This window comes from Escherichia sp. WS33 (genome assembly GCF_046486385.1).
Taxonomy (GTDB): Bacteria; Pseudomonadota; Gammaproteobacteria; order Enterobacterales; family Enterobacteriaceae; genus ECMA0423.
In genome coordinates this window covers 197,480-255,150 of sequence record NZ_JBJQLJ010000001.1, presented here as the reverse complement: position 1 = coordinate 255,150, position 57,671 = coordinate 197,480, and the positions used below count along the sequence as shown (strand labels likewise).

General features: G+C 50.4%; 52 protein-coding genes (2 of these 52 running past the window's edge). 26 read left to right on the top strand and 26 right to left on the bottom strand.

What is annotated here, in order from left to right; genetic code table 11:
- From narH to narK, 3 genes are all read right to left on the bottom strand, one after another.
- Positions 1-946, bottom strand: the 5' portion of a protein-coding gene (gene narH / locus ACJHXA_RS01300) for a nitrate reductase subunit beta (protein WP_000702660.1). Its footprint begins 593 nt before the window's first position; only the first 946 of its 1,539 coding nucleotides appear in the window; its start codon is at positions 944-946; the stop codon falls past the left edge of the window.
- Positions 943-4,686 carry a nitrate reductase subunit alpha gene (locus ACJHXA_RS01295; protein ID WP_000032943.1) on the bottom strand — a complete coding sequence of 1,248 codons (3,744 nt, stop codon included), beginning with the start codon at positions 4,684-4,686 and terminating at the stop codon, positions 943-945. Before ACJHXA_RS01295 ends, narH begins: the two co-directional genes overlap by 4 nt.
- Before the next feature lie 392 nt (positions 4,687-5,078).
- Positions 5,079-6,470 carry a nitrate transporter NarK gene (gene narK, locus ACJHXA_RS01290; protein WP_000019827.1) on the bottom strand — a complete coding sequence of 464 codons (1,392 nt, stop codon included), beginning with the start codon at positions 6,468-6,470 and terminating at the stop codon, positions 5,079-5,081.
- A 338-nt stretch (positions 6,471-6,808) separates the two neighbouring features.
- On the opposite strand from narK, the gene narX reads away from it, so the two are divergent.
- On the top strand, positions 6,809-8,605 hold the full coding sequence (gene narX / locus ACJHXA_RS01285) for a nitrate/nitrite two-component system sensor histidine kinase NarX (RefSeq protein WP_000918060.1): 1,797 nt from the start codon (positions 6,809-6,811) through the stop codon (positions 8,603-8,605).
- Positions 8,598-9,248 carry a two-component system response regulator NarL gene (gene narL, locus ACJHXA_RS01280; RefSeq protein WP_000070486.1) on the top strand — a complete coding sequence of 217 codons (651 nt, stop codon included), beginning with the start codon at positions 8,598-8,600 and terminating at the stop codon, positions 9,246-9,248. Before narX ends, narL begins: the two co-directional genes overlap by 8 nt.
- Here the strand turns inward: narL and ychO are convergent, their stop codons facing one another.
- On the bottom strand, positions 9,249-10,643 hold the full coding sequence (gene ychO, locus ACJHXA_RS01275; RefSeq protein ID WP_039023412.1) for an inverse autotransporter invasin YchO: 1,395 nt from the start codon (positions 10,641-10,643) through the stop codon (positions 9,249-9,251).
- A 184-nt stretch (positions 10,644-10,827) separates the two neighbouring features.
- Between ychO and ychN the strand changes: the two genes are divergently transcribed.
- A complete protein-coding gene (gene ychN / locus ACJHXA_RS01270; RefSeq protein ID WP_001169669.1) occupies positions 10,828-11,181 on the top strand; it encodes a DsrE/F sulfur relay family protein YchN in 354 nt (117 codons plus the stop codon).
- Positions 11,182-11,224: 43 nt separating this feature from the next.
- Here the strand turns inward: ychN and chaC are convergent, their stop codons facing one another.
- Together chaC and chaB are read right to left on the bottom strand one after the other, a co-directional pair.
- Positions 11,225-11,920 carry a glutathione-specific gamma-glutamylcyclotransferase gene (gene chaC, locus ACJHXA_RS01265; protein WP_001297117.1) on the bottom strand — a complete coding sequence of 232 codons (696 nt, stop codon included), beginning with the start codon at positions 11,918-11,920 and terminating at the stop codon, positions 11,225-11,227.
- A gap of 157 nt (positions 11,921-12,077) precedes the next feature.
- Positions 12,078-12,308, bottom strand: coding sequence for a putative cation transport regulator ChaB (chaB, locus tag ACJHXA_RS01260; protein ID WP_001146442.1), 231 nt, complete (start codon positions 12,306-12,308; stop codon positions 12,078-12,080).
- A 269-nt stretch (positions 12,309-12,577) separates the two neighbouring features.
- Between chaB and chaA the strand changes: the two genes are divergently transcribed.
- The 4 genes from chaA to ACJHXA_RS01240 all read left to right on the top strand — a co-directional run bounded on the left by chaA (position 12,578) and on the right by ACJHXA_RS01240 (position 15,260).
- Positions 12,578-13,678 (top strand): sodium-potassium/proton antiporter ChaA, encoded by a 1,101-nt coding sequence (gene chaA / locus ACJHXA_RS01255; protein ID WP_001295620.1) that lies wholly within the window; start codon positions 12,578-12,580, stop codon positions 13,676-13,678.
- Between the two features lie 404 nt (positions 13,679-14,082).
- On the top strand, positions 14,083-14,190 hold the full coding sequence (locus ACJHXA_RS01250; RefSeq protein ID WP_074147554.1) for a type I toxin-antitoxin system toxin Ldr family protein: 108 nt from the start codon (positions 14,083-14,085) through the stop codon (positions 14,188-14,190).
- A 427-nt stretch (positions 14,191-14,617) separates the two neighbouring features.
- On the top strand, positions 14,618-14,725 hold the full coding sequence (locus tag ACJHXA_RS01245) for a type I toxin-antitoxin system toxin Ldr family protein (protein WP_074147554.1): 108 nt from the start codon (positions 14,618-14,620) through the stop codon (positions 14,723-14,725).
- Between the two features lie 427 nt (positions 14,726-15,152).
- Positions 15,153-15,260: a type I toxin-antitoxin system toxin Ldr family protein gene (locus ACJHXA_RS01240; RefSeq protein ID WP_000170954.1), complete on the top strand. Its 108-nt coding sequence runs from the start codon at positions 15,153-15,155 to the stop codon at positions 15,258-15,260.
- 148 nt (positions 15,261-15,408) lie between these two features.
- Here the strand turns inward: ACJHXA_RS01240 and kdsA are convergent, their stop codons facing one another.
- The 6 genes from kdsA to hemA are packed head-to-tail and all read right to left on the bottom strand — an operon-like array spanning position 15,409 to position 20,714.
- Positions 15,409-16,263, bottom strand: coding sequence for a 3-deoxy-8-phosphooctulonate synthase (gene kdsA / locus ACJHXA_RS01235; protein WP_000811065.1), 855 nt, complete (start codon positions 16,261-16,263; stop codon positions 15,409-15,411).
- Positions 16,264-16,298: 35 nt separating this feature from the next.
- On the bottom strand, positions 16,299-17,108 hold the full coding sequence (gene sirB1 / locus ACJHXA_RS01230) for an invasion regulator SirB1 (RefSeq protein ID WP_001257044.1): 810 nt from the start codon (positions 17,106-17,108) through the stop codon (positions 16,299-16,301).
- A gap of 3 nt (positions 17,109-17,111) precedes the next feature.
- A complete protein-coding gene (gene sirB2 / locus ACJHXA_RS01225) occupies positions 17,112-17,504 on the bottom strand; it encodes an invasion regulator SirB2 (RefSeq protein WP_000200378.1) in 393 nt (130 codons plus the stop codon).
- Positions 17,501-18,334, bottom strand: a complete 834-nt coding sequence (prmC, locus tag ACJHXA_RS01220; protein WP_000456571.1) for a peptide chain release factor N(5)-glutamine methyltransferase — start codon at positions 18,332-18,334, stop codon at positions 17,501-17,503. Before prmC ends, sirB2 begins: the two co-directional genes overlap by 4 nt.
- Complete coding sequence (gene prfA / locus ACJHXA_RS01215) at positions 18,334-19,416, bottom strand: peptide chain release factor 1 (RefSeq protein ID WP_000804726.1); 1,083 nt, start codon at positions 19,414-19,416, stop codon at positions 18,334-18,336. Before prfA ends, prmC begins: the two co-directional genes overlap by 1 nt.
- A 41-nt stretch (positions 19,417-19,457) precedes the next feature.
- Positions 19,458-20,714: a glutamyl-tRNA reductase gene (gene hemA, locus ACJHXA_RS01210; RefSeq protein ID WP_000173200.1), complete on the bottom strand. Its 1,257-nt coding sequence runs from the start codon at positions 20,712-20,714 to the stop codon at positions 19,458-19,460.
- A 213-nt stretch (positions 20,715-20,927) separates the two neighbouring features.
- On the opposite strand from hemA, the gene lolB reads away from it, so the two are divergent.
- The 4 genes from lolB (at position 20,928) to dauA (ending at position 25,304) form a co-directional block, all read left to right on the top strand.
- A complete protein-coding gene (gene lolB / locus ACJHXA_RS01205; protein ID WP_001130692.1) occupies positions 20,928-21,551 on the top strand; it encodes a lipoprotein insertase outer membrane protein LolB in 624 nt (207 codons plus the stop codon).
- The gene (ispE, locus tag ACJHXA_RS01200) at positions 21,551-22,402 is read left to right on the top strand and encodes a 4-(cytidine 5'-diphospho)-2-C-methyl-D-erythritol kinase (RefSeq protein WP_001260333.1); all 852 of its coding nucleotides are present in this window, start codon (positions 21,551-21,553) and stop codon (positions 22,400-22,402) included. Before lolB ends, ispE begins: the two co-directional genes overlap by 1 nt.
- Before the next feature lie 150 nt (positions 22,403-22,552).
- Positions 22,553-23,500 (top strand): ribose-phosphate diphosphokinase, encoded by a 948-nt coding sequence (prs, locus tag ACJHXA_RS01195; protein WP_001298109.1) that lies wholly within the window; start codon positions 22,553-22,555, stop codon positions 23,498-23,500.
- A gap of 124 nt (positions 23,501-23,624) precedes the next feature.
- Positions 23,625-25,304, top strand: coding sequence for a C4-dicarboxylic acid transporter DauA (gene dauA / locus ACJHXA_RS01190; protein ID WP_001033352.1), 1,680 nt, complete (start codon positions 23,625-23,627; stop codon positions 25,302-25,304).
- Between the two features lie 54 nt (positions 25,305-25,358).
- Here dauA and ychH read toward each other — a convergent pair whose 3' ends face one another.
- Positions 25,359-25,637: a stress-induced protein YchH gene (gene ychH / locus ACJHXA_RS01185; RefSeq protein ID WP_000823885.1), complete on the bottom strand. Its 279-nt coding sequence runs from the start codon at positions 25,635-25,637 to the stop codon at positions 25,359-25,361.
- Positions 25,638-25,914: 277 nt separating this feature from the next.
- On the opposite strand from ychH, the gene pth reads away from it, so the two are divergent.
- From pth to ACJHXA_RS01170, 3 genes are all read left to right on the top strand, one after another.
- Positions 25,915-26,499: an aminoacyl-tRNA hydrolase gene (gene pth, locus ACJHXA_RS01180; protein WP_000152933.1), complete on the top strand. Its 585-nt coding sequence runs from the start codon at positions 25,915-25,917 to the stop codon at positions 26,497-26,499.
- Between the two features lie 116 nt (positions 26,500-26,615).
- Positions 26,616-27,707: a redox-regulated ATPase YchF gene (ychF, locus tag ACJHXA_RS01175; RefSeq protein ID WP_000505866.1), complete on the top strand. Its 1,092-nt coding sequence runs from the start codon at positions 26,616-26,618 to the stop codon at positions 27,705-27,707.
- A gap of 840 nt (positions 27,708-28,547) precedes the next feature.
- Positions 28,548-31,433: an autotransporter outer membrane beta-barrel domain-containing protein gene (locus ACJHXA_RS01170; RefSeq protein ID WP_001315428.1), complete on the top strand. Its 2,886-nt coding sequence runs from the start codon at positions 28,548-28,550 to the stop codon at positions 31,431-31,433.
- Positions 31,434-31,532: 99 nt separating this feature from the next.
- On the opposite strand, the gene dhaR is transcribed toward ACJHXA_RS01170, so the two are convergent.
- Entirely contained in the window at positions 31,533-33,452 is a 1,920-nt protein-coding gene (gene dhaR / locus ACJHXA_RS01165) for a dihydroxyacetone kinase operon transcriptional regulator DhaR (RefSeq protein WP_001295618.1), read from the bottom strand.
- A gap of 227 nt (positions 33,453-33,679) precedes the next feature.
- Here dhaR and dhaK point away from each other — a divergent pair, with 227 nt between their 5' ends.
- The 4 genes from dhaK to treA all read left to right on the top strand — a co-directional run bounded on the left by dhaK (position 33,680) and on the right by treA (position 38,839).
- A complete protein-coding gene (dhaK, locus tag ACJHXA_RS01160; RefSeq protein WP_000733725.1) occupies positions 33,680-34,750 on the top strand; it encodes a dihydroxyacetone kinase subunit DhaK in 1,071 nt (356 codons plus the stop codon).
- Between the two features lie 10 nt (positions 34,751-34,760).
- Complete coding sequence (gene dhaL, locus ACJHXA_RS01155) at positions 34,761-35,393, top strand: dihydroxyacetone kinase subunit DhaL (RefSeq protein WP_000059412.1); 633 nt, start codon at positions 34,761-34,763, stop codon at positions 35,391-35,393.
- Positions 35,394-35,403: 10 nt separating this feature from the next.
- Positions 35,404-36,822 carry a dihydroxyacetone kinase phosphoryl donor subunit DhaM gene (gene dhaM / locus ACJHXA_RS01150; protein ID WP_001297541.1) on the top strand — a complete coding sequence of 473 codons (1,419 nt, stop codon included), beginning with the start codon at positions 35,404-35,406 and terminating at the stop codon, positions 36,820-36,822.
- Between the two features lie 319 nt (positions 36,823-37,141).
- On the top strand, positions 37,142-38,839 hold the full coding sequence (gene treA, locus ACJHXA_RS01145) for an alpha,alpha-trehalase (RefSeq protein ID WP_000841709.1): 1,698 nt from the start codon (positions 37,142-37,144) through the stop codon (positions 38,837-38,839).
- Positions 38,840-38,917: 78 nt separating this feature from the next.
- On the opposite strand, the gene ycgY is transcribed toward treA, so the two are convergent.
- Together ycgY and ACJHXA_RS01135 are read right to left on the bottom strand one after the other, a co-directional pair.
- Entirely contained in the window at positions 38,918-39,358 is a 441-nt protein-coding gene (gene ycgY, locus ACJHXA_RS01140) for a protein YcgY (protein ID WP_000615067.1), read from the bottom strand.
- 177 nt (positions 39,359-39,535) lie between these two features.
- Entirely contained in the window at positions 39,536-39,790 is a 255-nt protein-coding gene (locus tag ACJHXA_RS01135) for a GlsB/YeaQ/YmgE family stress response membrane protein (RefSeq protein WP_000511313.1), read from the bottom strand.
- Between the two features lie 200 nt (positions 39,791-39,990).
- Here ACJHXA_RS01135 and ACJHXA_RS01130 point away from each other — a divergent pair, with 200 nt between their 5' ends.
- On the top strand, positions 39,991-40,725 hold the full coding sequence (locus tag ACJHXA_RS01130; RefSeq protein WP_000020161.1) for a flagellar brake protein: 735 nt from the start codon (positions 39,991-39,993) through the stop codon (positions 40,723-40,725).
- A 1-nt stretch (position 40,726) separates the two neighbouring features.
- Here the strand turns inward: ACJHXA_RS01130 and emtA are convergent, their stop codons facing one another.
- Entirely contained in the window at positions 40,727-41,338 is a 612-nt protein-coding gene (emtA, locus tag ACJHXA_RS01125) for a membrane-bound lytic murein transglycosylase EmtA (protein WP_001295616.1), read from the bottom strand.
- Between the two features lie 99 nt (positions 41,339-41,437).
- Between emtA and ldcA the strand changes: the two genes are divergently transcribed.
- Positions 41,438-42,352, top strand: a complete 915-nt coding sequence (gene ldcA, locus ACJHXA_RS01120) for a muramoyltetrapeptide carboxypeptidase (RefSeq protein ID WP_000051548.1) — start codon at positions 41,438-41,440, stop codon at positions 42,350-42,352.
- 94 nt (positions 42,353-42,446) lie between these two features.
- A complete protein-coding gene (locus tag ACJHXA_RS01115) occupies positions 42,447-44,183 on the top strand; it encodes a potassium/proton antiporter (RefSeq protein WP_000340206.1) in 1,737 nt (578 codons plus the stop codon).
- 385 nt (positions 44,184-44,568) lie between these two features.
- On the opposite strand, the gene dadX is transcribed toward ACJHXA_RS01115, so the two are convergent.
- Positions 44,569-45,639 carry a catabolic alanine racemase DadX gene (dadX, locus tag ACJHXA_RS01110; protein WP_000197840.1) on the bottom strand — a complete coding sequence of 357 codons (1,071 nt, stop codon included), beginning with the start codon at positions 45,637-45,639 and terminating at the stop codon, positions 44,569-44,571.
- A 9-nt stretch (positions 45,640-45,648) separates the two neighbouring features.
- Positions 45,649-46,947, bottom strand: a complete 1,299-nt coding sequence (dadA, locus tag ACJHXA_RS01105; protein WP_001266908.1) for a D-amino acid dehydrogenase — start codon at positions 46,945-46,947, stop codon at positions 45,649-45,651.
- A 329-nt stretch (positions 46,948-47,276) separates the two neighbouring features.
- On the opposite strand from dadA, the gene ACJHXA_RS01100 reads away from it, so the two are divergent.
- Positions 47,277-48,809, top strand: a complete 1,533-nt coding sequence (locus ACJHXA_RS01100) for a SpoVR family protein (protein WP_000190854.1) — start codon at positions 47,277-47,279, stop codon at positions 48,807-48,809.
- Between the two features lie 51 nt (positions 48,810-48,860).
- On the opposite strand, the gene fadR is transcribed toward ACJHXA_RS01100, so the two are convergent.
- Positions 48,861-49,580: a fatty acid metabolism transcriptional regulator FadR gene (gene fadR / locus ACJHXA_RS01095; protein ID WP_000234823.1), complete on the bottom strand. Its 720-nt coding sequence runs from the start codon at positions 49,578-49,580 to the stop codon at positions 48,861-48,863.
- Between the two features lie 221 nt (positions 49,581-49,801).
- Here fadR and nhaB point away from each other — a divergent pair, with 221 nt between their 5' ends.
- The gene (nhaB, locus tag ACJHXA_RS01090) at positions 49,802-51,343 is read left to right on the top strand and encodes a Na(+)/H(+) antiporter NhaB (protein WP_000406391.1); all 1,542 of its coding nucleotides are present in this window, start codon (positions 49,802-49,804) and stop codon (positions 51,341-51,343) included.
- A gap of 145 nt (positions 51,344-51,488) precedes the next feature.
- Positions 51,489-52,019 carry a disulfide bond formation protein DsbB gene (gene dsbB / locus ACJHXA_RS01085; RefSeq protein WP_000943459.1) on the top strand — a complete coding sequence of 177 codons (531 nt, stop codon included), beginning with the start codon at positions 51,489-51,491 and terminating at the stop codon, positions 52,017-52,019.
- 45 nt (positions 52,020-52,064) lie between these two features.
- Here the strand turns inward: dsbB and umuC are convergent, their stop codons facing one another.
- Positions 52,065-53,333, bottom strand: coding sequence for a DNA polymerase V catalytic protein (gene umuC / locus ACJHXA_RS01080; RefSeq protein WP_000457616.1), 1,269 nt, complete (start codon positions 53,331-53,333; stop codon positions 52,065-52,067).
- A complete protein-coding gene (locus tag ACJHXA_RS01075; protein ID WP_000897378.1) occupies positions 53,333-53,752 on the bottom strand; it encodes a translesion error-prone DNA polymerase V autoproteolytic subunit in 420 nt (139 codons plus the stop codon). The genes umuC and ACJHXA_RS01075 overlap by 1 nt, the downstream gene beginning before the upstream one ends.
- Positions 53,753-54,124: 372 nt before the next feature.
- Between ACJHXA_RS01075 and hlyE the strand changes: the two genes are divergently transcribed.
- Positions 54,125-55,036, top strand: a complete 912-nt coding sequence (gene hlyE / locus ACJHXA_RS01070; protein WP_001315422.1) for a hemolysin HlyE — start codon at positions 54,125-54,127, stop codon at positions 55,034-55,036.
- Positions 55,037-55,242: 206 nt separating this feature from the next.
- Here hlyE and ACJHXA_RS01065 read toward each other — a convergent pair whose 3' ends face one another.
- From ACJHXA_RS01065 to ACJHXA_RS01055, 3 genes are all read right to left on the bottom strand, one after another.
- Positions 55,243-55,689: a YcgN family cysteine cluster protein gene (locus tag ACJHXA_RS01065; RefSeq protein WP_001306825.1), complete on the bottom strand. Its 447-nt coding sequence runs from the start codon at positions 55,687-55,689 to the stop codon at positions 55,243-55,245.
- 91 nt (positions 55,690-55,780) lie between these two features.
- Positions 55,781-56,440, bottom strand: a complete 660-nt coding sequence (locus ACJHXA_RS01060) for a fumarylacetoacetate hydrolase family protein (RefSeq protein WP_000284277.1) — start codon at positions 56,438-56,440, stop codon at positions 55,781-55,783.
- Between the two features lie 71 nt (positions 56,441-56,511).
- Entirely contained in the window at positions 56,512-56,805 is a 294-nt protein-coding gene (locus tag ACJHXA_RS01055) for a YcgL domain-containing protein (RefSeq protein ID WP_001297679.1), read from the bottom strand.
- 241 nt (positions 56,806-57,046) lie between these two features.
- Between ACJHXA_RS01055 and pliG the strand changes: the two genes are divergently transcribed.
- Positions 57,047-57,448: a g-type lysoyme inhibitor PliG gene (gene pliG / locus ACJHXA_RS01050; RefSeq protein WP_000695223.1), complete on the top strand. Its 402-nt coding sequence runs from the start codon at positions 57,047-57,049 to the stop codon at positions 57,446-57,448.
- Between the two features lie 119 nt (positions 57,449-57,567).
- Here pliG and ACJHXA_RS01045 read toward each other — a convergent pair whose 3' ends face one another.
- Positions 57,568-57,671 carry the 3' end of a YcgJ family protein gene (locus tag ACJHXA_RS01045; RefSeq protein ID WP_001056831.1) on the bottom strand. It continues 265 nt past the right edge of the window, so the window shows 104 of its 369 coding nt (coding positions 266-369); the start codon falls outside the window, past its right edge — the gene reads right to left on this strand; it ends in the stop codon at positions 57,568-57,570.

The window sequence follows — 57,671 nt, the reverse complement described above, 5'->3', positions numbered from 1 at the left end:
CGTCTTTAATCGCCTGCTCGATGACTTTCGGATCGTTCGGATCGAGGAACACCTCCAGCTGACGCTGGTAAAGATCTTTCTCGTTCTCGGTGCTGGCTGCACGTTCAATCGCGTCGGCATCGTACAGCAGCACGCCAAGATAACGGATACGACCGACACAGGTTTCTGAGCACACGGTCGGCTGACCCGCTTCAATACGCGGATAGCAGAAGATGCACTTCTCAGACTTACCGCTCTTCCAGTTGAAGTAGATTTTTTTGTACGGGCATCCGGTGATGCACATACGCCAGCCACGGCATTTATCCTGGTCGATCAGGACGATGCCATCTTCTTCACGCTTGTAAATCGCACCGCTCGGGCAGGTCGCCACACATGCCGGGTTCAGGCAGTGTTCGCACAGGCGCGGCAAATACATCATAAAGGTGTTTTCGAACTGGCTATACATCGCCTTCTGGATGTTGTCGAAGTTCTTGTCTTTCGCCAGCTTGTCAAACTCACCGCCCAGGTCATCTTCCCAGTTCGGCCCTTTTTCGATTTTCGCCATCCGTTCGCCGGTAATCAGCGAACGCGGACGGGCAATCGGCTGCGATTTGCTGCCTTCCGGCGCGGTATGCAGGTTCTGATAGTCAAAATCGAACGGCTCGTAATAATCGTCGATCCCCGGCAGATGCGGGTTAGCGAAGATTTTACCCAGCAGCATGGCACGGTTACCCATGCGCGGCTGCAGTTTGCCGTTGATTTTACGGATCCAGCCGCCTTTGTATTTTTCCTGGTTTTCCCAGTCAGTCGGGAAGCCCTGGCCCGGCTTGGTTTCCACGTTGTTGAACCACGCGTATTCCACGCCTTCACGGCTGGTCCAGACGTTTTTACAGGTAACTGAACAGGTGTGGCAGCCGATGCACTTATCGAGATTCAGCACCATGCCGACTTGTGAACGAATTTTCATTTTACGCTCTCCTGTACCTGGTCATTGCCTTCGCCATCTAACCAGTCAATGTTCTTCATCTTACGCACTACAACAAACTCATCGCGGTTAGAACCTACGGTGCCGTAGTAGTTAAAGCCGTATGCCAGATGGGCATAGCCGCCGATCATATGCGTCGGTTTCGGCGTGATACGGGTGACCGAGTTATGGATACCACCACGCTGTTGGGTAATTTCCGAACCAGGCAGGTTAACGATACGTTCCTGCGCGTGGTACATCATGGTCATCCCTGCCGGAACACGCTGGCTGACAACCGCACGGGCAGTCAGAGCACCGTTGCTGTTGAATACTTCAATCCAGTCGTTATCGGCGATACCCAGATCTTTGGCATCGGCTTCACTCAACCAGACCACCGGACCACCGCGACCTAAAGTCAGCATCAGCAGGTTGTCGCTGTAGGTGGAGTGGATACCCCACTTCTGGTGCGGCGTCAGGAAGTTGAGCGCTTTTTCCGGGTTGCCGTTGGATTTCTGGCCTATCACTTCTTTCACCGAACGGGTGTCGATCGGCGGACGATAAACCAGCAGGCTTTCACCGAAATCACGCATCCACTGGTGATCCTGATACAGTTGCTGACGACCAGTGAGCGTACGCCATGGGATCAGCTCGTGAACGTTGGTGTAACCGGCGTTGTAAGAAACGTGTTCATCTTCCAGACCAGACCAGGTCGGGCTGGAGATAATTTTGCGCGGCTGTGCCTGAATATCGCGGAAGCGGATCTTCTCGTCTTCTTTATTCAGCGCCAGATGCGTATGGTCACGACCGGTAAATTCGCTCAGGGCAGCCCAGGCTTTCACGGCTACCTGACCGTTGGTTTCCGGTGCCAGTGTCAGGATCATCTCTGCCGCATCAATTGCGGTGTTCAGCATCGGCTGGCCTTTCGCCGGACCTTCCGCTTTGGTGTAGTTGAGCTTACGCAGCAGATCCATCTCGCTCTGGGTGTTCCAGGCAATCCCTTTACCGCCATTACCGATTTTCTCCATCAGCGGGCCGATAGAGGTAAAGCGTTCGTAAGTCGCCGGATAATCACGCTCTACGACCATAATGTGTGGCGCGGTTTTACCTGGGATCAGGTCGCACTCGCCTTTTTTCCAGTCTTTCACATCCAGCGGCTGCGCCAGTTCAGCGGCAGAGTCATGCTGGATAGGCAGCGTGACGATGTCGGTTTCTTTACCCAGATGGCCGACGCACACTTCGGAGAATTTCTTCGCGATGGCTTTGTAGATTTCCCAGTCGCTTTTCGCTTCCCAGGCCGGATCGACCGCCGCAGACAGCGGGTGAATAAACGGATGCATATCCGAAGTATTCATGTCGTCTTTTTCGTACCAGGTCGCCGTCGGCAAAATGATGTCGGAATAGAGACAGGTGCTCGACAGACGGAAGTCCAGCGTAACCACCAGATCCAGCTTGCCTTCCAGACCATTGTCCTGCCAGTCCACTTCTTCCGGCTTCACGCCGCCCTGTTGCCCCAGATCTTTACCCTGGATACCGTGCTCCGTCCCCAGCAGGTACTTGAGCATAAACTCATGACCTTTACCGGAAGAACCGAGCAGGTTAGAACGCCAGATGAACAGGTTGCGCGGGTGGTTTTTACCGTTTTCTGGTTGTTCTGCCGCAAAACGGATGGAACCCTCTTTCAGGGATTTCACCGTATAGTCCACCGGATTCATCCCGGCTTTTTCCGCTTCGCCAGCGATAGTCAGCGGGTTAGTGCCTAACTGCGGTGCAGACGGCAGCCAGCCCATGCGTTCCGCACGGACGTTAAAGTCGATCAAGTGTCCGGTATAGCGGGATTTGTCCGCCATCGGTGACAGCAACTCTTCCGCCGTGACGGTTTCATAACGCCACTGGCTGGAGTGGTTATAGAAATAAGAAGTGCTGTTCATGTGACGCGCCGGACGCTGCCAGTCAAGGGCAAACGCCAGCGGCTGCCAGCCGGTTTGCGGACGCAGTTTTTCCTGACCTACATAGTGCGCCCAGCCGCCCCCGCTCTGACCGACACAGCCGCAGAAAATCAGCATGTTGATCAGACCACGATAGTTCATATCGAGGTGATACCAGTGGTTCAGCCCCGCACCGACGATAATCATCGAACGACCGTGCGTTTTATCAGCGTTATCGGCAAATTCACGGGCGATGCGAATAATCTGGCTGCGAGAAACGCCGGTAATCTGCTCGGCCCAGGCCGGGGTATAAGCTTTCACATCGTCATAGCTGGTTGCACAGTTAACGTCGTTCAGGCCACGTTCCAGACCGTAGTTTGCCAGCGTCAGATCATAAACGGTGGTCACCAGGGCGGTGCTGCCATCAGCCAGTTGCAGGCGTTTCACCGGCAGTTTGTGCAGCAGCACGTTTTCCAGTTCCACTTTGTTGAAGTGTTCCGTGCCGTCGCCACCAAAGTACGGGAAGCCTACCTCAGCGATCTCATCCTGGCTACCCAGCAGGCTCAGTTGCAGCTCGGTTTCTTCGCCAGTTTTGCCGTCGCGCTGCTCAAGATTCCATTTGCCCTTCTCGCCCCAGCGGAAGCCAATAGAACCGTTCGGCGCAACCATTTCGCCATTGGTATTAAAGGCGACAGTTTTCCATTCCGGATTGTTTTCCTGGCCCAGCGCATCAACCAGATCAGCAGCGCGCAGCATACGACCTGCAGCGTAGTAACCGTCGCGTTCTTCCAGCATCACCAGCATCGGCATGTCGGTGTAGCGACGCACATAGTCGGTGAAATACTGGCTTGGGTTGTCGAGGTGGAATTCACGCAGCATTACGTGGCCCATCGCCAGCGCCATTGCCGCATCGGTGCCCTGTTTCGGTGCCAGCCACAGATCGCACAGTTTGGCGATTTCAGCGTAGTCTGGTGTGACGGCAACAGTTTTGGTCCCTTTGTAACGCACTTCAGTAAAGAAGTGAGCATCCGGGGTACGCGTCTGCGGCACGTTTGACCCCCAGGCGATGATGTAGCTGGAGTTGTACCAGTCAGCAGATTCCGGTACGTCAGTTTGCTCGCCCCAGGTTTGCGGAGACGCAGGAGGCAAGTCGCAGTACCAGTCGTAGAAGCTTAAGCAAGTACCGCCAATCAGCGAGAGATAGCGTGCACCCGATGCGTAAGAAACCATCGACATTGCCGGAATTGGCGAGAAACCAGCAACACGGTCCGGGCCGTAGTTTTTGATGGTGTAAACGTTAGATGCGGCGATCAGTTCGTTCACCTCCTGCCAGGAAGAACGAACAAATCCACCGCGTCCACGCGCCTGCTTAAAGCTTTTCGCTTTATCGGCGTCTTCAATGATAGAAGCCCATGCCTCAACCGGATCGCTATGCAGCGCCTTCGCTTCACGCCACATTTTCATCAGGCGTTTGCGCATCATCGGGTATTTCAGGCGGTTGGCACTGTAAAGATACCAGGAGTAGCTGGCACCGCGCGGGCAGCCGCGAGGTTCATGGTTTGGCAGATCCGGACGGGTACGCGGATAGTCAGTCTGCTGGGTTTCCCAGGTGACCAGACCGTTTTTGACGTAGATTTTCCAGCTGCAGGAGCCGGTGCAGTTTACCCCGTGGGTAGAGCGGACGATTTTGTCATGCTGCCAACGCTGGCGATATCCATCCTCCCAGTCACGGTTGGTATTGAGAAGCTGGCCATGCCCATCGGCAAAGGTTTCACCCTTCTGTTTGAAGTAGCGAAACCGGTCCAGGAATTTACTCATCGGTTTTCTCCTGTGGGAGCCTGTCGGCCCTCTGATAAATCGACATTGCTAATGTTTAAGGGCAAGGTAACGCTCTGAAACAGCGTGGGAATTGATAACGATCAAGAGTGATGGGGATGAAAAATAAAGTAAATTCCTAAGATACCCCTTTAGGATAATTAACAGACACCACATAACAGACTGTAAATTAAGACGTTTTATACCTGTAGTTATTTAAACTATTAAGATTTTTATGCAGATGGGTATTAAGGAGTATTCCCCATGGGTAACATATTAATGGCTCTTAATGAAATCCGGCGAAATAAGCCATATAATATGAGTATGTTGTAACTAAATGACGCATAAAAAAAGCGCGACATCATGCCGCGCAAAGGATAATCAAATATTAAGATTTATTTTTTAGAATGCCGACCATATACCGCCCAGGTAATCACTACGCAGGCGATATAGAAAATCAAAAATACTTTCATTGCGCCAACTGGCGAACCCGTTAATGCCAGCGAGCTACCGAACGCTTTCGGGATAAAGAAGCCACCTATCGCGCCAATCGCAGAGATGAAACCCAACGCCGCCGCCGTGTCGGTTGCCGCTTCACGCATCGCACGTTCGTCAGAACCCCCTTCTGCTTTCACGCGATCCATTGTCAGTTTACGAAAGATCACTGAAATCATCTGGAAAGTGGAACCACTACCCAGCCCAGCTGTCAGGAACAGCGCCAGGAAGACCGCGAAGAACGCCATGAAGCTTCCGCCCTGCCCGTCAGTAGGTAAGGTCAGGAACAGCAGGCCGCTGAAAATCGCCATCAGAATAAAGTTCACCAGCGTGACACGAGTTCCGCCCAGACGGTCAGATAATGCACCACCTGCAGAACGCGCCAGCGCACCAATAAACGGCCCGAAGAAAGCGTATTGCAGAATCTGAACATCCGGGAACTGCGTTTTTGACAGCATTGCAAAGCCCGCGGAGAAGCCGATAAAGGAGCCGAAGGTTGCCAGATACAGCAGGCTCATAATCCACAGATGACCCCGTTTGAGTACCGGCAACTGCTCCTTGATGGAGGCTTTCGAGGTAGCAAGATCGTTCATGCCAAACCACGCTGCAATGGTGAAGATGGCAAGGAACGGCACCCATATCCAGGACGCATTCGCCAGATACAGCTCAGTCCCATCCGGCTGTTTGACGCCCTGGCTACCAAATACTGCGAAAATCGACAGTGATACCACCAGCGGAGCAACCAACTGCATGACGCTGACGCCCATGTTTCCCAGACCACCATTCAGACCCAGCGCGCCACCCTGCTTCTGTTTCGGAAAGAAGAAGCTGATGTTTGCCATACTGGATGCGAAGTTCGCGCCAGCAAAGCCGCATAGCAGAGAGATGATGATGAAGACGCTATAAGGCGTGGAGGTATCCTGCACGGCAAAACCCAGCCAGACGCAAGGAATAATCAGAATACCGGTGCTGAACGCCGTCCAGCGACGACCACCGAAGATAGGAACCATAAAGGAGTATGGAACACGTAATAACGCGCCAGAAACCGAAGGCAGCGCAGTCAACATAAATAGCTGATCGGTCGTAAAATTAAAACCGACTTTCGGTAAGTTCACCGCAACAGCGCTGAACAACATCCATACGCAAAACGCCAGCAGCAGACAGGGAACGGAAATCCACAGGTTACGGCTGGCAATACGTTGACCGCGTTGTTGCCAGAACGCAGGATCTTCCGGTCGCCAATCTGTAATGACAGCTCCAGTAGCCCTTTCGGGGGCGGATGAGTGACTCATAGACACCTCTGATACTCGTTTCGATGTCTGCCACCTTAGTGTCTGTAGCTAAAGGCAATTTGATGTAAATCAAACGATAAGATAACTTTATCTATCATTGATATTTATCATTACCCATAGTGAGTACAGTGATTTCATAAAAATTATGAGATTTTTCACGGTGCTGTAGAATCCCTACCCTTACCGATGTAAAGCGACTAACCACACGGCAAATAAGGAGTAACTCTTTCCGGGTATGGGTATACTTCAGCCAATAGCCGAGAATACTGCCATTCCAGAATGTATCGTCACATTCATTAAGGTTATTGCTCATTTAAAGCCTGAAGGAAGAGGTTTACATGCTTAAACGTTGTCTCTCTCCGCTCACCCTGGTTAATCAGGTTGCGCTTATTGTGTTGCTTTCTACTGCTATTGGACTGGCAGGGATGGCGGTTTCTGGCTGGCTGGTGCAAGGCGTTCAGGGCAGCGCCCATGCGATCAACAAAGCGGGATCGCTGCGCATGCAAAGTTACCGTCTGTTGGCAGCAGTGCCATTAAGCGAGAAAGACAAGCCCTTAATTAAAGAGATGGAACAAACGGCATTTAGCGCCGAGTTGACTCGAGCAGCAGAACGAGACGGACAACTGGCGCAATTACAGGGTTTACAAGATTACTGGCGTAATGAACTGATCCCTGCGTTGATGCGTGCACAAAACCGAGAAACGGTGTCAGCGGATGTCAGCCAGTTTGTTGCCGGGCTTGATCAACTGGTATCTGGTTTTGACCGCACCACGGAAATGCGCATCGAGACAGTGGTACTGGTCCATCGGGTAATGGCGGTATTTATGGCACTTTTACTGGTGTTCACTATTATCTGGTTGCGGGCGCGACTGCTACAACCGTGGCGGCAACTGCTGGCAATGGCGAGTGCCGTCAGTCATCGCGATTTTACCCAACGCGCAAACATCAGCGGGCGCAACGAAATGGCGATGCTTGGAACTGCGTTGAACAATATGTCTGCAGAACTGGCCGAAAGTTATGCCGTACTTGAGCAGCGGGTTCAGGAGAAAACCGCCGGGCTGGAGCATAAAAATCAGATCCTCTCTTTTTTATGGCAGGCTAACCGCCGTTTGCATTCCCAAGCCCCGCTGTGTGAACGCCTGTCACCTGTACTCAACGGCTTACAGAATTTAACCCTGCTACGTGATATCGAACTGCGGGTTTATGATACTGATGATGAAGAGAATCATCAGGAGTTTACCTGCCAACCAGATATGACTTGTGATGATAAAGGCTGCCAGCTCTGCCCGCGCGGCGTATTACCCGTTGGCGATCGCGGCACAACCCTGAAGTGGCGGCTGGCTGACTCTCATACGCAGTACGGTATTTTGCTGGCGACCCTGCCGCAGGGGCGTCATCTTAGCCATGATCAACAACAACTGGTGGATACCCTGGTTGAACAACTCACCGCCACGCTGGCGTTGGATCGCCATCAGGAACGTCAGCAACAGTTGATCGTGATGGAAGAGCGTGCCACCATTGCGCGCGAACTGCATGATTCTATTGCCCAATCTCTCTCTTGTATGAAGATGCAGGTGAGTTGTTTACAGATGCAGGGCGATGCGCTGCCAGAAAGCAGCCGCGAACTGTTAAGTCAGATCCGTAACGAACTGAATGCATCCTGGGCGCAGTTGCGTGAATTGCTCACCACATTCCGCTTGCAGCTCACCGAGCCTGGATTACGTCCGGCGCTGGAGGCGAGTTGCGAAGAGTACAGCGCCAAATTTGGCTTCCCGGTGAAGCTGGATTATCAATTGCCGCCTCGTCTGGTGCCTTCGCATCAGGCAATCCACTTGTTGCAAATTGCCCGTGAGGCATTAAGTAACGCCCTCAAACATTCGCAAGCGAGTGAGGTCGTGGTGACGGTGGCGCAAAACGATAATCAGGTCAAACTGACCGTACAGGATAACGGCTGCGGCGTGCCTGAAAATGCCATCCGCAGCAATCACTACGGCATGATAATAATGCGCGACCGTGCGCAAAGTTTACGAGGCGATTGCCGCGTCCGCCGTCGTGAATCAGGTGGCACCGAAGTGGTGGTCACCTTTATTCCCGAAAAAACTTTCACAGACGTCCAAGGAGATACCCATGAGTAATCAGGAACCGGCTACTATCCTGCTGATTGACGATCACCCGATGCTGCGAACTGGCGTAAAACAGCTTATCAGTATGGCACCAGCTATCACCGTGGTTGGCGAAGCGAGTAATGGCGAACAGGGTATTGAACTGGCGGAATCTCTTGATCCCGATCTGATCCTGTTAGATCTCAATATGCCCGGCATGAACGGTCTGGAAACGCTGGATAAACTGCGCGAAAAGTCCCTCTCAGGGCGCATTGTGGTATTCAGCGTCTCTAACCATGAAGAAGATGTGGTCACCGCACTGAAACGCGGCGCGGATGGCTATCTGTTAAAAGATATGGAACCGGAAGATCTGCTGAAAGCATTGCATCAGGCAGCTGCTGGCGAAATGGTATTAAGCGAAGCATTAACGCCTGTTCTGGCCGCCAGCTTGCGCGCTAACCGTGCCACTACTGAGCGCGATGTTAACCAGTTAACCCCACGCGAGCGCGATATTCTCAAGCTGATTGCCCAGGGTTTGCCGAACAAGATGATTGCCCGCCGCCTGGATATCACCGAAAGCACAGTAAAAGTGCACGTCAAGCACATGCTGAAGAAAATGAAGCTCAAGTCTCGCGTGGAAGCAGCGGTATGGGTGCATCAGGAGCGCATTTTCTGATTACGGTTCCCAGCGCAGTTCGTCGTTTGACAATGCATCGAACGGTTCGACAAGCGTTAGCGTGATCTCATTGGAGGAGACACGCTGCCCCTGGTTATCTTCCACAACCACCGACAATCGCCAGTGATTGCTTGCCCCTTCCCCGTTCTGCCAGTCAGGCATGATCAGCGTCCAGCCCTCCGCGCTGTTGGCTTGTGCGCCCGGCGTCAAACTTAATATCTGCGTATCGCCCTGCCAAATCAGTTGCCGAATACCGTAACGACTGCGGATTTGTAATTTCAGCGGCACTGTTTCGCCAGGTTTTAGATCCCACGGCGGTGTCGCCAGAAACACCGTTAACGTTTTTCGCTGTCGGTACTCAAGAGTCGGTAGATTATTTCGCTGCGGATTGTCATAGCGACTACCACGTAACGACTGACTTTCGGCAACCTCACCCGCAGAAAGTTGTTTTTTGAGCGGTACACCAAAGCGGTAATTAAGATTCAGCCCGAGGTTATTTTGATTCTCGCCACTTTCACCCTGTTTATGCTGGGCCGTCACAGTGACTAATGGCACAGGGGTGTAATTTAATCCCAGACTCAACGCGACGGGATTGTGATAACCCGTACCAGAGTTAAACAAATCAACACGATCACCAAAATACTGTTCTACGCTGACACTGGTATTGAGGTGTTGATAGAACGGCATGCGCATCCGGGCTGTCAGGTCATACCCGCGCGCCATCCGTTGTTCCTGCGTGGCTGTCTGTTCATGCCATGCAGCAAACGGCTGATAAAAGTTTGCCGATAGTCGCAAATATTCGCCCCACGCTTCGGCACCAAAGCCCGCTCGCTGAAGATTTTCGTCCAGCAAGTTGTCATAAAAAGTGTTATAACCCACCAGCCAGTTGCCGCGCGCCCAGCGTTGCCCAACGCCCACATTGCTCACCAACCCATCATCCTGCTGAGTAAGACCAAGCTGGCTCCAGGTGAGATAACGATCATTATCTTGTAACGGCACAAACCAGCTTCCACGACTGCCGGTGAAATGTCCTTCGTTATCCACTTTGACGTCAACACTGGCATTTCCCCACAGTGATAGCCAGGACTCTACGTGCTGATTAACCTGTTGACTAAGCGCGTCGCGGACTTTTCCCAATGCGAAAGCTTTTGCCTGCTCGCCAGTATCCAGCCCGTTATCATTCATACTGGTTTCGCCGAAATCTTTCACAATTTCAGCAAAGTGTTTTTCCCCATCATGATTTTCGGGAGCCATGCCTAAATCCGGCAGACCATCATTGTTATTATCATAGGGATTTGCCGCTTTTTGCTCGAAGGTAGATTGTGCGTTAGCTGTACCGCCTGCTACAAGCAAGAGTAAATAAAACGGGATAATGCGAGGAACGAAACGGCTCAAAACGTCGGTAACTTCCGGTAATAATGAAAAACCATAGCCTTAAAGAATAACGATTACTGGCAACTTTTGTCGTATTTTCTCGCGCTTTCAGGAAAATCCTTAAAAATGTGACCGATTGGTCAGACGCTGCAGAAGCAGTAAGATAGAAGATGAATGTCTAATTCCCTGAATACAGGAGTAAATAATGCAAAAAATCGTGATCGTTGCCAATGGCGCACCTTACGGGAGCGAATCCTTGTTTAACAGCTTGCGGCTGGCCATTGCGTTACGAGAGCAGGAGAGCAATCTGGATCTGCGTCTGTTCCTGATGTCTGATGCGGTCACAGCCGGGTTGCGCGGGCAAAAACCAGGGGAAGGCTACAACATTCAGCAAATGCTGGAGATCCTTACCGCTCAGAATGTACCGGTGAAATTGTGCAAAACCTGTACCGACGGGCGCGGGATTAGCACACTTCCTCTTATTGATGGGGTGGAAATCGGTACTCTTGTGGAGCTGGCGCAATGGACGCTGTCAGCCGATAAAGTGCTCACATTTTAATGTTTGAGGGGGCGTCTGACGCCCCACTATGAGGGAAGTTTACTCAGGCGAATCCCGGCCGTAACACACCATCCGGATAATTCTCCGCCAGCAGTTTTTTTACCGATACCAGCAAATCATTCAGCCCATCGTCCTGCATTCCCAGTTTGATAAGCTCCTGTTCCAGTGAAAACAGGTATTGTGCGTTGGTTCCCAGCGGACCGCTCGCCGCCGCAATCAACGGCGCGATGACCTGAGCGCGAGTGTCAGATTCATATTCTGGATGTCGCGGGTCCATAATAAACACAATGGCGTTTACTGTGCATCCATCATCAAGATCAAGCTGACACCAGGTTGGCAGATAACAGCCGGTAATCATCTCGCGCTTCCACAACAGGGTTAGTTCCTGCTCCAGCGTCTCTTCTGGCAGTCGATAGGCGACGCCTGTAGTGCGTCCGCCCTCTTTCAGTGCAAGCATCCGTCCCGGCTGGTGCGCAGTCCCGCGCCCGGCGGTCAGGCGCAGGCAAAACGCGCGATGCCATCCAACCAGTGTACCGGTGCACGACTCGGTAAACTCCAGTGCCGGATTCCACATCAACGATCCATAACCGAAGATCCACACCGGTCCCTCATCAGGTCGACAAGCCAGCGTCGCCGCCAGCGAAGCCGCCCGTTGCTCTGCTGACCATAAGAGTGATTCTTCAATGGCACCAAATGCCGTTTTACAATCGGCATTCATCAAGAAATCACGCGTTATCACCTTACACCTCCGCCACTGCATACTTCCCTGCGACAACTTTTTGGTGTCTTCCGGACATTTTTACTGCTCATTTTGAAACCACTAACGGGACAATATGCAATCCACGGACCACTTGCAAGGCAACACCGCACGAATAGCTTTAACTAAGCTACCGGTTTTACGATTTTTTATGCCATTTATCATCATCCCCTTTGGCATATTCATGCTTCACAGCAGCCCAGGCCACTTTATGCGCGGTTTCTTCGCGACTGGCGTCATCACGCCGATCGTCTTTATCTTTATATTGATCCCATGCGCTGTTGAACGCTTCTTTATAGATATCCTGGGCATGAGACGGTAGAACGTGCTTTACGCTTTCCGGCAGATCGCTTTTCGTTTTATACGGCATCGTTGACTCCTTTTACAAAGTTGAACATTAAGTGTGGTCAACAATATCTACTCTTGCCAAAACATAGGAATTTTCATGTCAGACTGTTCTTAAGAAACGCTAAAACAAACATTGTCTAAACGTAATACTTATTTTTATGTCCCAATGAGTAAAAAATCGACAGTGGGGTAAAAATTCGTAAAATGTTACCGATATCCAGACACTTTCTGTTATTTTTCCTACCTATTTTTTACATTTTCGATAAATTCATCTGCAAAGGGATAACCATAATGTCAAATGCTCAAGAGGCGGTAAAAACCCGCCACAAGGAGACTTCGCTTATTTTCCCGGTTCTGGCGCTGGTAGTGCTGTTCCTGTGGGGAAGCAGCCAGACACTACCAGTGGTCATTGCCATCAATCTTCTTGCGCTTATTGGTATTTTAAGTAGCGCCTTTAGTGTTGTCCGTCATGCGGACGTATTAGCCCATCGCCTGGGAGAACCTTACGGTTCGCTTATTCTTAGCCTTTCAGTGGTTATTCTTGAAGTCAGTTTGATTTCAGCTTTAATGGCAACCGGCGACGCCGCGCCAACGCTAATGCGTGATACGCTCTATTCAATCATTATGATTGTTACCGGTGGGCTGGTTGGCTTTTCATTATTGTTGGGCGGTCGTAAGTTTGCCACCCAATATATGAATCTGTTTGGTATCAAGCAGTATTTAATTGCGCTGTTCCCCCTGGCGATAATCGTACTGGTATTTCCAATGGCTCTGCCTGCGGCGAATTTTTCAACCGGTCAGGCGTTACTGGTAGCATTAATTTCTGCGGCAATGTATGGCGTATTTTTGCTGATCCAGACCAAAACGCATCAAAGTTTGTTTGTCTACGAGCACGAAGATGACAGTGATGACGATGACCCGCATCACGGTAAACCGTCTGCCCATAGCAGCGTGTGGCATGCTATCTGGTTGATTATCCATCTGATTGCCGTTATTGCAGTCACCAAAATGAATGCCAGCCCGCTGGAGACATTGCTCGACAGCATGAATGCCCCTGTCGCCTTTACTGGCTTCCTGGTGGCTCTGTTGATTCTGTCGCCGGAAGGTTTAGGTGCGTTAAAAGCAGTGTTGAACAACCAGGTCCAGCGCGCGATGAATCTGTTCTTTGGTTCAGTGTTAGCAACCATTTCGCTTACCGTACCTGTCGTCACGCTAATTGCCTTTATGACGGGTAACGAATTACAGTTTGCACTTGGTGCGCCAGAAATGGTGGTGATGGTGGCCTCTTTAGTGCTGTGCCATATCTCCTTCTCCACCGGACGTACTAACGTGCTCAATGGCGCAGCGCATCTGGCACTGTTTGCCGCCTATTTGATGACGATATTTGCCTGACAGTTATATCTCCTCCGATGACGGAAATCGGGGGAGATAAGATAAATTCCTGCTTATTGTATTTCTTCATACTACCTGGACAGCTCGTTAATCAGAATTGCGAGCCTGTACCACAACCTGCACGAAACCACTGCAACAGCTGTTGAAAAGCCGGAATGTACTCTTTATTGCAAACATTTCAGGGATGAAGTGAAGATGAATTGAGACGTAGTATCCACACCAAGCCGGAATTATCCGGTGAGGCGCAATGTTGCGGGGGCTTTATCCCTGGTGGCATTGGTTGCTGGAAAGAGAAAACCCCCGCACGTTGAGAGGTAAAACCTGACAACAGAACGGGGGCTAATCTTGAAACCAGACACTTCAAGAATAGCCGCAAAATGTTGTCATTACAACAAGGCGGCTATATGACGCTCGCGCAGTTTGCCATGACTTTCTGGCACGACCTGGCGGCACCGATCCTGACGGGGATTATTACCGCAGCGATTGTCAGCTGGTGGCGTAACCGGAAGTAAGGTGAAAACGGGCGTCAGGCTGCCGTGATGGCAATATGCGCCCGAAACCGGCCGCAGGGGTAACAGCCTGCGGCCATTTTTGTCTTTATCTCTTCCACAAGTAAATATTGGCAACCCGAGCTGGAAGCATCATCCAGAGTACTCATGAAACGACTGTAACAGCTGTTGAAAAACCGGAATGCACTCTTCATTGCAAACATTTCAGGGATGAAGTGAAGATGAATTGAGTCGTAGTATCCACACCAAGCCGGAATTATCCGGTGAGGCGCAATGTTGCGGGGGCTTTATCCCTGGTGGCATTGGTTGCTGGAAAGAGAAAACCCCCGCACGTTGAGAGGTAAAACCTGACAACAGAACGGGGGCTAATCTTGAAACCAGACACTTCAAGAATAGCCGCAAAATGTTGTCATTACAACAAGGCGGCTATATGACGCTCGCGCAGTTTGCCATGACTTTCTGGCACGACCTGGCGGCACCGATCCTGACGGGGATTATTACCGCAGCGATTGTCAGCTGGTGGCGTAACCGGAAGTAAGGTGAAAACGGGCGTCAGGCTGCCGTGATGGCAATATGCGCCCGAAACCGGCCGCAGGGGTAACAGCCTGCGGCCATTTTTGTCTTTATCTCTTCCACAAGTAAATATTGGCAACCCGAGCTGGAAGCATCATCCAGAGCCCTCATGAAACGACTGTAACAGCTGTTGAAAAACCGGAATGCACTCTTCATTGCAAACATTTCAGGGATGAAGTGAAGATGAATTGAGACGTAGTATCCACATCAAGCCGGCGTTATCCGGTGAGGCGCAATGTTGCGGGGGCTTTATCCCTGGTGGCATTGGTTGCTGGAAAGAGAAAACCCCCGCACGTTGAGAGGTTTAACCTGACAACAGAACGGGGGCTAATCTTGAACCAGAACAATTCAAGAATAGCCGCAAAATGTTGTCATTACAACAAGGCGGCTATATGACGCTCGCGCAGTTTGCCATGATTTTCTGGCACGACCTGGCAGCACCGATCCTGGCGGGAATTATTACCGCAGCGATTGTCGGCTGGTGGCGTAACCGGAAGTAAGGTGAAAACGGGCGTCAGGCTGCCGTGATGGCAATATGCGCCCGAAACCGGCCGCAGGGGTAACAGCCTACGGCCTTTTTTGTATCTGGCACCCATGAAAAAAGTCTTAACGCAGAACGCTAAGACTTTATTTTTCAAGCAAAAAAGATTACTTGCTGGTATCCAGTTCTTCGAAACCTTTCACCAGATCATCAATCGCTTTCATCTGCTTGAGGAACGGTTCCAGTTTAGCCAGCGGCAGCGCGGATGGACCATCACATTTCGCATGTTCCGGATCCGGATGCGCTTCAATAAACAGCCCCGCCAGACCTACCGCCATACCGGCTCGTGCCAGCTCAGCCACCTGAGCACGACGACCACCGGAAGCTGCGCCAAACGGATCGCGGCATTGCAGTGCGTGGGTCACGTCGAAAATCACCGGCGAGTTACCAGACACTTTCTTCATAATGCTGAAGCCCAGCATATCGACAACCAGGTTGTCATAGCCGAAGTTAGCACCACGATCGCAAAGAATCACTTTTTCGTTGCCGCCTTCTTTGAATTTATCAACGATATTACCCATCTGTCCCGGGCTGACAAACTGTGGTTTCTTGACGTTAATTACCGCACCGGTTTTCGCCATGGCTTCAACCAGGTCAGTCTGGCGAGCAAGAAACGCCGGCAACTGAATCACATCCACGACATCAGCAACGGGCTGTGCCTGACTTGGTTCGTGAACGTCGGTGATAATTTTCACGCCAAAAGTCTGCTTCAACTCCTGGAAGATTTTCATCCCTTCTTCCAGGCCCGGTCCACGATAAGAGTGGATGGAGGAGCGGTTGGCTTTGTCAAAAGAGGCTTTGAACACGTAAGGGATACCCAGTTTCTGGGTCACAGTTACGTAGTGCTCGCAAATGCGCATCGCCAGATCGCGAGATTCCAGCACGTTCATACCGCCAAACAGTACGAACGGCAGGTCATTTGCTACGTTGATGTCGCCAATGCTAACCACTTTTTGTTTCATAGGATCGCCTTAATCTTGAGTAAAATGTCGATTAATTAATGCAGCACAATATGTTTATGCGCGATGTTATTTATTTGCGCACGGATCATTTCGCTGATCGGGTCTTCCGGACACTGTTCAACGAAATAACTTAAATCGTTCAACGCAACGTGTTCGCAATCCAGTTGCGCATAAATCAACCCGCGATCGCGAATTTCATAGGGATCTTCAGGGTTGAATTGTAATAAAGCTTCGCTGGTGCGTAACGCCAGCTCCATCTGATTTTCTTCCATCAACGAGGCTTTGAGTGTATCCAGCAATTTGCGGATTACCTCAATGTTATCAGCTTCATCAAGGTCTTCATAAAACAGTTCCGCCGACGGGCTGATATTTCCCTTTAACCATACGTCCAGCATATGTTCGCTTAACGATTCACCGTTAAAAGGATTAATCAGCCAAATTTCGCCATCCGGACATTCAATGCGCAATATCAGCTGCGTAGGGAAAATCACCGGCAGCAGCGGCAAATCGAGACGATTCGCGACCCATAATAAAACCGCACCTAATGATACCGCACTGCCCTGTCGATTCTTTAACACCTGGTCCAGCCATAATGCATCGGAAAGACGATAAACGCCGCGTGAGGCTTTAAATCCCCAGTCGCCGTAAAACAGCGCGATCAGTTTTTCCAGCTGCTCTTCTAAAGGCAGAAGCTGGCTGATTTCTTCCTTCGCCAGACTAACGAGACGCTCCAGTTCGTCGTAAACATCTTGCGAGGGAAAATCGCGGCGGATTGCTTCGCAAGCCAGGATCATGCCTTCGCACAATGGCGCTTTATTAAATTCGAAATCAGCTAACGATCTCATGACTTACCCCAGTAACGGTACTTTTGTGGTGGCGAGTTTAATGATGATGTACAGCACCACCAACGCCAGCGGGAAGGCAATAATGCGCGCCTGCTGACTGTGCATACGACGATAATCGAGTGCAATAAAACCCAAAACGATATAAATGATAACTCCAAACAGCTTTTCAGTCAGCCACTGTGCCTGCCCGGAAAATGGCAGGATGTGCGCTTTAGCCATCAACGCAATGCCGCTTAACAATAACACCGTATCGACAACCGGCGGCACAATGCGCGTCCAGCGAGCAAATGCCTGTGGATGCTTCTGATAACGTAGCCAGAAACGTAAGGTTAATAGCCCAACAGAAAGCGCGATACTAATAAGATGAACACTAAGCAGTGTAGAAAAACTTGTCATTGATAATAGCGGCCGAGCGTTACGCGCTCGTTATCACCATAGTCACGGCAGGTTTCGACGTCATGATACCCCGCGAGGATAAATGCTTGTCGCACCGCTTCGCCCTGCTGCCAGCCATGTTCCAGAAGCAGAAAGCCGCCGGATACCAGCGCGTTACGCGACTGTTCGATGATATGCACGATGTCTGCCATTCCACTGTCTGCCGCAACCAGCGCAGTGAGCGGCTCAAAGCGGACATCGCCTTGTTGAAGATGTGGGTCCTGCTCGTCAATATACGGCGGATTGCTGACAATCATCGCAAACTGCTGCCCGGCTAGCGCGCTAAACCAGTCGCTTTGCAGAATGTGGATATTTTTGATCGCCAGATGCTGGGCATTACGTTGTGCCAGGGAGACAGCATCAGGCATACGATCTACAGCGATAATTTCGCAGTCCGGGCGCTCGCTAGCCAGCGCAAGCGCAATCGCCCCGGTACCCGTCCCGAGATCGAGAATACGGCAAGGTTGTTCAGGCAACCGCGCCAGTGCCTGCTCCACCAGACACTCCGTATCCGGGCGCGGAATTAAGGTCGCTGGCGAAACAAATAACGGCAACGACCAGAATTCTCGCACCCCGGTTAAATGAGCAATGGGTTCACCATCGCGACGACGTGTCAGTAGCGCATCAAGTTGCTGACATTGTTCGTCAGTCAGCTGCGTTTCACCAAAGGCCAGAATAAAAGTCCGCCCCCTGCCAGTGACATACTCCAATAAGATTTCAGCGTCACGGCGTGGGCTTTCGCTCGCCTGAAGTTGGCTTATTGCTTCACGTAACCAGTATTGATATTCCATTATTCCTGCTCGGACAACGCCGCCAGTTGGTCGGCCTGATGTTCCTGGATAATCGGTTCAATCAGCATATCCAGCTTACCTTCCATCACTTCATCCAGACGGTAGAGTGTCAGGTTGATGCGGTGATCGGTAACGCGCCCCTGCGGGAAGTTGTAAGTACGGTTACGGTCGCTGCGATCGCCACTCCCCAGCAGGTTACGACGGGTAGACGCTTCGGCCTGTTGCCGTTTTGCCATTTCTGCAGCGTGGATACGAGCACCAAGTACAGAAAGTGCCTTCGCTTTGTTTTTATGTTGTGAACGTTCATCCTGACATTCAACAACAATCCCGGTCGGCAAGTGAGTAATACGAATTGCCGAATCGGTGGTGTTAACGTGCTGACCACCCGCCCCTGACGAGCGGAAAGTATCAATGCGTAAATCTGCTGGGTTGATGTCCGGCAGTTCTGCGTCAGGCAGTTCTGGCATTACCGCAACGGTACAAGCAGAAGTATGAATACGACCCTGCGATTCCGTAGCAGGAACACGCTGCACGCGATGACCGCCAGATTCAAATTTCAGACGACCATACACACCATCACCGCTAATTTTGGCGATGATCTCTTTATAACCACCATGTTCACCCTCGCTGGCGCTCATGATTTCTACCCGCCAGCGGCGGGCTTCGGCGTAACGGCTGTACATACGGAACAGATCGCCTGCGAACAGCGCCGCTTCGTCGCCGCCGGTTCCGGCTCGGACTTCGAGGAAGGCGTTACGTTCGTCATCAGGATCTTTTGGCAGTAACAGAACCTGTAATTGCTGTTCCAGTTGCTCGCTTTTTTCTTTAGCTTCGCGCAGTTCATCCTGCGCCATCTCACGCATTTCAGGATCATCGAGCATCATCTGTGCGGTTTCGATATCTTCCTGAACCTGTTGCCAGTCGGTAAAACAGCGCGAAACATCACTTAACTGCGCATATTCGCGTGATAATGCGCGAAAACGTTCCTGGTCGGCGATAGTTTGCGCGTCACCCAGCAACGCCTGAACTTCTTCATGGCGTTCATGCAGGGCTTCCAGTTTGGCAACGATAGAAGGCTTCATAGGCGTAAATGCACCCTGTAAAAAAAGAAAATGATGTACTGCTACTCCAGCCCGAGGCTGTCGCGCAGAATATTCAGGCGTTCGTTATCCCCGTCACGGGCGGCCTGTTGAAGTGATTTCGTTGGCGCATGGATCAAGCGGTTAGTCAGTTTCCATGCCAGATCCTGCATAATGGCTTGCGCGTCGCCGCCCTGCTCAAGGGCCGCTAACGCTTTGGCGGTTAACTCATCGCGAACGTGCTCTGCCTGGCTGCGATACTCGCGAATGGTTTCGCTGGCGCTTTGTGCTCGCAGCCACGCCATAAATTCGCTGGTTTCCTGAGCGACAATAGTTTCCGCCTCAACCGCTGCGGCTTTACGCTGCGCCAGGTTGTGCGAAATGATGCTTTGCAGATCGTCCACACTATAAAGATAAGCATTCGCCAGTTTGCCAACTTCCGGCTCAACATCGCGCGGAACGGCAATATCCACCAACAGCATTGGTTGGTTGCGACGGCTTTTTAATGCGCGCTCCACCATGCCTTTCCCGATAATCGGTAACGGGCTGGCGGTGGAACTGATGATGATATCGGCTTCGCGCAGACGTTCGTCGATCTCACTCAGGGCAATCACTTCCGCGCCAACTTCATCTGCCAGAATTTGGGCACGTTCGCGAGTGCGGTTGGCGATAATCATCTTCTGTACTTTATGTTCGCGCAGATGACGCGCTACCAGCTCGATGGTTTCGCCCGCGCCTACCAGCAACACTGTGACCGTAGAGAGCGATTCAAAGATCTGCCGCGCCAGCGTACAAGCCGCAAAAGCGACAGACACAGCACTGGCACCGATATCTGTTTCAGTGCGAACGCGTTTCGCGACAGAGAAAGATTTCTGGAACATGCGTTCCAGTTCGCTGGCCTTCATATGACCTTTTTGCGAATCGGCAAACGCTTTTTTAACCTGACCGAGGATCTGCGGCTCCCCAAGAACCAGTGAATCCAGGCCGCTGGCAACACGCATTAAATGGCTAACCGCGTCGTTATCCTGATGCCAGTAGAGGCTTTTACGCAGATCTTCTTCATTAAGATTGTGATAATCGCAAAGCCAGCGGATTAACGCCTCTTGCAGGTTATCCTGCTCTTCAACGCTAAGATAAAGTTCCGTGCGGTTGCACGTCGACAGCACCACGCCGCCCTGCACCATCGGCTGCGCAAGCAGGCTGTCAAGCGCCTGATCGAGCTTATCCGGCGAAAACGATACACGTTCTCGCAGCGATACAGGTGCCGTTTTATGGTTGATACCGAGTGCTAAAAGGGTCATGTCTGCGGGAAATAATACCAACGTTGATAGGGTTAGTCTGCTTGCATCATACAGGATGCGTAAGATCAATAAAAGAGAGCGCCCCCTTTTGGAGTAATTGCCGAAAGCCGTTAGATTCTGGCAATTAAGACAACTTGAACATAGACGATAGCGGACGGTAACGCTAGCATTAAGGGTTATAACTGCAACGTATCTCAAGGACTTGTCATCACTATGCCCCTGCCCGATTTTCGTCTTATCCGCCTGCTACCGCTGGCTGCTCTTGTGCTCACTGCCTGTTCCGTTACCACGCCCAAAGGTCCTGGCAAAAGCCCGGATTCGCCACAATGGCGTCAGCATCAGCAAGACGTGCGCAATCTTAATCAGTATCAGACTCGCGGCGCGTTCGCTTATATTTCTGACCAACAAAAAGTGTACGCCCGCTTTTTCTGGCAGCAAACCGGCCAGGATCGCTACCGTCTGCTGCTCACTAACCCATTGGGCAGCACGGAACTGGAGCTGAATGCTCAACCGGGTAACGTGCAGTTAGTCGACAATAAAGGTCAGCGTTATACCGCCGATGACGCCGAAGAGATGATTGGCAAATTGACCGGAATGCCAATTCCGCTCAACAGCTTGCGCCAGTGGATTTTAGGTTTACCGGGTGATGCAACCGACTACAAACTGGACGACCAGTACCGCCTGAGCGAAATTACCTACAGCCAGAATGGCAAAAACTGGAAGGTTGTTTATGGTGGTTATGACACCAAAACGCAACCTGCGATGCCAGCCAATATGGAACTCACCGACGGTGGTCAACGCATCAAGTTAAAAATGGATAACTGGATAGTGAAATAATGCGGACACAGTGGCCCTCTCCGGCAAAACTTAATCTGTTTTTATACATTACCGGTCAGCGTGCGGATGGTTACCACACGCTGCAAACGCTGTTTCAGTTTCTTGATTACGGCGACACCATCAGCATTGAGCTTCGTGACGATGGGGATATTCGTCTGTTAACGCCCGTTGAAGGCGTGGAACATGAAGATAACCTGATCGTTCGCGCAGCGCGATTGTTGATGAAAACTGCGGCAGACAGCGGGCGTCTTCCGACGGGAAGCGGTGCGAATATCAGCATTGACAAGCGTTTGCCGATGGGCGGCGGTCTCGGCGGTGGTTCATCCAATGCCGCGACGGTCCTGGTGGCATTAAATCATCTCTGGCAATGCGGGCTAAGCATGGATGAGCTGGCGGAAATGGGGCTGACGCTGGGCGCAGATGTTCCTGTCTTTGTTCGGGGGCATGCCGCGTTTGCCGAAGGCGTTGGTGAAATACTAACGCCGGTGGATCCGCCAGAGAAGTGGTATCTGGTGGCGCACCCTGGTGTAAGTATTCCGACTCCGGTGATTTTTAAAGATCCTGAACTCCCGCGCAATACGCCAAAAAGGTCAATAGAAACGTTGCTAAAATGTGAATTCAGCAATGATTGCGAGGTTATCGCAAGAAAACGTTTTCGCGAGGTTGATGCGGTGCTTTCCTGGCTGTTAGAATACGCCCCGTCGCGCCTGACTGGGACAGGGGCCTGTGTCTTTGCTGAATTTGATACAGAGTCTGAAGCCCGCCAGGTGCTAGAGCAAGCCCCGGAATGGCTCAATGGCTTTGTGGCGAAAGGCGTTAATCTTTCCCCATTGCACAGAGCCATGCTTTAAGCCGGGCAAGCTGAGTTTCGGTGACAACGTCACCTTGTTCCAGACGTTGCATCGCGCTCTTTAATACACCGCCTGGAAAGGATCATGCCTGGCCCGCACAGTTTTCGGCAGATTCTTTCCACCAATGGACGCATGCCTGAGGTTCTTCTCGTGCCTGATATGAAGCTTTTTGCTGGTAACGCCACCCCGGAACTAGCACAACGTATTGCCAACCGCCTGTACACTTCACTCGGCGACGCCGCTGTAGGTCGCTTTAGCGATGGCGAAGTCAGCGTACAAATTAATGAAAATGTACGCGGTGGTGATATTTTCATCATCCAGTCCACTTGTGCCCCTACTAACGACAACCTGATGGAATTAGTCGTTATGGTTGATGCCCTGCGTCGTGCTTCCGCAGGTCGTATCACCGCTGTTATCCCCTACTTTGGCTATGCGCGCCAGGACCGTCGCGTCCGTTCCGCTCGTGTACCAATCACTGCGAAAGTGGTTGCAGACTTCCTCTCCAGCGTCGGTGTTGACCGTGTGCTGACAGTGGATCTGCACGCTGAACAGATTCAGGGTTTCTTCGACGTTCCGGTTGATAACGTATTTGGTAGCCCGATCCTGCTGGAAGACATGCTGCAGCTGAATCTGGATAACCCAATTGTGGTTTCTCCGGACATCGGCGGCGTTGTGCGTGCCCGCGCTATCGCTAAGCTGCTGAACGATACCGATATGGCAATCATCGACAAACGTCGTCCGCGTGCGAACGTTTCCCAGGTGATGCATATCATCGGTGACGTTGCAGGTCGTGACTGCGTACTGGTCGATGATATGATCGACACTGGCGGTACGCTGTGTAAAGCTGCTGAAGCTCTGAAAGAACGTGGTGCTAAACGTGTATTTGCGTACGCGACTCACCCGATCTTCTCTGGCAACGCGGCGAACAACCTGCGTAACTCTGTAATTGATGAAGTCGTTGTCTGCGATACCATTCCGCTGAGCGATGAAATCAAATCACTGCCGAACGTGCGTACTCTGACCCTGTCAGGTATGCTGGCCGAAGCGATTCGTCGTATCAGCAACGAAGAATCGATCTCTGCCATGTTCGAACACTAATCGAACCCGGCTCAAAGACCCGCTGCGGCGGGTTTTTTTGTCTGTAATATCCATTTGTATGACCTATGCCTCCTTCACCTGCCATTTAGTTGACAGATGATGCGCTCACGGATGAAACATTATTGTGAACAAAATATTTTCCTCACATGTGATGCCTTTCCGCGCTCTGATCGACGCTTGCTGGAAAGAAAAATATACTGCCGCACGGTTTACCCGTGACCTGATTGCCGGGATAACCGTCGGGATTATTGCTATCCCGCTGGCGATGGCGTTGGCTATTGGTAGTGGTGTGGCACCCCAGTACGGTTTATATACCGCAGCTGTTGCGGGGATTGTCATTGCTCTGACGGGTGGGTCACGCTTTAGCGTTTCCGGTCCGACTGCGGCATTTGTGGTAATTCTCTATCCCGTGTCGCAACAGTTTGGACTGGCAGGACTGCTGGTTGCGACCTTGCTGTCGGGGATTTTTTTGATTCTGATGGGTCTGGCACGCTTTGGTCGCCTGATTGAGTATATTCCGGTTTCCGTCACCTTAGGTTTCACCTCGGGTATCGGGATCACCATCGGTACCATGCAGATTAAAGATTTTCTCGGTCTGCAAATGGCCCATGTCCCGGAACATTATCTACAAAAAGTCGGCGCATTATTTATGGCGCTGCCGACCATTAATGTGGGTGATGCTGCCATTGGCATTGTGACGCTAGGTATTCTTGTTTTCTGGCCGCGTCTGGGCATTCGTTTACCCGGTCACCTTCCGGCCTTGCTGGCTGGTTGCGCGGTGATGGGGATTGTTAACCTGCTCGGCGGACATGTTGCTACCATCGGTTCGCAATTCCACTACGTCCTGGCCGATGGTTCTCAGGGTAACGGTATTCCGCAACTGCTGCCGCAACTGGTGCTGCCGTGGGATCTGCCTAATTCAGAATTCACGCTAACCTGGGATTCTATTCGCACACTGCTGCCTGCGGCATTCTCAATGGCAATGCTCGGCGCAATCGAATCTCTGCTCTGCGCCGTGGTGCTGGATGGTATGACCGGGACGAAACACAAGGCGAATAGCGAACTGGTTGGACAGGGACTGGGGAATATCATCGCTCCGTTCTTTGGTGGCATTACCGCTACAGCTGCCATCGCGCGTTCTGCCGCTAACGTCCGTGCCGGGGCAACTTCCCCTATCTCGGCGGTGATCCACTCTATTCTGGTTATTCTTGCCCTGCTGGTACTGGCACCGCTGCTCTCCTGGCTGCCGCTTTCCGCCATGGCTGCCCTGCTGTTGATGGTGGCGTGGAACATGAGTGAAGCGCACAAAGTGGTCGACTTGCTGCGTCATGCGCCGAAAGATGACATCATTGTCATGCTGCTGTGCATGTCGCTGACCGTGCTGTTTGATATGGTTATTGCCATCAGCGTGGGGATCGTGCTGGCATCGCTGCTGTTTATGCGTCGTATCGCACGTATGACTCGCCTGGCACCGGTAGTCGTAGATGTTCCAGACGATGTCCTGGTTCTGCGCGTTATTGGCCCGCTGTTTTTTGCTGCTGCTGAAGGCTTGTTCACGGACCTGGAGTCACGTCTTGAAGGCAAACGGATTGTGATTCTGAAGTGGGATGCGGTTCCGGTACTTGATGCTGGTGGTCTTGATGCGTTCCAGCGTTTTGTGAAGCGTCTGCCCGAGGGATGTGAACTGCGCGTGTGCAACGTGGAATTCCAGCCACTGCGCACTATGGCTCGCGCTGGCATTCAACCGATCCCGGGACGCCTGGCGTTCTTCCCGAATCGTCGCGCGGCGATGGCGGATTTATAAGTACGAGATTGACCAGTCAGCGCAAACTGACTGGTCAGCAAACTGCATTATTTGTTAGCTATGACGGCGATTATCGCTACGGCGGCAACGTTTGTCATAGTGGCGAACCCACCAGTAACGGTCGCACACCTGTTCATGCCCGCCAACACGGGCACCCGCCAGCCAGAGAATGGCACCGACGAAAATACTTAGCACTGCACCATGTGCGAAATACTGGGGCATATTAAACTGTGGTAACTGGTTGAGGATTGAATACCCCACGCCGACCACCATTACCACCAGACCCAACCCCATGAGCACGTTACCGAGTAACGAAGCGTTTTTGCGTTTCATATGTCACCTCCGGAACTTTCTGGGTTGTAACAGGGAATACCCCTCTTCCTTATGTGTAAAGTATAGACAACACCCTGTGGGTTATGTGCGGGCGTGATCACAATTACAACCCTTATTTCAACAAAACTTTACAAATAAACGCCTGAACACCTTGACTTTCTAATAGTCCACTCATGCAATTATTACGTTATCTGCATTTGATACGCAGTTTTTTGTCAAGCGGGGCCGCAACCAGTAAACTACGCGCCAGTTATGTACACACTCAGGACAAAAAAACGTGACGATTAAATTGATTGTCGGCCTGGCGAACCCCGGTGCTGAATACGCCGCAACGCGACATAATGCTGGTGCCTGGTTCGTTGACTTACTGGCAGAGCGTTTGCGCGCTCCGCTGCGCGAAGAGGCTAAATTCTTTGGTTATACTTCGCGAGTCACTCTTGGAGGCGAAGATGTCCGCCTGTTAGTCCCGACTACATTTATGAATCTCAGCGGCAAAGCCGTTGCGGCGATGGCCAGTTTTTTCCGCATTAATCCGGACGAAATTCTGGTGGCCCACGACGAACTGGATCTGCCTCCTGGCGTCGCCAAATTTAAATTGGGCGGTGGCCATGGTGGTCACAATGGACTGAAAGACATCATCAGTAAATTGGGTAATAACCCTAACTTTCACCGTTTACGCATCGGAATCGGTCATCCGGGCGATAAAAATAAAGTTGTCGGTTTTGTGTTAGGCAAACCGCCTGTTAGTGAACAGAAGTTAATTGATGAAGCCATCGACGAAGCGGCGCGTTGTACTGAAATGTGGTTTACAGATGGCTTGACCAAAGCAACGAACCGATTGCACGCCTTTAAAGCGCAATAAGTCGTTGTCTGCGGCATTTTTGCCGAGTGCCGTGTATAATAGGCAAAGTTATTTCCATTTCTGCAATCTGTTAGCAATAACAGGTTGATTATTAAGATATTAAGGTGATTTAAATCATGGGATTCAAATGCGGTATCGTCGGTTTGCCCAACGTCGGGAAATCTACCCTGTTCAACGCGCTGACCAAAGCCGGTATTGAAGCGGCCAACTTTCCATTCTGCACCATTGAGCCGAACACAGGCGTCGTACCAATGCCTGACCCTCGCCTGGATCAACTGGCTGAAATCGTAAAACCGCAACGTACGCTTCCCACGACCATGGAATTTGTCGATATCGCCGGTCTGGTAAAAGGCGCATCGAAAGGCGAAGGTCTGGGTAACCAGTTCCTGACCAACATCCGTGAAACCGAAGCGATCGGTCACGTTGTTCGCTGCTTTGAAAATGACAACATCATTCACGTTTCCGGCAAAGTTAACCCGGCTGACGATATTGAAGTTATCAACACCGAACTGGCGCTGGCAGACCTCGACACCTGCGAACGTGCGATTCATCGCGTACAGAAGAAAGCCAAAGGTGGCGATAAAGACGCGAAAGCTGAGCTGGCGGTCCTGGAAAAATGCCTGCCCCAGTTGGAAAATGCAGGTATGCTGCGCGCGCTGGATTTAAGCGCTGAAGAGAAAGCGGCTATTCGTTACCTGAGCTTCCTGACGCTGAAACCAACAATGTACATCGCCAACGTCAACGAAGACGGTTTTGAAAACAACCCATATCTTGACCAGGTGCGTGAAATCGCGGCGAAAGAAGGTTCTGTTGTGGTTCCGGTTTGTGCTGCTGTTGAAGCAGACATTGCCGAACTGGACGACGAAGAACGTGACGAGTTTATGCAGGAGCTTGGGCTGGAAGAGCCGGGCCTGAACCGTGTGATCCGTGCCGGTTATAAGCTGCTGAACCTGCAAACTTACTTCACCGCTGGGGTGAAAGAAGTGCGTGCATGGACCATTCCGGTTGGAGCAACCGCGCCGCAGGCAGCGGGCAAAATCCATACTGATTTTGAAAAAGGCTTTATCCGTGCACAAACCATCTCGTTTGAAGATTTCATCACTTACAAAGGTGAACAAGGCGCGAAAGAAGCAGGCAAAATGCGTGCAGAAGGTAAAGATTACATCGTTAAAGATGGCGATGTGATGAACTTCCTTTTCAACGTCTAATTAATTTGTTGTCTCATGAGGTTTCGCTAAATCTCATGAAGAGCGCAAAAGTATATATAATCCACGCAATTGCGTGGATTTTTCATTTCACCGAGTCCTAATCATTCTTGTAACATCCTACACTTTTGTGCTTATTGCCTACAGTGAACCACGAGAATAATTAAAGACATCAGTGTCAGATGACGGATATCTCATTAGTAGTGATATAACGTAAGTTTTGGTCCACTACACATCACCCCCTTCACAGCTGATCAATATTGATCACGCTCCAATATGCTGGCGAGAAAAGGACTTACCTGAAGGGTAATATCCCGCAGATAAAGTCCCCGAATAACGTGATTACGTGCGATCCTGGCAAGATGAAAATGATAACCAGTAGCACAATAACAACGATAGGCCAGAAAACCCATTGACCAAAAATGAATATCGATGTTTTTTGCTTTTTCTTATTAGTAATGCAAAAATGGCGCATATTGTTTTTGTTATGCAGATACATCAAGCGAAATTCCCATAACTAATTAGGATTATTACAAAAAATCTTCACCAAATTTTTTAACCGCTGTTTGTTGTAATATTTTTGCCATATTTATAGTAACGAATTGGAATAAGCAACGACAACTTAGGGAATAACTCGATATAAACCCACCTTTGTAAGGGGGATGTTAAATATATATTAATTCCTGTGTTCCTGATTTTGCCCGGTAATAGAGAATTATTCTCTGAGAAGCTCATCATGATTGCACCATACAAATATCATGATGATAAGAGGATATTATTCATTGATTTAAACAAAATGACAAAATCCATAGACCCATAGTCTGGGTACTATATAGGAGTGGTATGGGCATCAAACAACACAATGGGAATACCAAAGCAGATCGTCTCGCTGAATTAAAAATCCGTTCGCCCTCAATTCAACTGATAAAATTTGGCGCTATTGGTTTGAATGCAATTATCTTTTCCCCCCTGCTGATAGCTGCTGATACAGGAAGTCAATATGGCACCAATATTACTATTAATGATGGTGACAGAATTACAGGAGATACCGCCGATCCATCAGGAAACCTCTATGGTGTAATGACCCCAGCAGGAAACACGCCTGGCAATATCAACCTGGGTAATGATGTCACCGTCAATGTCAACGACGCCTCTGGATATGCAAAAGGAATCATTATTCAGGGCAAAAACAGCTCCCTGACAGCTAACCGACTCACAGTAGATGTTGTTGGTCAAACCTCTGCCATCGGCATTAACTTAATTGGTGACTATACCCATGCTGACTTAGGCACAGGCAGCACCATTAAGAGTAACGATGACGGCATCATTATTGGGCATAGCTCAACACTAACAGCCACTCAATTCACCATTGAAAACTCGAACGGTATAGGCCTAACCATCAATGACTATGGCACCAGTGTCGATCTTGGAAGCGGAAGTAAAATCACGACCGATGGAAGTACAGGTGTTTATATCGGTGGTCTCAACGGCAATAACGCCAATGGTGCTGCGCGTTTTACGGCGACAGACCTGACAATCGATGTTCAGGGCTACAGCGCCATGGGGATAAACGTACAGAAAAACTCTGTTGTCGATCTCGGAACAAACAGTACCATTAAAACCAATGGCGATAATGCACACGGCCTCTGGAGCTTTGGCCAGGTTAGCGCGAATGCACTCACTGTTGATGTAACTGGAGCCGCGGCCAATGGCGTCGAAGTTCGTGGTGGTACAACCACTATCGGTGCAGATAGCCATATTTCTTCCGCGCAGGGCGGTGGCCTCGTCACCAGTGGTTCAGACGCGACAATCAATTTTTCTGGCACGGCAGCGCAACGAAACAGCATCTTTTCCGGCGGTTCTTATGGTGCCTCGGCCCAGACGGCAACGGCTGTTGTCAACATGCAAAATACCGATATTACAGTTGATCGTAATGGCAGTCTGGCGCTGGGTTTGTGGGCGCTCAGCGGCGGTAGAATAACCGGAGACAGTTTGGCTATCACCGGCGCGGCAGGAGCCAGGGGAATTTATGCCATGACCAACAGCCAGATCGACCTCACGAGCGATCTGGTTATTGATATGAGTACACCCGACCAGATGGCCATTGCAACGCAACATGACGATGGTTATGCCGCCAGCCGCATCAACGCCTCGGGTCGTATGCTTATCAACGGTAGCGTTCTTTCCAAAGGTGGGCTAATCAATCTAGATATGCACCCAGGGTCGGTTTGGACAGGTTCCTCCCTCAGCGATAATGTCAATGGCGGGAAACTGGACGTTGCAATGAATAACAGCGTCTGGAACGTAACAAGTAATTCTAATCTCGACACGCTGGCGCTGAGCCATTCAACTGTCGATTTTGCCAGCCACGGGTCAACTGCCGGCACATTTGCCACATTAAACGTAGAGAACCTGAGCGGTAACAGTACCTTTATTATGCGTGCTGATGTTGTTGGCGAGGGTAATGGCGTTAATAATAAAGGGGATTTATTGAATATCAGCGGAAGTAGTGCTGGTAATCACGTATTGGCTATCCGCAACCAGGGCAGCGAGGCCACTACGGGAAATGAAGTTCTGACAGTGGTAAAAACCACTGACGGTGCGGCCTCGTTCAGCGCGTCTTCTCAGGTTGAGTTGGGGGGATATCTGTACGATGTGCGTAAAAATGGCACTAACTGGGAGCTTTACGCTTCCGGGACAGTTCCGGAACCGACTCCTAATCCTGAACCAACACCGGCTCCCGCTCAGCCTCCCATAGTCAACCCCGATCCTACGCCTGAACCCGATCCTACGCCTAACCCCACTCCCACACCTAAACCCACCACGACCGCAGATGCTGGCGGCAATTATCTCAATGTCGGTTACTTATTAAACTATGTTGAAAACCGTACGCTGATGCAACGAATGGGTGACCTGCGAAATCAGAGTAAAGACGGTAATATCTGGCTGCGCAGTTATGGGGGAAGCCTGGACTCCTTCGCCAGTGGCAAACTGAGCGGCTTTGACATGGGTTACAGCGGTATCCAGTTTGGTGGGGATAAACGTCTCTCTGATGTAATGCCGTTGTATGTCGGTCTGTATATTGGCTCAACACATGCATCGCCGGACTATAGCGGAGGCGACGGTACCGCACGTTCAGACTACATGGGAATGTATGCCAGTTACATGGCACACAACGGTTTTTACAGCGATCTCGTTGTAAAAGCATCGCGCCAGAAAAATAGTTTTCACGTACTGGACAGTCAGAACAACGGCGTTAACGCCAACGGCACTGCGAATGGATTGAGCATCTCCCTGGAAGCCGGGCAGAGGTTCAACCTGACCCCTACTGGTTATGGGTTCTATATAGAGCCGCAAACCCAGCTCACATACAGCCACCAGAATGAGATGGCTATGAAGGCGAGTAATGGTCTCAATATACATCTGAATCACTACGAATCGCTGCTGGGGCGTGCCAGCATGATACTGGGATATGACATCACCGCAGGCAACAGCCAGCTGAATATGTATGTGAAGACTGGAGCTATCCGCGAGTTTTCAGGGGATACAGACTATCTGTTGAACAACTCCCGGGAGAAGTACAGTTTCAAAGGTAATGGCTGGAATAACGGCGTGGGAGTCAGTGCACAGTATAACAAACAGCACACATTCTACCTCGAAGCGGATTACACGCAGAGTAACCTCTTTGATCAGAAGCAAGTCAACGGAGGATATCGCTTCAGCTTTTAAGTGCGGGATAGACCAGCCCTTAAACGATGCTGAAAAATGTTAGCGTGCGCCGGAATGAAATATAGATCACTCTGATGTATCAGAAATCGTCTCTGTCTTTCATACCCGGCGCTTAAACTGCCCTGCATCAATGCCATGTTGCTTCATTTTCCGCCACAGCGTAGTGCGGCCGATCCCAAGTAAAGCCGACATTTCCTGAATGCGACCGCCTGTGACCTGGGCTGCGTTAATAATTGCCTCTTTTTCAACTTCCGCAAATGACAGACTGGTGGAAAGGCGTGTGGCGCTGACATCATCTGTTGCCTGCTCGGTAAACAGATGTTCCGGCAAATCACTGACGCGAATGCGCCCATTATCACTACTCAGAGCAAGATTCTCGATGACGCTGTAAAGTTCAAAATCGTTGCCAGGCCATGCACAGGAAACCAGGCGAGCGAGGGCATCGTCATCAATTTTCAGCCGCGTAGAGAAGCGTTTTTCAAGACTGCGTAATTTGTTATTCACCAGCGCCGGAATGCTGCCACGCCGCATACGCAGAGGCGGGATGGTAATTTCAAATGCATGCAACGCGTAATACAGCTGGCGACTAAAACGATTTTGTTCCACCAGCATTGCGAGGTCCGCGGTCGTTGTGGCAATCACTTTGACATCAATTGGTATTAAGCGCCGCGCATCCAGTCGCGTGATAACACCCTGCTTGATAACCTGAAGCAAAGCAGACTGTAACTCCACCGCCAGATATTCAATCTTTTCAAGAAACAGCGTGCCGCCGTGCGCCAGTTCCAGCCGACTCAGACGGCCATTTTCATTGTCCGTGCGATCGCCACCAATAAATTCTTCCGCCAGTGCCGCATCACCATATAACTCACAATTGACGGCGATATAAGGACCTGCAGCACGCTCGCTTTCATTATGAATTGCCTGACTTAGCAGTGCCTTGCCCACGCCCTCTTCTCCACAAAGCAGGACAGGAAAGCTACTGCGCGCCGCCTGGCGACCAAAATGAATCAAGCGGCGGGTTTGCGGATCGTCCTGTGGCATATGAGCGAAGGTATGGCTGACTTTTCCTAATTGACTGGTCATCAACTGCCGCATCTGTTCCACAGGATGGAGCAACAAAATAAAACTGGTTCCCTGCGTTTCTATTATCGGTTTAAGGGTTATCACCGCATCAATAAACTGGTGCTGACTTTCAAAGGTTGCTTCTACGTGTTTGAGCGGATGTGCCTGTTTTATTGCTTGTTGCAATACGGCGGGTAACGTTAAGAGTTCAGTGATTGCCCTTCCCTGACTTGCCGTCGCGTCAAGGCGCAAGACCCGCGCCGCCTGGGCATTAATAAATTGCAAATTACCCTGCTCGTCCCAGCTAATCACGCCATCATCCATACTTTCTAACAGGGCATTAAGTTGATTTAAATGACGGTTAGTTTCAGCGAGCAAACTGTCCGTCAGCAGCAAATTACCGACCTCGCGGGCGATTGCTAACGTCAACGGCAAATCAGCTGCGGTAGTTTGCTCAACCGGACACGCCAGCGCTATTGTTCCCGTCAATCGGCCCTTGCTGTCAAACAACGGCGTTGCACAAAAGGCCCAGTTCCAGAGTGCCTGTTTGAAATGTTGATCGGCCATCGTTTTCACGGCCTGACCAGAGATAGCCGCTAACGATAGTGCACAAGTACCAATAATTCCCTCGGCGCAATACGTGCCGTCATTGAATCCCAGTGCACTTAGCTGCTGCAAGGTTTGCGGATCGCCATTACGGCTGAGAATGCAGGCGGTTTCATCGAGGATAAACAGCGCACACTCTCGCGGTGCCATATATTCCCAGGCATCTTCCAGCGCAGCCTGCCCGAGCGTCAGCATCGCTTTCTTACGCCGATAAATAGAAGCAAATGTCACGCCCTGGGCCTGATGTGGTACGTTCCATGTCTCCCGTTTCATCAGCTTATTGCATCGCTCCCAGGAGGTTGCAATTAAGGGAGATATGCCCCGACCATCGTTGTTAAAAGCGCCACTCATATCCCGCATCCCTTATGACAAAAGGTGTTCCGGCTCGCAATTTTAAGTATTAATACACGTAAAAGTTTCAATATGGAACATTCATTAAAGCATATGTTTCACTATGAAACATAATTTGGGCTAATTTTCTTTTCCCTTGCCTGATGCACAATGGATTCATCGGCAGTCAGTGGTCGCCGTGTCGTTGAACATCATCCATGCCCTACCGTAATTGCTGGAGCAAAATAATGAAAAAATTGATCAATGATGTGCAAGACGTACTGGACGAACAACTGGCAGGACTGGCGAAAGCGCATCCATCGCTGACACTGCATCAGGATCCGGTGTATGTCACCCGAGCTGATGCCCCTGTTGCAGGAAAAGTCGCCCTGCTGTCGGGTGGCGGCAGCGGACACGAGCCGATGCACTGTGGTTATATCGGTCAGGGGATGCTTTCGGGGGCCTGTCCGGGCGAAATTTTCACCTCACCGACGCCCGATAAAATCTTTGAATGCTCCATGCAAATTGATGGCGGCGAAGGTGTACTGTTGATTATCAAAAATTACACCGGCGATATTCTTAACTTTGAAACAGCGACCGAGTTACTGCACGATAGCGGCGTAAAAGTGACCACTGTGGTCATTGATGACGACGTTGCGGTAAAAGACAGTCTTTATACCGCCGGGCGACGCGGCGTTGCCAACACCGTATTAATTGAAAAACTCGTAGGCGCAGCGGCGGAGCGTGGCGACTCACTGGACGCCTGTGCGGAACTGGGGCGTAAGTTGAATAATCAAGGCCACTCAATAGGTATCGCTCTCGGTGCCTGTACCGTTCCTGCCGCGGGCAAACCTTCTTTTACCCTGGCGGATAATGAGATGGAGTTTGGCGTCGGCATTCATGGTGAGCCGGGTATTGACCGCCGCTCCTTCTCTTCCCTTGATCAAACCGTCGATGAAATGTTCGACACCCTGCTGGAAAATGGCTCATACCATCGCACTTTGCGTTTCTGGGATTATCAACAAGGCAGTTGGCAGGAAGAACAACAAACCAAACAACCGCTCCAGTCTGGCGATCGGGTGATTGCGCTGGTTAACAATCTTGGCGCAACTCCGCTTTCTGAGCTGTACGGCGTCTATAACCGCCTGACCACACGTTGCCAGCAAGCGGGATTGACTATCGAACGTAATTTAATTGGCGCGTACTGCACCTCACTGGATATGACCGGTTTCTCAATCACCTTACTGAAAGTTGATGACGAAACGCTGGCACTCTGGGACGCCCCGGTCCACACCCCGGCCCTTAACTGGGGTAAATAAGGAGAAAGCAATGTCACTGAGCAGAACTCAAATTGTTAACTGGCTCACTCGTTGTGGCGATATTTTCAGCACCGAGAGCGAGTATCTTACCGGACTGGATCGCGAAATTGGCGACGCTGACCACGGGCTAAATATGAACCGAGGCTTTAGCAAAGTGGTGGAAAAACTCCCTGCTATCGCAGATAAAGATATCGGTTTCATTCTCAAGAATACCGGTATGACGCTGCTTTCCAGCGTCGGTGGTGCCAGTGGTCCGCTGTTCGGTACCTTCTTTATCCGCGCCGCACAGGCGACCCAGGCACGGCAAAGCCTGACACTGGAAGAGCTTTATCAGATGTTCCGCGATGGCGTGGACGGCGTAATCAGTCGCGGGAAAGCCGAACCTGGCGATAAAACCATGTGTGATGTGTGGGTGCCGGTGGTGGAATCGTTACGTCAGTCCAGCGAGCAAAATCTCTCTGTTCCGGTGGCGCTCGAAGCTGCCAGTAGAATCGCCGAATCCGCTGCACAAAGTACGATTACGATGCAAGCCCGCAAAGGCCGCGCCAGTTATCTCGGTGAACGCAGTATTGGTCACCAGGATCCCGGCGCGACCTCGGTGATGTTTATGATGCAAATGTTGGCGTTAGCCGCAAAAGAGTAAGGAATTGGTGATGGTAAACCTGGTCATAGTTTCACATAGCAGCCGACTGGGAGAAGGTGTCGGTGAATTAGCCCGTCAGATGTTAATGAGTGATAGTTGTAAAATCGCCATTGCCGCGGGAATTGACGATCCACAAAATCCTATTGGTACCGATGCCGTCAAAGTGATGGAGGCCATCGAATCTGTTGCTGATGCCGACCATGTGCTGGTCATGATGGATATGGGTAGCGCATTATTGAGTGCTGAAACTGCGCTGGAATTGCTGGCTCCCAAGATCGCCGCAAAAGTACGTTTGTGTGCTGCGCCGTTGGTCGAAGGTACACTGGCAGCAACGGTCAGCGCGGCCTCGGGAGCGGATATCGACAAAGTTATCTTTGACGCTATGCATGCGCTGGAAGCCAAACGTGAACAACTGGGTTTACCGTCCTCCGACACTAAAATCTCTGACACATGTCCTGCGTACGATGAAGAAGCCCGTTCTCTGGCGGTGGTCATAAAAAACCGTAACGGCCTGCATGTACGTCCGGCCTCCCGGCTGGTTTATACCTTATCGACATTTAATGCCGATATGTTGCTGGAAAAAAACGGCAAATGCGTCACACCAGAGAGTATTAACCAGATTGCGTTACTACAAGTTCGCTATAACGATACGCTGCGCCTGATTGCGAAAGGGCCAGAAGCTGAAGAGGCACTGATCGCTTTCCGTCAGCTGGCTGAAGATAACTTTGGTGAAACGGAGGAAGTCGCTCCACCTACTCTGCGTCCCGTTCCGCCTGTTTCGGGTAAAGCCTTTTATTATCAACCAGTTTTATGTACGGTACAGGCAAAATCAACCCTGACCGTGGAAGAAGAACAAGATCGATTACGCCAGGCTATTGACTTCACGTTATTAGATCTGATGACGTTAACAGCAAAAGCAGAAGCCAGCGGGCTTGACGATATTGCCGCAATCTTTTCTGGTCACCATACACTGTTAGATGATCCGGAACTGCTGGCGGCGGCAAGCGAACTCCTTCAGCATGAACATTGCACGGCAGAATATGCCTGGCAGCAAGTTCTTAAAGAACTTAGCCAGCAATACCAGCAACTGGATGATGAATATCTACAAGCTCGCTATATTGATGTGGACGATCTTCTGCATCGCACCCTGGTCCACCTGACCCAAACGAAAGAAGAACTCCCGCAGTTTAACTCGCCAACTATTCTACTGGCGGAGAACATTTATCCTTCCACAGTACTGCAACTGGATCCGGCGGTTGTAAAAGGTATCTGCCTTAGCGCCGGAAGTCCGGTATCCCACAGCGCCCTAATCGCCCGTGAACTGGGGATTGGCTGGATTTGCCAGCAGGGTGAGAAACTGTATGCGATACAACCAGAAGAAACGCTAACGCTGGACGTTAAAACGCAACGTTTCAACCGTCAGGGTTAAGCCACCGTTCGGATGGCATCGTTCTGATGTCATCCGGCAATTTACCCAGCACTGATGTTTTTTAACTACCTGTTATATTTTTTACCAATTTATGATGATTTTTCTTCGCTAATCGCGAACCCAACGTCGCTGACTGGCTAATAAACAGACGTTATTTGATCACTCTATTTCACCGTTATTTATCCCTTTAATTCCCTTTTCTAAAATGCCTGACAGTTCGCAGAATGAGATTTCGATCATGCAGCTAGTGCGATCCTGAACTAAGGTTTTCTGATACTTGAATACCGTTTTATTCGGTTTCGCCAAAGGAGAATGATTGATGAAATCCCCCGCACCTTCTCGCCCGCAAAAAATGGCGTTAATTCCAGCCTGTATCTTTTTGTGTTTCGCTGCGCTATCGGTGCAGGCAGAAGAAACACCGGTAACACCACAGCCGCCTGATATTTTATTAGGGCCGCTGTTTAATGATGTGCAAAACGCCAAACTTTTTCCGGACCAAAAAACCTTTGCCGATGCCGTGCCGAACAGCGATCCGCTGATGATCCTTGCTGATTATCGGATGCAGCAAAACCAGAGCGGATTTGATCTGCGCCATTTCGTTAACGTCAATTTCACCCTGCCGAAAGAGGGCGAGAAATATGTTCCGCCAGAGGGGCAGTCACTGCGCGAACATATTGACGGACTTTGGCCGGTATTAACGCGTTCTACCGAAAACACCGAAAAATGGGATTCTCTGTTACCGCTGCCGGAACCTTATGTCGTGCCGGGCGGACGTTTTCGCGAGGTATATTACTGGGACAGTTACTTCACCATGTTAGGACTTGCCGAAAGCGGTCACTGGGATAAAGTCGCGGATATGGTGGCCAATTTTGCTCATGAAATAGACACTTACGGTCATATTCCCAACGGCAACCGCAGTTACTATTTAAGCCGCTCGCAACCGCCCTTCTTTGCCCTGATGGTAGAGTTACTGGCGCAGCATGAAGGCGATGCCGCGTTGAAGCAATACCTGCCGCAAATGCAAAAAGAATATGCTTACTGGATGGACGGTGTTGAAAACCTGCAAGCCGGACAACAGGAAAAACGCGTTGTAAAACTTCAGGATGGTACCCTTCTCAACCGCTACTGGGACGATCGCGATACGCCACGACCAGAGTCATGGGTGGAAGATATTGCCACCGCCAAAAGCAATCCGAATCGACCTGCCACTGAAATTTACCGCGACCTGCGCTCTGCCGCTGCGTCTGGCTGGGATTTCAGCTCGCGCTGGATGGACAACCCGCATCAACTAAATACCTTACGCACCACCAGCATCGTACCGGTCGATCTGAACAGCCTGATGTTTAAAATGGAAAAAATCCTCGCCCGCGCCAGCAAAGCTGCCGGAGATAACGCGATGGCAAACCAGTACGAAACGCTGGCAAATGCCCGTCAAAAAGGGATCGAAAAATACATGTGGAACGATCAACAAGGCTGGTATGCCGATTACGACCTGAAAAGTCATAAAGTGCGCAATCAGTTAACCGCGGCCGCCCTGTTCCCGCTGTACGTCAATGCGGCAGCGAAAGATCGCGCCAACAAAATGGCGACGGCGACGAAAACACATCTGCTGCAACCCGGCGGCCTGAACACCACGTCGGTGAAAAGTGGGCAACAATGGGATGCGCCAAATGGCTGGGCACCGTTACAGTGGGTCGCGACAGAAGGATTACAAAACTACGGGCAAAAAGAGGTGGCGATGGACATTAGCTGGCACTTCCTGACCAATGTTCAGCACACCTATGACCGGGAGAAAAAGCTGGTGGAAAAATATGATGTCAGCACCACCGGAACGGGGGGCGGCGGTGGCGAATATCCATTACAGGATGGCTTTGGCTGGACCAATGGCGTGACGCTGAAAATGCTGGATTTGATCTGCCCGAAAGAGCAACCGTGTGACAATGTTCCGGCGACGCGTCCGACCGTTAAGTCAGCAACGACGCAACCCTCAACCAAAGAGGCACAACCCACACCTTAACCAGCGCTTACTCCGACAACGTCATTCGGCTTCTCCGGATGGCGTTGTCGGCAGATAACACCATAGCTATGGTTTTTTCTACACAGACGGTTTTTCAAGTCCTGGCGGGAAGTATTGCGCAAATGTTTGCCATACGTGGTTGCCGAAGATAGCGTCATTTCTACGGGTAAGTGTTTCACTTTCATCACCCGGCGATTTACGCCGACGTTGGCTATATAAAGCATCAATTGCTACCTGAATATTGTTACGGTGTTCACTCATCAACGTTTTTTTGCTTTCTGGAGTTAAATTAATAATCACATAATCCAGACACTCCAGAGAATTTAGCAACCAAAAAAAGAATTCAGACCATTCCTCTTCGCGTAACTGAAGCATTGCCGAACGGGTATTTTGGCTTAATCTGCCAGAAGGATTGATCAATTCTAAATGTTCAATAAGCGCAGCCAAAACCGCCTCACTATCCGCCCCATTTTTAACGCCTGACTGGCTACTGTCTAAAATATTTATTTTCTGAATCACACCAAAAACAACGAAACAATAATTAAAAAAGGATTCTGTTGTTGTTACCGGGAACCGACTTTATCGGATATCGAAGTGCTATATTGATTTTTTTCACCCGTAAAGCAGGTGTCGAGTATACGTTCTGATGTGAAAGCGGATAGCGGCATCTGTATCGCTATCCGCCTTATGAAAATCTTATTCTCTTCGCAGGAGGCGGAATATGCCCAGAACGAGAATAGCTCCCACCACCGCCACCAAGAAGCTGTGCAGATTAAAACCACTGATGGAGCCGCCAATGCCAAACATGGTCGCCAGCCAGCCGCCGACCACCGCACCGACTATCCCGAGAATACAGGTCAGGAAAAATCCACCACCATCACGCCCCGGCATGATTAGCTTGGCGATAATGCCGGCTATCAGGCCAAAAATAATCCAGGCAATAATTCCCATGTTCAGGCCCTCGTTTCGATGAATCGGACGCAAGAAATGCTTACGTCAACGCTCTAAGTATAGGCAAGGGCGGGATCGATGCTGGGCGTATGTCGGCTGATTTAAGAACAACATGTAAAAAATATTCACGCATTTGTATTAAGTTTTGTTAACTGTGACCGATAAACCAAAGACAGTTTGTCAGTCAGGAGTTTTTCCGCGTGAGTCATTACCATGAGCAGTTCCTGAAACAAAATCCGTTAGCCGTCCTGGGCGTGTTACGCGATTTGCACAAAGCCGCAATTCCTTTGCGTCTCAGTTGGAATGGCGGGCAGCTGATCAGCAAAATACTGGCAATAACCCCGGATAAACTGGTGCTGGATTTCGGCAGTCAAGCCGAAGACAACATCGCCGTGCTAAAGGCACAGCACATTACCATTACCGCCGAAACTCAGGGTGCGAAAGTCGAGTTTACTGTTGAACAACTACAGCAGAGTGAATACTTGCAGCTTCCGGCATTTATCACCGTACCGCCTCCCACCTTATGGTTTGTACAACGACGCCGATATTTCCGCATCTCCGCCCCACTCCATCCGCCTTATTTTTGCCAGACCAAACTGGCGGATAACAGTACGTTACGTTTCCGCCTGTATGATTTGTCGTTAGGCGGCATGGGCGCATTACTGGAAACAGCAAAGCCTGCCGAATTACAAGAAGGCATGCGCTTCGCTCAGATTGAAGTCAACATGGGGCAATGGGGTGTTTTTCACTTTGACGCCCAGTTAATCTCCATCAGCGAGCGCAAAGTGATTGATGGCAAGAATGAAACCATCACCACTCCCCGTCTGAGCTTCCGTTTTCTTAACGTCAGCCCGACGGTGGAGCGGCAATTACAGCGGATTATTTTCTCTCTCGAGCGAGAAGCCCGGGAAAAAGCGGACAAAGTGCGCGACTGATTTACATCGCGTCCAGTGCCTGCTCAAGTTTGTAGATATAGCGCGGAGCCTGCGGCGCAGGATGATTTCGCGCTACGTGATCGAGGAACTCGTCAGCATCCAAATCGTTGATTTTGCTGATCGCCTTTTTCCGATCTGACGAGAAAGTCCGTAGCAGCGCACCTGCCCCGTTAGCGTATGACACCACCAGCGCATATTGCAGTACCTTCGGATCTTCAATGCCTGCCAGCGGGCCGGTTTCCAGAATATTCAGGTAAGCCGCCCCCATTGAAATATTACGCTCTGGATTTTTCAGCTCGCTGGTCGTCGGCTCACCACTCCAGCCCATACGGCGATAAACATCACGTCCGGAGGTTGAAGCTTTTAACTGCATCAAACCAATGGCATTCGATTTACTCACCGCATTCGGATTACCACCCGATTCGATAGCGATAATCGCCGTGATCAATTGTGGATCGACGCCCCAGGCTGCACCGGCTTTCTGGCTTATTGGCATCCACTGCATCGCACGTTGCACCGGAACTTTCGCGTTCCACGGCGGGTTCGTATAGTCATGCTTTGATGAACAACCCGCTAATAACACAATCAAAAAGGCAAACCATCTCAATTTCACTTCTTCTATCCTTATAGCCTGGAATCGCCGTTGAGGTGACAACGGCACACCTAAGCGGCATGATATACATTTCGTTTCTGTTGTCAGCAAGGAATTGCCATGTCTCTGTTTCACTTAATTGCCCCATCGGGTTACTGCATTAAACAGCACGCCGCGCTGCGTGGTATCCATCGCCTTACCGACGAGGGGCATCAGGTCAATAACGTCGAGGTTATTGCCCGTCGTTGTGAGCGTTTTGCGGGTACGGAAACGGAGCGCCTGGAAGATCTCAATTCCCTTGCCAGACTGACTACCCCCAACACCATCGTGCTGGCTGTACGCGGCGGTTACGGTGCCAGTCGTTTACTGGCAGATATTGACTGGCAGGCACTGGTTGCTCGCCAACAACATGACCCGTTACTCATTTGCGGACATAGCGATTTTACCGCCATTCAGTGCGGTCTTCTGGCGCAAGGCAATGTCATCACCTTTAGCGGCCCCATGCTGGTAGCAAACTTTGGTGCGGATGAACTGAACGCCTTTACCGAGCACCATTTCTGGCTGGCGTTACGCAATAAAACCTTCACCATTGAATGGCAAGGGGAAGGCCCGACATGTCAGACCGAAGGCACGTTGTGGGGAGGCAATCTTGCGATGCTGATTTCACTGATTGGTACACCGTGGATGCCAAAAATTGAGAACGGTATTCTGGTGCTGGAAGATATTAACGAGCACCCTTTCCGCGTCGAACGTATGCTGTTGCAGCTCTATCATGCGGGAATTTTGCCACGTCAGAAGGCGATTATTCTCGGTAGCTTTAGCGGCAGCACGCCCAATGATTATGACGCAGGTTACAACCTGGAGTCAGTGTACGCGTTTTTGCGTTCCCGCCTGTCGATTCCACTCATTACCGGCCTCGATTTTGGTCATGAACAACGCACGGTTACGCTGCCGTTGGGCGCACATGCCATTCTGAATAACACCCGGGAAGGCACTCAGTTGACGATTAGCGGTCATCCTGTTCTTAAAATGTAAAAAAATCACGCTTCAGGGCTAAGTAAAACGCTGTCTCTGCCGCTAATATGGTAGGGTTTATATAAGAGACAGCGTAATCAGGAGTAACCGACCGTTGGATGCCACAACAATAATTAGCCTTTTCATCTTAGGATCCATCCTTGTCACCAGCAGTATATTACTTAGTTCATTTTCTTCCCGTCTTGGCATTCCTATTCTGGTTATTTTTCTGGCGATCGGCATGCTGGCAGGAGTCGATGGCGTCGGCGGTATCCCGTTTGATAATTACCCCTTCGCCTACATGGTAAGTAACCTGGCACTGGCGATTATTTTGCTCGACGGCGGGATGCGCACTCAGGCCAGTTCCTTTCGTGTGGCGTTAGGACCGGCACTGTCGCTGGCGACGCTGGGCGTGCTTATCACCTCTGGTTTAACCGGCATGATGGCGGCGTGGCTGTTTAATCTTGATTTGATTGAAGGCTTATTAATCGGCGCTATCGTCGGCTCTACCGATGCTGCAGCGGTCTTTTCTCTGCTGGGTGGTAAGGGGCTTAACGAACGTGTTGGCTCGACGCTGGAAATTGAATCCGGCAGTAATGATCCAATGGCGGTCTTTCTGACGATTACCCTGATTGCGATGATCCAGCAACATGAAAGCAGTGTCAGTTGGATGTTCGTGGTCGATATTCTGCAGCAATTTGGCCTCGGGATTGTCATCGGACTTGGCGGTGGTTATTTACTGCTGCAAATGATTAATCGCATCGCCCTGCCTGCCGGATTATATCCATTGCTGGCATTAAGCGGCGGTATTTTAATTTTTGCTTTAACCACGGCGCTGGAAGGCAGCGGTATTCTGGCTGTTTATCTGTGCGGTTTTCTGCTGGGTAATCGGCCGATTCGCAACCGCTACGGCATCCTGCAAAATTTCGACGGCCTCGCCTGGCTGGCGCAAATCGCCATGTTCCTGGTGCTGGGGCTATTGGTTAACCCAAGCGATCTGCTGCCTATTGCCATTCCGGCGCTCATTTTGTCGGCATGGATGATATTCTTCGCCCGTCCCCTTTCGGTATTTGCTGGATTGCTCCCCTTCCGCGGTTTCAATCTGCGTGAGCGCGTGTTTATCAGCTGGGTAGGATTACGCGGCGCGGTGCCAATCATCCTGGCCGTGTTCCCGATGATGGCGGGGCTGGAGAATGCACGTCTGTTCTTTAATGTCGCCTTCTTTGTGGTTCTGGTTTCACTGCTCTTGCAGGGAACATCACTCTCGTGGGCGGCTAAAAAAGCCAAAGTGGTGGTTCCGCCAGTGGGACGTCCGGTGTCACGCGTTGGCCTGGATATTCATCCGGAAAATCCGTGGGAGCAGTTTGTTTATCAATTGAGTGCCGATAAATGGTGCGTGGGCGCGGCACTGCGCGATTTGCATATGCCAAAAGAGACGCGTATTGCGGCACTGTTTCGTGATAACCAGTTGCTTCATCCTACCGGCAGCACCCGACTGCGCGAAGGCGATGTGTTGTGTGTAATTGGTCGGGAACGCGATCTTCCGGCGCTCGGTAAACTGTTCAGCCAGTCGCCGCCGGTCGCGCTGGATCAACGCTTCTTTGGTGACTTCATTCTCGAAGCCAGCGCCAAATATGCTGATGTTGCGCTCATATATGGCCTGGAAGACGGGCGAGAATATCGTGATAAGCAGCAAACGCTGGGTGAAATTGTCCAGCAGTTGTTAGGCGCGGCACCGGTTGTCGGTGACCAGGTAGAGTTTGCCGGGATGATCTGGACGGTGGCCGAGAAAGAAGATAATGAAGTGTTGAAGATTGGCGTACGGGTGGCTGAAGAGGAAGCTGAATCTTAAATTTAATGAAGCATCTATCGCCGGTTGCGATGCTTTGCTGAACGCAGCCTGAGCCTGCAATTGTTTGTCGTCCATAATTTAACCTTCATTTGATGTTGAATTGAACATATCAAAATCAGGCAATTACACAAATCTATGTACAGGCTCCATCAAGGGTAAAGCGTGATTTATCTGAAGTCGAGTTCGAGTCAACAATGAAGCGTAAGCGTTTTATGTAGAACGCCTGTGCGGTGAGTTCAGGTTCCGGGGAAATAGTGTCCATTCTTTTAATGGACACTATCATGGGCAATGGCTCTGTCACATTAACAACTACAGTTGCTGACCAGCCGGATTGATGATTTTTTCGCAACCAGAAGACGCTGTCTCCGATCCGGCTTACAACAAGTTACACTGTCACAACCGGGACGCGTAACGCCAGCGCGCACATCAACTCATAGCCCACCGTTCCGGCAGCGGCGGCGACATCATCAATTTTGATCTCCTTGCCCCACAGCTCAACCGGCGTACCAATCCCCGCCTGCGGGCAAGGCGTTAAATCGACCGCTAGCATATCCATCGAGACGGTCCCCACCGTCATGGTGCGCACGCCGTCCACTAAAACAGGGGTACCGGTAGGCGCGTGGCGCGGATAACCGTCGGCGTACCCTGCGGCGACAATGCCGATTCGCTGTTCATCGCGCGCAGTATAGCGACCGCCGTAGCCCACACGCTCACCCGCTTTTAGCGTCTGGACACCAATAATCTCACTGCTTAGCGTCATCACCGGACGTAATCCGGTATTGGCGATATCACGCCACTGACCGGACGGCGAAGCGCCATACAAAATAATGCCAGGCCGAACCCAGTCAAAATGCGCTTCCGGGTGCCACAGAGTCGCCGCCGAATTGGACAACGAACGCCGACACTCCAGCCCTTCCGCCGCCTGCTCAATACGCGCCATCGCGCTGGAAATTCCATCAGGATGTTCCGCTTCGGCAAAATGCGACATCAGGGTCATCTCGCCAACATTCGCCATTGCCCGCAACTGCTGCCAGACGGTAAGCACGCGATCGGGCTGGAAGCCCAACCGATTCATCCCACTGTTCACTTTAAGATAAATATCCAACGGTGCTTTTAGCCGCGCATTTTGCAGTGCTTTGAGCTGCCAGTTGCTGTGTACGCAGGTGGTCAGGCGGTGCTGGTCATAAATCTCCAGATCCTGAGCATGGAAAAATCCTTCCAGCATCAGGATCGGCCCCTTCCAGCCGCGCTCACGTAACGTTATTGCCTCTTCCAGGTTAAGTAATGCAAAGCCATCGGTGGCCCCGAGCGCGCTCCAGATACGCTCAATACCATGCCCGTAAGCGTTCGCTTTTACCACCGACCAGACGCGCGCGTGCGGCGCGGCCTGGCGGACAATGGACAGATTCTGTTTTAATGCCTGCAGATCGAGGCTGGCCTGTATCGGACGGGTCATCTCGTTTCCTTAGCTGTGTGCGCCATGTAAATGGCCCGGACGTGATGGCGTAAATCCACGGCTGTAGCGCGCTACGCTTAGATCCTCATATGGGATCGCTGGCGTGCGACCAGAGAGCAGATCGCTTAACAACTGACCGGAACCGCAAGCCATCGTCCAGCCGAGCGTGCCGTGACCGGTATTCAGCCACAGATTTTTAAAGCGTGTACGCCCGACAACCGGCGTACCGTCTGGCGTCATCGGGCGCAAACCCGTCCAGAAAGTCGCCTGCTCGACATGACCGCCGCGTGGATAGAGATCGCGAACCACCATTTCCAGCGTTTCACGACGCGGTTGCAACAGCTCGGTGTTAAAACCAACAATTTCCGCCATTCCGCCAACACGAATGCGGTTATCGAAACGGGTAATGGCGATTTTGTAGGTTTCATCAAGAATAGTGGATACTGGCGCACCATCTTCCTGCGCAATTGGAATAGTCAGCGAGTAGCCTTTCAGCGGATACACCGGAATATCAACAATGCCTTTGAGCATCGCCGTCGAGTAAGAACCAAACGCCATCACATACGCATCGGCCTTAATCACTTCATCGCCACACTTCACGCCGTAGATTTGCTCGCCGTCGCAAAGCAGTTGGTCAACGGGCGTATTAAAGCGGAATTTAACCCCCGCCTGCTCCGCCATCCGCGCCAGATTCTGGGTAAATAGCTGACAGTCTCCGGTTTCATCATTGGGTAACTGCAGGCCGCCCGTCAGTTTGTGCGCCACTTCTGCCAGCGCGGGCTCCACTTCCGCCAGGCGGCTGGATTCCAGCAGCTGATACGGTACGCCGGCATCTTCCAGCACGGCGATATCGCGGGTCGCATTTTCATACTGTTGTTCGGTACGGAACAGTTGCAGCGTCCCACCCTGACGCCCTTCATACTGAATATTGGTTTCGGCGCGCAATGCTTTCAGGCAATCACGGCTGTATTCCGCCAGACGCACCATCCGCCCTTTGTTTTCCATGTAGTGGCTGGTGTCGCAGTTACGTAACATTTGCCACATCCATTTCAACTGGAACTGCGTACCGTCGAGACGAACCGCCAGCGGCGCATGGCGCTGGAACATCCATTTAATCGCTTTTAAAGGCACACCTGGTGCCGCCCACGGTGCAGCATATCCGGGGGAGATTTGCCCGGCATTCGCGGCACTGGTTTCCAGGGCGGCCCCCGGCTCCCGATCAATGACGGTGACCTCATGTCCTGCCTGATTTAAGTACCAGGCGCTGGCAACGCCTACCACACCACTTCCCAGTATGACAACTCGCATAGCCACTCCGATAACGGTAGATACAGTAAAAGAATAATAATCTAATTACATCTTGATAACTCAGTTAAAAATATTATTCAACATACGGCTTTTTTATGGTGAGCTGGCTCACATCTCCCTGACTCTGCGGCAATATGGCGTCTTTAGTATCTCCTGCTGAACGCCCTTTTTATCCAGCATAAAATTCCGTTCAGAAGCGGATTAGTGGCACTCTGATAATAAGAAATCGCAAAGAAAAAAATTCTCCGGCGACGCGGTTTTTAACAGGTGTTCTATGCTTGAAATGAGGTGCTCCACACAGAGAGCGCCGACAACAATGAGGTGCGCGTATGGCGACGATCGATTCTATGAATAAGGACACCACACGTTTGAGCGATGGACCCGACTGGACGTTCGACCTGCTGGATGTTTATCTGGCAGAGATAGACCGGGTGGCGAAACTCTACCGGCTGGATACCTACCCGCACCAGATTGAAGTGATAACCTCAGAACAGATGATGGATGCCTACTCCAGCGTCGGCATGCCAATTAACTATCCGCACTGGTCATTCGGTAAAAAGTTTATCGAGACTGAACGGCTGTATAAGCACGGTCAGCAAGGACTGGCCTATGAAATCGTCATTAACTCTAACCCGTGTATCGCTTACCTGATGGAAGAGAACACCATTACCATGCAGGCGCTGGTGATGGCACACGCCTGCTATGGGCATAACTCTTTCTTTAAAAACAATTACTTATTCCGCAGTTGGACCGACGCCAGTTCGATTGTCGATTATCTGATTTTTGCCCGTAAATATATTACCGAGTGCGAAGAACGTTATGGCGTTGATGAAGTAGAACGGCTTCTGGACTCGTGCCACGCGCTGATGAACTACGGCGTGGACCGGTACAAACGCCCGCAAAAAATCTCGCTGCAAGAAGAGAAAGCCCGGCAGAAAAGTCGCGAAGAGTATCTACAAAGTCAGGTCAATATGCTCTGGCGTACCCTGCCGAAGCGCGAGGAAGAGAAAACGGTTGCTGAAGCGCGCCGCTATCCGTCCGAACCACAAGAAAACCTGCTCTATTTTATGGAGAAAAATGCGCCACTGCTGGAATCATGGCAGCGTGAAATCCTGCGTATTGTGCGTAAGGTGAGCCAGTATTTTTATCCGCAAAAACAGACTCAGGTGATGAACGAAGGCTGGGCGACCTTCTGGCACTATACCATCCTTAACCATCTGTATGATGAAGGGAAAGTAACGGAACGTTTTATGCTGGAGTTTTTGCACAGCCACACCAATGTGGTCTTCCAGCCCCCCTATAACAGCCCGTGGTACAGCGGCATCAACCCGTATGCCCTCGGGTTCGCCATGTTCCAGGATATTAAACGGATTTGTCAGTCGCCAACGGAAGAAGACAAATACTGGTTCCCGGATATCGCCGGTTCCGACTGGCTGGAAACGCTGCATTTCGCGATGCGTGATTTCAAAGATGAGAGTTTTATCAGCCAGTTTCTGTCACCGAAAGTGATGCGTGATTTCCGCTTCTTCACCGTGCTGGATGATGATCGGCATAATTATCTGGAGATTTCCGCTATTCATAATGAAGAAGGTTATCGGGAGATCCGTAACCGGTTATCGTCGCAATATAACTTAAGTAATCTGGAGCCGAATATTCAGATCTGGAACGTGGATTTGCGCGGCGACCGTTCGCTGACGCTGCGTTACATTCCACATAATCGCGCACCGCTGGATCGGGGGCGCAAAGAAGTGCTGAAGCATGTGCATCGCCTGTGGGGATTTGATGTGATGCTCGAACAGCAAAACGAAGACGGCAGCATCGAGTTGCTGGAACGTTGCCCGCCAAGAATGGGAAATCTGTAAAAACAACAAAAAACCCCTCGTTTGAGGGGTTTGCTCTTTAAACGGAAGGGATTATCGCCCCTGAATGGCTAAATCACCCGGCAGATTTTTCTGCATCCGGTGCCAAATCTCGCCACTCTCATGCCCATAGCGACGCACTGTTTCGTACACCTGATCGTGCGCGCCTTCACTGCACAACGCCGACAGTTTGTGGTAGAAGCCCAGCGCCAGACTGCGCGCTTCCGGATTGGCGAAATAGTGACGACCAATACGCGTATACAGCCCTTTCATCCCGTTAAGAATCAGACCGTAAATCGGGTTGCCGGAAGCAAACGCCAGGCCGCGGAATATGTTGTAATCCAGCTCGGCAAAGGCGTCGGCGTGATCGGCCACTTCATTAGCGGTAGCCAGCACTTCCTGCGCTTTATCGGGATGCTGACGAAACGCGGTGCGAATAAAAATAGTTGAAATATTGGTACGCACCGACAGCAAATTATCAATAAGCTGCGGCACACTTTCGTGATCCAGTCGCGCCAGTGTTTCAAGGATATTTAAACCAGAGGTTTCCCAGAAATTATTCACCTTCGTCGGCTTGCCATGTTGAATGGTCAACCAGCCATCTCGTGCCAGACGCTGTAACACTTCACGTAACGTAGTACGCGTTACGCCAATTAATTCTGAAAGTTCACGTTCTGCGGGCAAAATAGTCCCGGGAGGGAAGCGGTTATTCCAGATACTTTCAATAATGTACTCTTCCGCGAAACCCGCCGGGCTTTGCGCCTTAATGACCATAGTGAGATTTCCATAACACAGCAAAACAAAGTTGGACTCATCATACCAGAGGGCTAACTACGCTGATAGCAGACAAAAAGAAGAAAAAAGGGATCAAGGCTTCATTTTCCGCATCTCTTTCCCCTTGACTATCAAGACTTGCCTCACTCCTGCCTGACCGTTAAGCTTTGCGTTTAAACATAAAAACATCATTGATTATTTGTAAGGTAAGGGAAACCATCATGGAGATCTCCTGGGGCCGCGCGCTATGGCGCAATTTTTTGGGCCAGTCCCCCGACTGGTACAAACTCGCCCTCATCATTTTCTTAATCGTAAACCCGTTAATTTTCCTCATCAGCCCTTTCGTCGCGGGCTGGTTGCTGGTAGCGGAATTTATTTTCACTCTGGCGATGGCCCTGAAATGCTACCCGCTGCTCCCCGGTGGTCTGTTGGCTATCGAAGCGGTATTCATCGGCATGACCAGCGCGGAACACGTCCGTGAAGAGGTGGCGGCAAATCTTGAAGTCTTGCTGTTACTGATGTTTATGGTGGCGGGTATCTATTTTATGAAACAGCTATTGCTGTTCATATTTACCCGTTTGCTGTTAAGCATTCGCTCCAAAATGCTGCTGTCGCTCTCTTTTTGCGTGGCGGCGGCGTTCCTCTCCGCGTTCCTCGATGCCTTAACCGTCGTGGCGGTGGTGATCAGCGTTGCAGTCGGTTTTTATGGTATTTATCACCGCGTAGCCTCTTCCCGTACTGAAGATACCGACCTGCAAGACGATAGTCATATCGACAAGCATTACAAAGTGGTTCTGGAACAGTTCCGTGGCTTTCTGCGTAGCCTGATGATGCATGCCGGTGTCGGCACTGCATTAGGCGGCGTGATGACCATGGTGGGCGAACCACAGAACCTGATCATCGCTAAAGCGGCTGGCTGGCATTTTGGCGATTTCTTCCTGCGCATGTCGCCGGTGACCGTTCCGGTTCTGATTTGTGGCCTGTTAACCTGCCTGCTGGTAGAGAAGCTGCGTTGGTTTGGCTACGGTGAAACGCTGCCGGAGAAAGTCCGCGAAGTGTTGCAACAGTTTGACGATCAAAGCCGCCACCAGCGTACCCGTCAGGATAAAATCCGTCTGATTGTCCAGGCGATTATTGGCGTCTGGCTGGTGACTGCGCTGGCGTTGCATCTGGCGGAAGTTGGCTTGATTGGTTTGTCAGTCATTATTCTGGCGACATCATTGACCGGTGTCACCGATGAACATGCTATCGGTAAAGCCTTCACCGAATCTCTGCCATTCACCGCACTGTTGACGGTGTTTTTCTCGGTAGTCGCGGTGATTATCGACCAACAACTGTTTTCGCCAATTATTCAGTTTGTGTTGCAGGCATCGGAACATGCTCAGCTGTCGCTGTTCTATATTTTCAACGGTCTGCTGTCATCCATTTCGGATAACGTCTTCGTGGGGACGATTTATATCAACGAAGCGAAAGCGGCAATGGAAAGTGGCGCTATCACGTTGAAGCAATACGAGCTGCTGGCGGTCGCCATTAATACCGGTACCAATCTGCCCTCCGTCGCTACGCCGAACGGTCAGGCTGCGTTCCTGTTCCTGCTGACCTCTGCACTCGCGCCATTGATTCGCCTCTCTTATGGCCGCATGGTGTGGATGGCCCTGCCTTACACCCTCGTACTGACACTCGTCGGCTTGCTCTGCGTCGAGTTTACGCTTGCCCCTGTAACCGAATGGTTTATGCAAATGGGCTGGATAGCAACGCTTTGATAACAACTTACCGGGCATATAAATGCCCGGTTTGCCTTTTCGCCCGATAATTGTCCAATTGCTTCCTATTTTTGCTGCCTCCTGGTGGCGCAGCGAATGAATTGGTTTAAACTGCGCACTCTATGCATATTGCAGGGAAATGATTATGTTGCGATTTTTGAACCAATGTTCACAAGGCCGGGGCGCGTGGCTGTTGATGGCGTTTACTGCTCTGGCACTGGAACTGACGGCGCTGTGGTTCCAGCATGTGATGTTACTGAAACCTTGCGTGCTCTGTATTTATGAACGTTGTGCGTTATTCGGCGTTCTGGGTGCTGCGCTGATTGGCGCGATCGCCCCGAAAACTCCGCTGCGTTATGTAGCGATGGTTATCTGGTTGTATAGTGCGTTCCGCGGTGTGCAGTTAACTTACGAGCACACCATGCTTCAGCTCTATCCTTCGCCGTTTGCCACCTGTGATTTTATGGTTCGTTTCCCGGAATGGCTGCCGCTGGATAAATGGGTGCCGCAAGTGTTTGTCGCCTCTGGCGATTGTGCCGAGCGTCAGTGGGATTTTTTAGGTCTGGAAATGCCGCAGTGGCTGCTCGGTATTTTTATCGCTTACCTGATTGTCGCGGTGCTGGTGGTGATTTCCCAGCCGTTTAAAGCGAAAAAACGTGACCTGTTCGGTCGCTAATCCCTTCGGCGCTCCTGCGGGAGCGCTTTTTTCCTGCCGCTATATTTATTTGACCCGCAGTAAATCAGAACTTCGCGTTGTATAACGTGGTGAAAGCATGGCACGCTTCATCTGCCATTGTTGCTGGATCCCCTGCCCGGCAAAATAGAGTGTTCCTCTGCCCTCTTTAGCATTCAGTGTATCCATTACCGTCATCAATTGCTCACTCCCGGGGCGCGGTGCGTTGTCATCGAATAAATTGAGCTGCGCGACTCCCTGACTGAAGAAATCCCCCAGCATCACGCCCGCTTTTTGGTAGCGATGGCCCGCTTGCCAGATGGCATCCAGAGATCGCGTAGCAGCGTTAATGATATCCCTGCTGTCCTGAGTGGGCGTCAGCAGTTTTACCGACGCGCTATTGCCGTAATAAGGTTCATTGAGCGCAAATGGTGACGTCTTAATAAACGTGGAGATAAACCGACAATATTGATGCTCGCTGCGAAGTTTTTCCGCCGCCCGGGCAGCGTAACTACAAATGGCCTGCCGCATCGATGGATAATCCGTGATGCGTTCACCAAACGAGCGGGAACAGATAATTTCCTGCTTCGTCGGTGCAAACTCTTCCAGTTGCAAACAGGGTTCGCCGCGCAGTTCACGCACCGTTCTTTCGAGCACGACATTAAAATGTTTACGGATAAACCGGATATCTGTATCCGCCAAATCAAGAACGGTTTTGATCCCCATCGCGTCCAGTTTTTTGCTGATCCGCCGTCCAATCCCCCAGACGTCATCCACGGGGAGAGCAGACATTAATTTACGCTGGCGTTCCAGATTTGATAAATCCACCACCCCACCCGTCTGCCGCTGCCATTTTTTTGCCGCATGATTGGCAAGCTTAGCCAACGTTTTGGTCTGGGCGATCCCCACACCAACAGTAAGATGGGTACGTTGTAGCACCGTTGCGCGAATTTCTCTGCCAAAATCAGTCAGATCGCGACAATTACGCACACCTGTCAGATCGCAGAATGCCTCATCAATACTGTAAATCTCGACGCGGGGCGATAGTTCTTCCAGCGTCGACATCACCCGATTGCTCATGTCTGCGTAAAGCTCATAATTGCTGCTAAAGCAAACCACGCCACAGCGACGAAACAGATCTTTTTGTTTGAACCAGGGATCGCCCATTTTAACACCCAGCGCCTTTGCCTCAGCGTTTCGGGCGATAACGCAACCGTCATTATTCGATAGCACAACCACCGGTTTACCCCATAAATCAGGGCGAAACACCGTCTCACAGCTGGCATAAAACGCGTTTACATCACAGAGAGCAAACATCAGCGCATCGCCTTAACGACGTGGATCACCACACCAAAGACATCCAGCGTATCTTCGCTACTGATGGTAATGGGCGAGTACGCACTGTTCATGGGAATAAGCTGTACCGTCGGGCGTAGTTGCAATTTTTTCACCGTAAACTCGCCGTCAACAGCAGCGATGACAATATCACCATGGCTGGCGGTAATAGCGCTATCGACAATCAGTAAATCACCGTCACTAATTCCACCATCAATCATAGAATCACCACTTGCTTTGACGAAGTAAGTCGCGCTGGGATGCTGGATCAACAGTTGATTCAGATCGATGCGCTGTTCAACGTAATCTGCTGCCGGTGAAGGAAAGCCACACTGAACAAGATCGCTAAATAGCGGAAAAGTCACAATTTCGCGGAGATCCGCAGGCTTGATAAACAACATAATAATCTGCCTGAAGTTATACTGTTTTTATATACAGTAGTCTGTTCTTGCCAGCAGATCAATACTGATTCAGGCTATCAATATTTGTCGCTGCATAGACTGCTGATTTTTCGTTCTCTTATCCTGTGCTCACGTGGCCTTCTGGCGACGACGCTCATCCAGCAGAAATGAAAAATATCACCCGGCAAAAAAATAGAATAGAAGCATTCGCCATAATGACATTAAACATTGTTTGATATTTATCATATTAATAGAAATAAAGACATTGACGCATCCCGCCCGGCTAACTATGAATTAGATGAAGTAAAATTTATTAATAGTTGTAAAACAGGAGTTTCATTACAATTTATATATTTAAAGAGGCGAATGATTATGACTGAAATCGTTGCAGATAAAACGGTAGAAGTAGTTAAAAACGCAATCGAAACTGCAGATGGAGCATTAGATCTTTATAATAAATATCTCGATCAGGTCATCCCCTGGCAGACCTTTGATGAAACCATAAAAGAGTTAAGTCGCTTTAAACAGGAGTATTCACAGGCAGCCTCCGTTTTAGTCGGCGATATTAAAACCTTACTTATGGATAGCCAGGATAAGTATTTTGAAGCAACCCAAACAGTGTATGAATGGTGTGGTGTTGCGACGCAATTGCTCGCAGCGTATATTTTTCTATTTGATGAGTACAATGAGAAGAAAGCATCCGCCCAGAAAGACATTCTCATTAAGGTACTGGATGACGGCATCACGAAGCTGAATGAAGCGCAAAAATCCCTGCTGGTAAGCTCACAAAGTTTCAACAACGCTTCCGGGAAACTGCTGGCGTTAGATAGCCAGTTAACCAATGATTTTTCAGAAAAAAGCAGCTATTTCCAGTCACAGGTAGATAAAATCAGGAAGGAAGCGTATGCCGGTGCCGCAGCCGGTGTCGTCGCCGGTCCATTTGGATTAATCATTTCCTATTCTATTGCTGCGGGCGTAGTTGAAGGGAAACTGATCCCAGAATTGAAGAACAAGTTAAAATCTGTGCAGAGTTTCTTTACCACCCTGTCTAACACGGTTAAACAAGCGAATAAAGATATCGATGCCGCCAAATTGAAATTAACCACCGAAATAGCCGCCATCGGGGAGATAAAAACGGAAACTGAAACAACCAGATTCTATGTTGATTATGATGATTTAATGCTTTCTTTGCTAAAAGAAGCGGCCAAAAAAATGATTAACACCTGTAATGAGTATCAGAAAAGACACGGTAAAAAGACACTCTTTGAGGTACCTGAAGTCTGATAAGCGATTATTCTCTCCATGTACTCAAGGTATAAGGTTTATCACATTTAAAAACACAGACGTTTTTTAAAGATTGAGAGTTACCTGTTGATAATAAGGTATCGGGTAACTCTCATTATGACAGAGCGCTTTCAAAAACAGGGCTACGAAATGGCGAGCATCCAGACGTATATTAAGAAAGCCCCCATCAACATCTATTAAATTTATCACTGCGCCCAGTCAGGTTTATTTAAGATATGATCCTGCCAGTCAATCACTTCTGATTCTTTCACTGCGATATGACGCACAGAGATACGTTCACCATGCATTGCCGCTTTCGAACCAGTAAGTAGCGGATGCCACGCAGGTAAATCTTTACCTTCCGCCAGCAAACGATAAGCGCAGGTCATTGGCAGCCATTCGAATGTTGGCAGATTTTCACGGGTTAATTTAATGCAGTCGGGTTCAAACTCGAAACGACGTTCGTAGTTCCGACATTGACAAGTTTTAATATTGAGCTGGCGACAGGCGACGTTAGTGAAGTAGATTTCGTCGGTGTCTTCATCCATCAGTTTATGCAGGCAACACTGACCGCAACCATCACACAACGACTCCCATTCCGCATCGCTCATTTCGTCCAGGGTTTTACTTTGCCAGAAAGGTACATCGCTCATCAGGTGTTCCGCCATTACGTTAAAACGCACCTTATAACCAGTCTGGCACAGCGATGCAAGTTTTGCCGCCGCTTTCAGGCGGCAAAAAGTATTACAAAACGCGAGTTGTCAAAGAATGCCCATCGAAAGTGACTGTCAGCTCATCACCGCTTTGCAACGGGCCGACGCCATCAGGCGTGCCTGTCAACACAACGTCACCGGCCTTGAGGGTAAAAAACTTGCTCATATAAGCGATCAACGGAACGATTTTATGGATCATGTCCGCAGTCGTACCTTGCTGGCGTTGTTCGCCGTTTACGCTCAGGCCCAGCGTTGTATTTTGTGGATCGCCGGTAAATTCCGCCGCGGGGATAAACCCGGAAAGCGGACAAGAGTTATCAAACGCTTTAGCCTTTTCCCACGGCTGCCCGGCTTTCTTCATTTTTCCCTGAACATCACGCAATGTCAGATCAAGCGCCACGCCGTAACCGGCAATGGCTTTGCGGACATGCTCTTCCGTTGCCTGACGCAGCGTCGCGCCAATCAACACCGCCAGTTCGACTTCATGATGAACTGAACCGAAATCGGATGGGATCGCCAATGGCTGCCGCAGATCGCACAGTGCCGTTTCTGGTTTAATAAACAGCACTGGCTCTTCGGGCACTGCGCTGCCCATCTCTTTAATATGTTTGGCATAGTTACTGCCAACACAGACTACTTTACTCACCGGATAATCCAGCAGCGCACCTTGCCAGTTATGATGTTGATACATAACGTTCCCCTCACCTTATCGTGGATATGAAAACCCGCGCCGACAAAGATAATGCCACCGCCGGATATCGGTTATTTGTTAGTGTCGTCTGTTTTCTGCCCCATGACGGAAAGATGTTGCTTCAGCAAATCTTCGGGTGGTGGCGGTAACTGCAAATAGTAACCTTGCTCGGTTAATGCCAGTTTAACCTTTTCAATATCAGCATTGACCAGTTTCTTGCGCCCATCCAGCGGCAGAATCATCGCTAACTGAGGCTGACCAAAACCTTTCATCAGTTCCTCAGGAACACGCGAAAAATCGTCTTTTTTTTCGACATATAAATAGGTCTGGTCACGCTTGCTGCTTCGATAAATCACACAAAACATACTTTTACTCTTTAAGATGCCAGGTTTTGGCATAAGCTAACATCAATGAAACCCGCGCCACAAGCCAGCCAGCTGTAGATTTCTGCGGTTTGTTGAGTCCATGCCCCTTTATAAGTAATCCCCCCGGCAAAAAATGCCGCGCCGGGATTTTACCGAACGCAGAAAAGCCACTGGAATTCTCCCGTAAGGAATTGTTATATTATAACAGTTCATCGTACTCATTCTGAACAGGAGACTACCAATGAAAATCAAGAGCATCAGTAAGGCTGTATTGCTGCTTGCACTGCTAACCTCCACGAGCTTTGCTGCGGGTAAGAATGTCAATGTTGAGTTCAGCAAAGGCCATAGCAGCGCTCAGTACTCCGGCGAAATAAAGGGATACGATTACGATACATATACCTTCTATGCCAAAAAAGGTCAGAAAGTGCATGTGAGTATCTCTAATGAAGGCGCTGATACTTACCTCTTCGGGCCAGGAATCGATGATTCAGTTGATTTATCCAGATATTCACCAGAACTCGATAGTCACGGACAATACTCACTCCCTGCTTCTGGCAAATATGAGCTGCGAGTGCTGCAAACCCGAAACGACGCCCGTAAAAACAAAACTAAAAAATATAACGTCGATATTCAAATTAAGTAAATGTCAACCGACGGGGACTCTCCCCGTCATAAACGTTAACGCCCCACTCCTCTCTGTCGCTCAAGAGGTTAATGACGAATAGCAGACAATGCCGAATAGAACATAATGTAAACAAGGCATCACTCACGACACATAAATAACATCTTTGTGGTGATTTGATTGATTTTTCCACTCCGCTTACCATCCACACCAAAATAACGATCATCACGACATAATTTTTCTT

Excerpts from the sequence above, each read along its gene's own strand:
- ACJHXA_RS01295 (WP_000032943.1), bottom strand. The coding sequence starts at position 4,686 with ATGAGTAAATTCCTGGACCGGTTTCGCTACTTCAAACAGAAGGGTGAA.
- narK (WP_000019827.1), bottom strand. The coding sequence starts at position 6,470 with ATGAGTCACTCATCCGCCCCCGAAAGGGCTACTGGAGCTGTCATTACA.
- narX (WP_000918060.1), top strand. The coding sequence starts at position 6,809 with ATGCTTAAACGTTGTCTCTCTCCGCTCACCCTGGTTAATCAGGTTGCG.
- narL (WP_000070486.1), top strand. The coding sequence starts at position 8,598 with ATGAGTAATCAGGAACCGGCTACTATCCTGCTGATTGACGATCACCCG.
- ychN (WP_001169669.1), top strand. The coding sequence starts at position 10,828 with ATGCAAAAAATCGTGATCGTTGCCAATGGCGCACCTTACGGGAGCGAA.
- chaB (WP_001146442.1), bottom strand. The coding sequence starts at position 12,308 with ATGCCGTATAAAACGAAAAGCGATCTGCCGGAAAGCGTAAAGCACGTT.
- chaA (WP_001295620.1), top strand. The coding sequence starts at position 12,578 with ATGTCAAATGCTCAAGAGGCGGTAAAAACCCGCCACAAGGAGACTTCG.
- ACJHXA_RS01250 (WP_074147554.1), top strand. The coding sequence starts at position 14,083 with ATGACGCTCGCGCAGTTTGCCATGACTTTCTGGCACGACCTGGCGGCA.
- ACJHXA_RS01245 (WP_074147554.1), top strand. The coding sequence starts at position 14,618 with ATGACGCTCGCGCAGTTTGCCATGACTTTCTGGCACGACCTGGCGGCA.
- ACJHXA_RS01240 (WP_000170954.1), top strand. The coding sequence starts at position 15,153 with ATGACGCTCGCGCAGTTTGCCATGATTTTCTGGCACGACCTGGCAGCA.
- kdsA (WP_000811065.1), bottom strand. The coding sequence starts at position 16,263 with ATGAAACAAAAAGTGGTTAGCATTGGCGACATCAACGTAGCAAATGAC.
- sirB1 (WP_001257044.1), bottom strand. The coding sequence starts at position 17,108 with ATGAGATCGTTAGCTGATTTCGAATTTAATAAAGCGCCATTGTGCGAA.
- sirB2 (WP_000200378.1), bottom strand. The coding sequence starts at position 17,504 with ATGACAAGTTTTTCTACACTGCTTAGTGTTCATCTTATTAGTATCGCG.
- prmC (WP_000456571.1), bottom strand. The coding sequence starts at position 18,334 with ATGGAATATCAATACTGGTTACGTGAAGCAATAAGCCAACTTCAGGCG.
- prfA (WP_000804726.1), bottom strand. The coding sequence starts at position 19,416 with ATGAAGCCTTCTATCGTTGCCAAACTGGAAGCCCTGCATGAACGCCAT.
- hemA (WP_000173200.1), bottom strand. The coding sequence starts at position 20,714 with ATGACCCTTTTAGCACTCGGTATCAACCATAAAACGGCACCTGTATCG.
- lolB (WP_001130692.1), top strand. The coding sequence starts at position 20,928 with ATGCCCCTGCCCGATTTTCGTCTTATCCGCCTGCTACCGCTGGCTGCT.
- ispE (WP_001260333.1), top strand. The coding sequence starts at position 21,551 with ATGCGGACACAGTGGCCCTCTCCGGCAAAACTTAATCTGTTTTTATAC.
- ychH (WP_000823885.1), bottom strand. The coding sequence starts at position 25,637 with ATGAAACGCAAAAACGCTTCGTTACTCGGTAACGTGCTCATGGGGTTG.
- ychF (WP_000505866.1), top strand. The coding sequence starts at position 26,616 with ATGGGATTCAAATGCGGTATCGTCGGTTTGCCCAACGTCGGGAAATCT.
- ACJHXA_RS01170 (WP_001315428.1), top strand. The coding sequence starts at position 28,548 with ATGGGCATCAAACAACACAATGGGAATACCAAAGCAGATCGTCTCGCT.
- dhaR (WP_001295618.1), bottom strand. The coding sequence starts at position 33,452 with ATGAGTGGCGCTTTTAACAACGATGGTCGGGGCATATCTCCCTTAATT.
- dhaK (WP_000733725.1), top strand. The coding sequence starts at position 33,680 with ATGAAAAAATTGATCAATGATGTGCAAGACGTACTGGACGAACAACTG.
- dhaL (WP_000059412.1), top strand. The coding sequence starts at position 34,761 with ATGTCACTGAGCAGAACTCAAATTGTTAACTGGCTCACTCGTTGTGGC.
- dhaM (WP_001297541.1), top strand. The coding sequence starts at position 35,404 with ATGGTAAACCTGGTCATAGTTTCACATAGCAGCCGACTGGGAGAAGGT.
- treA (WP_000841709.1), top strand. The coding sequence starts at position 37,142 with ATGAAATCCCCCGCACCTTCTCGCCCGCAAAAAATGGCGTTAATTCCA.
- ACJHXA_RS01135 (WP_000511313.1), bottom strand. The coding sequence starts at position 39,790 with ATGGGAATTATTGCCTGGATTATTTTTGGCCTGATAGCCGGCATTATC.
- ldcA (WP_000051548.1), top strand. The coding sequence starts at position 41,438 with ATGTCTCTGTTTCACTTAATTGCCCCATCGGGTTACTGCATTAAACAG.
- dadX (WP_000197840.1), bottom strand. The coding sequence starts at position 45,639 with ATGACCCGTCCGATACAGGCCAGCCTCGATCTGCAGGCATTAAAACAG.
- dadA (WP_001266908.1), bottom strand. The coding sequence starts at position 46,947 with ATGCGAGTTGTCATACTGGGAAGTGGTGTGGTAGGCGTTGCCAGCGCC.
- ACJHXA_RS01100 (WP_000190854.1), top strand. The coding sequence starts at position 47,277 with ATGGCGACGATCGATTCTATGAATAAGGACACCACACGTTTGAGCGAT.
- fadR (WP_000234823.1), bottom strand. The coding sequence starts at position 49,580 with ATGGTCATTAAGGCGCAAAGCCCGGCGGGTTTCGCGGAAGAGTACATT.
- nhaB (WP_000406391.1), top strand. The coding sequence starts at position 49,802 with ATGGAGATCTCCTGGGGCCGCGCGCTATGGCGCAATTTTTTGGGCCAG.
- dsbB (WP_000943459.1), top strand. The coding sequence starts at position 51,489 with ATGTTGCGATTTTTGAACCAATGTTCACAAGGCCGGGGCGCGTGGCTG.
- umuC (WP_000457616.1), bottom strand. The coding sequence starts at position 53,333 with ATGTTTGCTCTCTGTGATGTAAACGCGTTTTATGCCAGCTGTGAGACG.
- ACJHXA_RS01075 (WP_000897378.1), bottom strand. The coding sequence starts at position 53,752 with ATGTTGTTTATCAAGCCTGCGGATCTCCGCGAAATTGTGACTTTTCCG.
- hlyE (WP_001315422.1), top strand. The coding sequence starts at position 54,125 with ATGACTGAAATCGTTGCAGATAAAACGGTAGAAGTAGTTAAAAACGCA.
- ACJHXA_RS01065 (WP_001306825.1), bottom strand. The coding sequence starts at position 55,689 with ATGAGCGATGTACCTTTCTGGCAAAGTAAAACCCTGGACGAAATGAGC.
- ACJHXA_RS01060 (WP_000284277.1), bottom strand. The coding sequence starts at position 56,440 with ATGTATCAACATCATAACTGGCAAGGTGCGCTGCTGGATTATCCGGTG.
- ACJHXA_RS01055 (WP_001297679.1), bottom strand. The coding sequence starts at position 56,805 with ATGTTTTGTGTGATTTATCGAAGCAGCAAGCGTGACCAGACCTATTTA.
- pliG (WP_000695223.1), top strand. The coding sequence starts at position 57,047 with ATGAAAATCAAGAGCATCAGTAAGGCTGTATTGCTGCTTGCACTGCTA.